The organism is Pseudomonas sp. MWU16-30317 (genome assembly GCF_020515695.1).
GTDB lineage: Bacteria > Pseudomonadota > Gammaproteobacteria > Pseudomonadales > Pseudomonadaceae > Aquipseudomonas.
The window spans coordinates 57672-113976 of sequence record NZ_JAIWJA010000012.1; the positions used below are offsets into that span (position 1 = coordinate 57672).

Genomic DNA, 56305 nt, shown 5'->3' on the forward strand with positions numbered 1-56305 from the left:
TATCAAATCAAAAGCATGCTGGGTCAGATCGCGATGGCTATGGGTACCGCCGTCGCCACGTTGTTCCTCCAGTGGCGGACCACGACTCAGTACAACAACCTCAACCTGTTTTTTCTCAAGGACGATCCCCGCTACCAACAGCAACTCCAGCTACTGACTCACGCACTGACGCCCGACGTGGGTGCCAGTCATGCGGGGCAGATTTCAACTGCAATGCTGGCGCAGACACTGCAACAGCAATCGACCCTGGTAGCCAGCACCGAATATTTTTGGATGATTATCGGCGTGGCAGGTGTTGCCCTGTTGGTATCCATCGGCCAAAGGACCTTCAAGTGACTCAGCATCCCTCCCGGCCGACTCCTCGCGCGGACGAAAGTGACGACACCGCAGTCACCATCGACCCGCTTGATCCCAAAAGCCTCAGAACACAGGCCTTCCACGTGCTTGCACAGGCCCGTAGCGCCCTGGATCGCCGCATTGCCTGCGAGCTTCTTCGGTGGGGTATTGGCACAGTCCATTTTCAAATGCTTGGATTCATTTTCCGGCATGGCCGCTGCACACCCAGTCAATGCGCCTATGAGCTGTACATGTCCGGCTCGAGTGTTACGCACCTGATTGGCCAATTGGAAAAAAAAGACTTGCTGGTACCGCAAACCAAGGGCAGTACCCGGCGCGAATTCGTATTGCGTCTGTCCAGTAAGGGTGCAAGTACTTATCGACAGGCTTCAAAAACACTGTCGAACGGCGACCGGGGGGCTGGGAGGTCTTCTGCCATACAGGAATTGGCTGCACTGGATGAGGCCCTGCGCAAACTGGCTGATGTCCTTCGAGACTGAAAGACTGCCATTGCTCAGCTTTGCCTAAGCGAGCGAGGCGATCGCTGCAGTGAATCTGCATAATCCTGAGAAAGTGGTGCGTCGCCATCGCCCCTGGTGAACCAGGCGCAACGAAAAGACGCCCGCCGTTAAAACCATCGCAATAGCGGCTGTGCGATTTGCCGCTGGCTTTTTCTTGCAAGGTGCGGTGAGCCGAAGCGCGATAATTCAGGTCGGCCAAGGAACTGCTACCTGTTCTTGGCGACACGTTTGGCGATCGCTTTCATACGCGCGGCGGCATTCTGCACCGCCGCCATTTTCTCAGGGCGTTTCATACCGCGCCACTTACGGATTTCTTCCCGGGTGCGGCCGCAGCTTACGCACATTTCGCTGTTCAGCTGGCACAGCGACACACAGGGGTTTTCAATATCTTTAGCCACGCTTGCTCCCCGAACGGCTAGAACTCAGGCGGGCCGCCCAGTTACCGCCATGTACGGACTCGCAGCGCTCTTGGGAGTCGAACACAACGTGCGATGCGGGGTTCGAAACTGCGATGCCAATATCCTCGAAAGCCGTGAGGGTCAGGTCTTGCATCCTGCGCTTGTCCTGGTTGCCTAGAGCGGTGTTCAAACTAGCGTCGCTATCGAATACCCATGTCACTTCCAGGCTGGCAGGGAAGTGGTTGTAGTCGACGCGATGGGTCAGCCACTCGAAACCGGGTATTTCGCTTTTAGCTGTCTCACAGGCACGGGTCAGCGCCCGCGCCAACTCGCGCTCGATACCCGAGTACTGACGCTTCAACGAAGCCATGAAGTTTCCTCTGCAAATGTAGGGTCGTCAGTGCAAGCGTCTGCAGGGCTGGTCGAGCGACCTGTGCTGTGCTGTTTCAGCCTGATGCGTAGCGTGCCTGCTACACCTATAAGGGCTGGCATCATGCATCGCTATGTGAGTGATCGCAACAAGCGAACTGCCCAGCATTGTGCTGGGCAGGTATATGAAGTGAGCTGATCGAGTCCCGATGTCGCTACAACGGGATAGTCAGCTTTAGCCAATAGGCTCCCCTTCCGCGCGGAGGCGCAATCACATCTGCGCTCAGGTGAAAGCATCGACCGCCCTGTTGCCGCTGCTAGCGCAATCAGAAGGGGTAAGGCTGGTCGGAGGGTTCGACCGTTACCCATTTCACTTCAGTGAATTCCTCGACTACAGCGCTACCGTCAAAACGGCCATAGCCACTATTTTTCATGCCGCCGTAAGGTGCCTGCGGCTCATTCTGTACGGTGGCGCCGTTGATATGCACGCAGCCTGCGTCCAGACGGCTGGCAAGATCCAGGGCACGGCTGACGTCCCGGCTGAATATCGCGGACGACAGCCCATAGGCGGTGTCGTTAGCGACTTCCAGGGCGTGCTCGGCGCCTTTGACGCGGACGATGGTGGTCACTGGCCCAAAGGTTTCTTCGTCATAGATCGACATGGCGGATGTCACCCGGTCGACCAGCGTCGGGCTCATCAAGGCCTGGTCGCCCAAGCCACCGGCGACGATCTTGGCGCCTTTGCCAATCGCATCATCGAGCAGTTGGTTGATCCGCTGCACGGCCCCCTGCGCGATGACCGGGCCGATGACGCACGACGGAGCGTCGACGGGATTGCCCTGCTCTAGCTTGCGCACACGATCGGCGAACTTTTCGACAAAGGCATCTGCAATGCTCTCGTCCACCACGAAGCGCTCGGTCGACATACAGATTTGGCCTTGATACAGGAACGCGCCGAATATCGCTGCGTTAACAGCGCCATCGAGGTCGGCATCGTCAAGCACCACGAACGGCGCCTTGCCGCCCAGTTCCAGCAAGCAGCGCTTGATGTACTTGGCGCTGGTCTGCGCGATCATTCTGCCAACATGGGTAGAGCCGGTGAAATTCACCCTGCGTACGGTGTCGTGGCTGATCAGGGCCTCCGTCACCGCTGCGGCGTCCTCTGGGGCCGTGATCAGGAAGTTCAGCACGCCTGCGGGTAGCCCGGCCTCAATGAACGCTTCAGCCAGCAGCTCGTGCGTGCGCGGACTGTTCTCCGAGCCCTTGAAGATCACCGTATTGCCGCACGCCAGTGGGTAAGCGATAGCGCGGGCGCCAAGAATGACCGGGCCATTCCACGGCACGATGCTGAGCACGGTTCCCACAGGCTGACGCAGCGTCATCGACAAGGTGCCGGGCTTGTCAGTGGGAATGGTCTCGCCCTTGATCTGCGTGGTCAGCGCAGCCGCCTCGCGCAGCAGATTGGCCGAAGCCCTCACATTGAACTGGGCCCACAGTTGCGATGCGCCAATCTCCTCGGCCATCACGCTACAGAACTGCGGCATCTTGCTTTCCAGGACATCGGCGGCGGCCAGCAACAGGCGGCGCCGCTCGGTAGGGCCGACTTTGGACCATCGCTTGAACGCCTGCTGCGAGGATTCAGCGATTTTCAGGGCATCGTCTACGGACGCTGCCGCACCGGTCGTAACGGTTTTCCCGCTCACAGAGTTGTGGCGCTGGTAAGTCTTGCCCCCTGAGGCGGGCTGTTTGACGTTATCGATTAGCAGTTGGACATTCATGCTTGATACCTTTGATTGGGTCGCGCGAATCAGGCCCGATCGACTTGAACGGTCATGCGCAAGATAGGCTTGATGGTGATACCGCTCTCGCTGTCCGCCATCGCTTCGTTGATCTGCTCGAACGAGTAGAAACGGCAGAGCTTGTCGAACGGAAAGCGGCCCTGCAGGTGCAGGTCGACCAGGGTCGGGATGAACGCATTGGCAACCACATCGCCTTGGACGATGCCCATGATGCGTTTGCCGGGGATCATCACGTCGTTGATATTGAACGCCACCTCTGTGCCCATCTTCGTGGCACCGACGATGCCGCAGGTGCCCAGCGTGGTGATCGCGTCGATGGCCTGACGCAGCACCTCGGCGCGGCCCGAACATTCGAGGCTGTAGTTGGCGCCGCCACCGGTGATCTCGCGCACGCGTTGTACTGGATCCTCCTCGCGGCTGTTGATCACGTGGGTAGCGCCTACTTCGAGCGCCAGGGCAAGCCGACTGGGTGTGACATCCACCGCGATGATGGTGGTGGCGCCTGCAACCCTGGCGGCCATTACCGCTGCAAGGCCTACCGCGCCGGCACCGAAGGCGACGAAGCTGGCGCCCGCCTCTACCTCCATGGCCTTGAGCACGGAACCTGCGCCAGTCTGAATACCGCAACCCAGTGGCCCGAGTAATTCAAGCGGCGCGTTTTTAGAGACCTTGACCACATTGCGCTCATTGGCCACGACATAGGTCGAGAATGACGACTGGCCAAAGAAGTGATCGTGAATGGGTGCGTTGTCTTCACAGCCACAGGTGGAGGTACTGCCATCCATGCGGCCACCGCCGAAGTTGAGCGGATGCATGTGCGAACAGTGCGCCGGGTGGCCAGTTTCACACGGCAGGCACAGGCCGCAGGACATGTAGGTCATTACCACATGATCACCCGGCACGATGGTGGTGACCGAGGCACCGACAGCTTCGACTATCCCTGAGCCTTCATGGCCTAGAACGATTGGCAACGGCGTAGGAAACAGCTGATCGCGTACCACCATGTCGGTATGGCAGACACCAGTGGCGACGATGCGCACGCGTACTTCATCGGCGCGGGGCACGGCGAGATTCGCGCGCTCCAGCTTCAGTGGCGCCCCCGCTTCGCGCAGGACAGCAACGGTAACTTCGACAGGTTTGAGTTCGCTTACGGACATGCCTTGATTCTCTTTATTGGTTTTCTTGGGGTTGGGCGGTGTCGGTCGATCTAGCTGCAAGGCTGCAACGACCGCACAAGGCGGCCGTGCACACCAAGGCTAGGCTCGGGCGGATGCAGTCCAGCCGAGTCGTACCTGGGCTTGCGCCAGGTCGGCGGCCATATCGTGATTCCACAGCCAGTCGAAACGACTGGCCAGGGTGGATGAGAGCAGCGCTTCGTCGCCCTCCACCTTTTGGTCTCGATACTCGTAGAGGTCCCCGGCTTCATGGGAAGTGCGCTGCACGCGACAAGCGCGCGGACGGCGAATCTCGTCGTAGACCTTCAGCACCTCTGTAGGGCTGGCCTCGGTCACGCGGGGGTCGGCCAGCACTTGCGCCAACAGCCAGGCATCTTCCAGGCCCTGGCCCGCGCCAGCGCCTTGGTGAGGAAGCATCGCGTGCGCCGCATCGCCGATCAGCCCTACGCGGCCGTGCACGTAGCACGGCAGCTCATCGAGCTCGTGCAGTGCCCAAAGCGTCGGCGCTGGAATACATTCCAGCAGCACGCGTACGGCATCCCCCCAATGCGCAAAAGCCTCAAGCATCTGGGCCTGGGAGGTGGCTTTTACCCAAGGCGTATCCTGCGGCCAGACAGGATCTGGGGAAGTACGATCCGAAATGAAAGCGACCACATTGATCAACCTGCCCTGCTTCACCGGGAAGGTCAGAATGTGGGCATCGAGGCCGAGGTACATTTGCGGTACGTTGATCAGGTGCTCGTCGACACCGGCCGCCCGATAGGCTGCCCGCAGCTGTTCGCTGTCGATCATTCCGCGGTAGGCGCAGGTTCCGCTGAATTTGGGCGCGACCAAGGGCTGGCCCAACCCCTCAAGCACATAGTCACGGATGTTGGACTTGATGCCGTCGGCTGCTATAAGCAGGTCACACTCATGGGCGCTGCCATCGGCGAAGTGAACTCGAACACGCTCGCCCTGCTGCTCCACCCGCGTGGCACGTTTATCGAAACTTGCCACGCCTTCGGGCAAGCGCGTCGCCAGTGCATCGAGGAAGTCGGCACGATGAACAGACGATTGACCTACACCTTGGGCCACACTGGCGCCCAGGTATCCTGCGTCTTCGCCGCGGCGCCATTCGAACCAGATATCTTGCCACGGTGCTGCCGTTCGATCAGCGATGAGCTCGTAGGGTTTGCCAAGGCCAAGCCCTTCGATAGCCCGTACGGCATTGGCACCAAAGGAAACACCCGCGCCTACCTCGCCGAACGCAGGGGCAGCTTCGAAAAGTTGAACATCAAGATGGGAGTGACGGCACAGATCCAGTGCCAACGCCACCCCGGCGATACCGCCACCAACGATACCGATCTGCAGCTTGGAATGAGGGCTACTCATGGGAAGACCTTATGTGTTGTTTTTGGAATAGACCGATCATGACTATTCACAACCCATTGATAAATGGCGCCATCCCCATACACACTATCACCAGTGTGAATATACTTCCTCGCGTTGTTTCCCCTTGATCCCCAGAGAACGCTCATGCAGCTACGCGAACTGGATCTCAATCTGTTGGTGGTTTTTCACCAGTTACTCATCGACCGCAGCGTTTCCAGGGCGGCCGAAAATCTGGGAATGACCCAGCCGGCGGTGAGCAATGCGTTAAAGCGTCTGCGCGGCGTGCTTGGCGATGAGCTGTTCGTTCGCACGTCACTAGGCATGGATCCAACCCCCTATGCGGTACAGCTTGCGGAGCCGGTCTCCCACGCAATCACCACCTTGCACGGCGCCCTCAACCGTCATGATCACTTCGACCCCGCTACGGCGCAAAAGCGCTTTACCGTGGCAATGACCGATATTGGCGAGATCTATTTCATGCCGCGGCTGATCGAGCGCCTGTTGGCGGCCTCTCCGGGGATTTCAGTCAGCACCCTGCGCAGTCATGCGGGTCTGTCCGAGGGACTGGCCAATGGCGATGTCGATCTGGCAGTCGGCCTGCTCCCGGACCTGCAGGCAGGCTTCTATCAGCGGCGCTTGTTCCACCATCGTTACGTGTGCCTGTGCCGCGAAGGCCACCCGATTACCCGCAGTGAAATGACCCAGGCGCTGTTCTGTCAGTACGGCCACGTTCGAATTGTGGCCGCCAGCACTGGCCACGGCGAGATCGACACCTATATGCACCGCGCTGGGCTGGTCAGGGAAATCCGCCTGGAGGTGCCGCATTTCGTTGCCGTGGGCCATATCCTGCAGAACACTGATTTGATTGCCACAGTACCCGAGCGGTTTGCCACCAGCTGCGTCGGTCCGTTCGGCCTGACCACGGTACCTTTGCCCCTGCCACTGCCGGAAATAGCCATCAACCTGTTCTGGCACACGCGATTCAACCGTGATCCAGCCAATATCTGGTTCCGCAATTTGATGTTCGAGCTGTTCAGCGACTAGGCCCGCACCGCAAAAGAAGTGGGTCAGGACCAACCTTGGCAAATCTTCACCAGTTCATCGACCGCATACCGAACCTTGGGCCGCAAATGCGAAACCTTTGGCCATACTGCATGCACGTCCACCGCCTCCGGCTCGAACTCCTGGAGCACCTCTACCAGTCTTCCTGCCTTGATATCGTCTTCGAGCAAGGCACGCGGCATTTGGCACAGGCCGATCCCGGCCACAGCGCCGGTAATCATGACTTCACCATCGCCGATCTGGTGAGTCGAAGGGGGCGCGTAGCGTACCTTCTCGCCCTTCAGATTGACCCGCCAACTTAATGGCTGGCCGCGTCGATGACCCACAATGCAGTGGTGGGTGGCCAGGTCAGCCAGACTCTTGGGCTCCCCGGCCCGGGCCAGATAGCTAGGCGCCGCGCATATGACCCATCGCTGGCGCGTCAGCAAGCGTGCAACCAATCCATGGGTGTCCTTGAGTTCGCCAAAGCGCACCAACAGGTCGATGCCCTCTTCGATCGGATCCACCAAGTGATCGGAAAAGGTAATGTTGAGTTGCAGCGCCGGATATTTCTGGGCGATCTCGAATAGCAGCGGCGCGCCGACACGACGCCCGAATGCCACAGGCATATCAACCCGCAACCGCCCAGACGGCTCGCGGTCTCCGGGACCAAGGCCTCGTTCAGCAGTACTGATTTCTTCCAGGCCCGTCGAACAGGCCGCGAAGTAAGCCTCGCCATCGGCGGTAAGACTGATACGGCGCGTAGACCGATGAAAAAGCTGCGTGCCCAGGCGCTCTTCAAGACGCGCAATTGCCTTGCCAACCGCTGATTTGGAGATACCGAGGCGCTCGGCGGCCTCAGTGAAACTTTGGGCCCGAGCAGCTACAACGAAGGTGAGGACACCCTGAAGCGTATCTGTAGGAAGCATAAGTACTGACCACTGTAGATATTTTGTCTACCCATAAGAGAGCTAAGGGCTGTTTATCGCAGATGATTTCTACACTAGCATGGATTCATCTCGAAAGGTGACCGAGGCTCGAGGCCCAGCGCCCTGCACTTAGCGCTTTACACCTTGCGAGCGGGAAGCCAGCCAAAGGCCGAAAAGCCGATGACGCCTCCACTCATTTCAAACTTCATCCAAAAGGAATATTCCATGCCCGTAGTACGTGTCAGCTGGTTCGAAGGTAAAGAGCACGCCGCTAAAGAAGCCGTTGCCAAAGAAATCACCGAAAGCATCGTCAAGAACACCGGTACCGATGCCAACTACATCTACGTCATCTTCGAAGACGTAGCACCGTCCGACTGGGCAGGTGCCGGCAAGCTGTTCGGTGGCGCGCCCGACAAGTCCTGACTTGTCTGCACGCCTCAATGCATCGGCTGGTTCAGCGATGCATCACCCTGCTCGTCTGCGGACGGCACCCTCGAACGAGAATCCTCTTATGCACCCGTATATTTCTTGCTTGTTCACCCTCGCAGTAAAGCCTGAAGAATTCGCCGAATTCAAAGCCCTGATCGCTCAGATCGTTCCAGAGACCCAAAAGGAACCTGGCACTTTGGTCTACGAGTACAGCGTCAACGAAGACAACAGCACCGCGCATATCCTTGAACGTTACAAGGCCGACTCCGTGGTCAGCCACGTCGACCTCACGTTTGCTCCTTTTGGCGAGCGTTTTCTGCAGCTGTGCACCATCACCAGCCTGACCGTCTACGGCACCCCTGACGCGGAAATCCGCAAGCGCCTTGACCCGTTCGGCGCCGTGTACATGACGCCGTTTGACGGCTTCAGCCGCTGAGCGCTGCAACCTGCGCAGTCCCGACGGCTGTTCAAGACGTGCTCGAGTTCGTTTGATCGCAGCCCAAATTTGGGAGGAGCGGCCAACTTGTATAGGCCCCACCTTCCACACCTGTTCTTGAGGAGTCACCATGAAAATAGATTTGAGCGGTAAACGCGCGCTGGTCACCGCTTCGACCAGCGGTATCGGCTACTCGATAGCCAAAGGCCTGGCTGAGGCCGGCGCAACGGTCATCGTCAATGGCCGCAGCGAAAAGTCCGTCACGGACGCCATCGCTCGTCTGCAAGCAGCAGTGCCAGACGCCTCGATCTCCGGCGTCGCGGCCGACCTGGGCAATGCGCAAGGCGCAGCGGCCTTGGTCAGCGGTGCGGGTACGATCGACGTGCTGGTCAACAACGCCGGTATCTACGGCACTCAGGATTTTTTTGAAACCGCCGACGACGTCTGGGACCAGTACTGGGACACCAACGTCATGTCGGGCGTCCGCCTGAGCCGCGCTCTGTTGCCCGCCATGGTCGCCAAGGGTTGGGGCCGGGTGGTGTTCATCGCCTCCGAGTCGGCCCGTAACATCCCAGCCGACATGATCCACTATGGCGTCTCGAAAACGGCCCAGCTGGGTTTGGCCCGGGGCTTGGCCAAACGCGTTGCCGGCAGCGGCGTGACCGTCAACAGCGTGTTGCCGGGCCCGACCTTGTCCGAGGCTTGGCCGACATGCTCCAGGCCGAAGTGCAGCGTAGCGGCAAATCATTGGAGGCGGTCGCCGCCGAGTTTGTGATGGAGCATCGCCCGAGTTCGGTGATCCAGCGCGCCGCCTCCACCGAAGAAGTGGCCAACATGGTCGTCTACGTCTGCTCGCCTCAAGCCAGCGCGACCACCGGCGCCTCGCTGCGGGTCGACGGCGGCGTGGTCGACGACATCGTCTGATGTGCAGGGCCGGCGAATTTCGCCGGCCCTGCCGATTTATCGCAGGTTTTTGAATGAATTACCCACTGCAGGCTTTATCTCTTCGCGATCTGCTCGGCGAAGAGTTCCAGTTCCCCCATGAGATCGCCGGCCAGCCATCCAAGGCATCGGATTTTGCTGGGCTTACGGTCAGTAGCTTCGTCACCACCGACAACGTCAATCTTGCGTACTGGGAAGCGGGCAGCGGCAAGCCGCTGGTGTTTATCCCCGGCTGGTCGGCAAATGGGGCGATGTACTTCCATCTCATGCAGCTGTTGAGCCAGCACTACCACGTGTATGTGCTGGACGTACGCAATCAAGGCCTGTCCGAAAAGGCCGCCTTTGGTAACCGAATTGCGCGCTATGCCATGGACGTCAAGGAGTTTGCTGAACACCTGGACCTGACTGAGGCCGACTATTGCGGTTGGTCGATGGGCGCGTCGGTGATGTGGGCCTACATCGATTTGTTTGGCACGCGCGGCGTTCGCACGCTGACCATTATCGACCAGGCGCCCTCGATCTATTGCCACGCCGACTGGACTGAGCAAGAGCGACTCGATGCAGGCGCATTCACCACCTCCCCGGAACGAATGATTGCGTCCTATACCGGTGGCACCACTAACATGCTGATTTCCCAGACCCGAGTACTGGAACGAGCGGTGGATGTCTCTTCACCCTATTTCCACAACGTCCTGAGCCTGGTCCAGGCGGTCGTGCGTGACGATATGGCCTTTACCGGACAGGTACTGTTTGATCACACCACCAACGACTGGCGGGATGTAATCAGTACCAAGATCGATGTACCCACGGCCATTTTTACCGGCGAGTACAGCGATTGGCTGCACAGCCAGCATTGGATGAATTCGGTCATCGAGGGGTCGCAGCTTCACGTGTACACGAAAGCCGAGAACGGAGATCACTTTCTGGCGTTCAAGAATCCCGAGAAATTCGCAGCCGACCTGAGGGGCTTTCTCGACAACGCTTGAGGCCGGACATCGATCGCCCCCAAGTCAACGTTCAACCCATCTTGCCCGGCCGACAGTTTCGCTCCCTTCGCGGCCGGGCCTTTTCCTATCGCTAAATCACTGCTCCCATACCGGATGCGCGAAGCGCTCGGCCAGGTAGTTGACCAGCGCCCGCACCTTGGGCGGCAAATGCTTGCGCGATGGATAGACTATGTAGACCCCCAGTTCGATCGAACGGTATTCGGGAAGAATCTCCTGCAACATCCCGGTGCGCAGATCCTCGGCCACCATAAAGCTCGGTTGCAAAGAAATTCCGCCGCCCGCCAAGGTGATGCTGTGACAGGTATCGCCATTGTTGCAGCGCACGACCGGACGCGTGCGCACGGTTTCAGGCCCAGCCGGCCCGTGAAACGTCCAGTCATTGCCGCTCGCGAAATTGGTATAGGCCACTACACCGTGCTCGGCAAGATTCTCCAACGCCAGCACCGGCGGATGACTCTGCAGATATTCTGGCGACGCGCACAGACACATCCGGGTAGTCGCAAGACGCCGCCCCACCAGCGACGAATTCTCCATGCGGGCGATACGAATGGCTGCATCGAATCCCTCTTCCACCAGATCCACCAGCCGGTCGTTGAGGCTGATGTCCAACTCGATCTTGGGATATGCCTTCATGAAATCTGCCCAGACGGAGCCCAGGTGCAGGACGCCGAAACTCACCGGCGCATTGACCCGTAGAACACCGGTCGGCTCGGGCGCCGCCGAAGATACCGCTTCCTCCGCCGCGTCCATCATCGCCAATACATCCTTGGCCTGATGATAGAACTGCCGACCTTCCTCCGTGAGCGACAGGCGCCGTGTGGTGCGGTGCAACAGGCGCGCACCGAGTCTTTCCTCCAGCCCGCTGACATAGCGCGAGATGGCCGCCTTGGACATCTCCAGAGGCTGGGCGGCCCCTACGAAACTGCCCTTGTCGACCACCATGCAGAACACCTGCATTTCTAAAGCACGATCCATGACTATCTCGCCTAGTGGAACTATTAATCATATTTACACTTATTTATGTCTTTTTTCAAACCTATAGACTAACCCCATCGAAACGCAAACCAACTCCTAAGAGGTAGCTATGAAAATCACAGTAATCGGTACCGGCAACATGGGCTCGGCGTTCGCAAAACAACTCGATGCCGCCGGTCACACCGTGCGCATCACTGGCCGCGACCTTGAAAAAGCCAAGAGCGTCGCCGCACCGTTCACCAACGTCAGCGCCTATAACGCGGCTGAAGCACTGGGCGACAGCGAAGTAGTGATCGTCGCCACTGCGTTCCCGGACGCCGCCGCAGCGCTGCAGAGCCTTGGCGATCTCACTGGCAAAGTGGTCATCGACATCACCAACCCGCTCAGCGCTGACTACATGTCACTGACCATTGGCCACGTTACCAGCGCTGCTGAAGAAATCGCCAAGGCAGTGCCCGGTGCCCAGGTCGTCAAGGCCTTCAACACCTTGTTCGCTCAGGTACTGGCCGACGGCCCGCTGTTCGCTGACAACCAGCGCGGCAGCGTATTCGTTGCCAGTGACAGCGAACGCGCCAAACAAACCGCCGCTTCGTTGGCCCGCAGCCTGGGCTGGAACACAGTAGACGCCGGTGGCCTGGTCAATGCGCGTTATCTGGAGCCGCTGGCTGGTTTCAACATCTATCTCGGTTACGGCGCAGGCCTGGGCACTTCGGTCGCCCCCGTCTGGCTGAACAAGTAACTCAACCCGGAGTCAACGCCATGAACACGTCGTTCCCCCTGCTGTTTGTGTCTCATGGTGCTCCCATGTTTGCAATCGAGCCCGGTCTGGCTGGTAAACATCTGGCCGAGCTCGGTCGCGAACTGCCGCGACCCGACGCGATCGTCATCCTCTCTCCGCACTGGATGACTCGCGACGAAGTCAGCGTTACCGCGAGCACCGCACCATCCACCATTCACGATTTCGGCGGTTTCCCCGACGCCCTTTACCAGATTCAATACCCGGCGCCGGGCTCACCGGCACTGGCGGCGCAGATCGTCGACATGCTTCACACGGCCGGCTGGAAATCCAGCCTGAACGTCAATCGCGGCTTGGATCACGGTGCCTGGGTGCCGCTGCTGTATCTGGCGCCTGAGGCTGATATTCCCGTAGTGCAAGTGTCGATGCCCGCTACGCTCGATACGCGCGAAGCATGGAAATTAGGCCAGGCACTCAAGCCTTTGCGGGACATGAACGTTCTGATCATTGCGTCCGGCAGCCTGACCCACAATTTGTACGAGTTCCGCGGTGCGACGCCCCACGGCGCCCAATACGTCAAGGATTTTGCAGCCTGGACCGCAAAAACCCTCGCCGCAGGCAACCTCGACCAACTGCTGGACTACAAGCAATACGCCCCCTCGGCTGAGCGTGCTCATCCAACGGATGAGCACTACTTACCGCTGTTCATCGCGCTCGGCGCTGCGGGCGAGGACTATCAGACACGCGTGCTTGAAGGCGGCGTGACCTACGGTGTCCTGGCGATGGACAGCTACTTATTCTCCTCGGCCGGCGCCGCGCCCGCCGAGTCGGCTCAACCTGCACAAGGCGGTAATTGATCATGGCTAATATCACTTTCTCGGAGCCCGCTCGCGAGCAGGAATCCGGCATCTTCTTCCGCAAGGCTTGCAACACCTCGAGCCCCAAGGCGCGTTTGCTGCTGCTCCATGGCGTGGGCTCCAATGAAGCCAACCTGGCCTCGCTGGCGGCCTCGCTGCCTGACGATATCGAAGTCCTGCTGCTGCGCGGTCCGCTGCAGGTGGGTCCCCAGGGCTTCGCGTGGTATCAGGTCAACTTCACCAGCAACGGCCCATCGTTCAGCTATGAGCAAGCCGAAGGCAGCCGCAAGCTGCTGCAAACCTTCATCGAAGCGTTGCCCAAACTGCCGACCGTGATCGCCGGCTTCAGCCAGGGCGGCATCATGAGTTCGAGCATCGGCGTCACCGAGCCGGAGCTGGTCAAGGGGTTTGCCTTGTTGAGTGGCCGCATGCTGCGCGAGATCGAACCGCAGATCGCTTCCGCGGAGCGATTGAAGTCGACCTCAGCGTTTATCGCCCACGGCCAGCGCGATGGTGTATTACCGATCGATTGGGCCAAGGAAGCCGATGCCTGGCTGGACCGGATTGGCGTTGCCCACGAGACCCATCACTACGATATGGCTCACGAAATCACCGGTGACGAACTGGCTGACTTTTCCAAGTGGCTGACCAAAACGTTGCTGCTGGCCGACTGAACAACACACTCTCGCACGAATGCCGGACACTCAAGTGCCGGCATTTTTGCGTGAATGTTCAGCCAAGCCGCTTAGCCATGAAGTCGACGAAGGCCTTGATCTTCGGCAGTGGCTGGCGACTCCATGGCCAAAGAATGCTGAAGGTTCGATAGTCACGCACGTACGCTTCGAGCACCGGCACCAATCGTCCTGTGGCGACGGCCTCCTCAACGGAAAAGTCAGGCAGACAGGCGATCCCCAGCCCCGCCTCGGCCATCGCCAACAGCGGTTCGATCGCGTTGGCGGTAGCCGATCGGGGGACGTCCGGCATGCCTTCTTGATCGTTTGTCACCAGTGGCCATGGGTCCAGCTTGCCACTGCTCGGGTAGCGATAGCGCAGGCAGGAGTGGGCACTCAGGTCGCTGGGTTGATCCGGCACACCGTGCCTGGCCAGGTAGGTGGGCGAGGCGAGCAAGCGGTGGCTGTAACCGTTGAGCTTGCGCATGACTAGCCGGGAGTCTTCGACATCGCCGATGCGCATCACTGCATCGAACCCCTCCTCAATGACATTGACCAGTCGGTCGCTGAATTCCAATTCAAGCTCTACATCGGGGTACGCCTGCTGAAAAGCGATCAAATGCGGCATGAGATTGGTGCCCAGTTGCGGCAGCCCGACCCGCAGTTTGCCTTGCGGCTTGCCTGCGGCCAAGGTCAGTTCATTTCTGGCGACCTCGTATTCGGCAAATATTCGATTACATCGTTCAAGGAACAAACCACCCTCGGCAGTGAGCGTGATCGCCCGCGTGGAGCGGTGAAACAAGCGCACCCCCAAGTCTGCCTCCAGCCGTGCGACGGCTTTACCGACCGCCGAAGCAGACAGCCCGATGCGCCGTCCGGCCTCGGTAAAACTGCGGGTCTGCGCGGCAAGTACGAATGTGCCGAGTGCTCCGAAATGATCCATTGGGTACACCAACTGAGAATTAGATTCCTGAATGTTCGGAATTGTATCCTGTTTTTCTCTTGGCGTGATCTCCTTATAGTTGACCTCATCCAGTAACACCTTTTTCGGCGGACTGATCCAATCCGGCCCTGTATGAGGATTGACATGAATACCAATGCGTCCCTGCCCCCTCTTAGCCCTGAATTGATGGCTCACCGTGGCTACTCGCGGGTTTTTCAGCCAGGCCATCTGACTTTCGGTTTTATTGCCCCCCTGGAAAGTTACCCTGACAGCCCTGGCCCGACGCTAGAAGACCATGCGCTGATGGCGCAAAAAGTCGACGAGGCCAACTTCGCCGCGATTTGGCTGCGCGACGTACCGTTCTACGATCCCAACTTCGGTGACGTCGGGCAAATACTCGACCCCTTGGTGTACGCCGGCTACCTGGCTGCCGTCACCCAGCGCATCACCATCGGCACCGCCGGGATCGTCTTGCCACTGCGCGACCCGCTCATCGTCGCCAAACAGGCCGCCAGCATCGATCAATTGCTCGGTGGGCGGTTCATCCTTGGCCTGGCAACCGGAGACCGTCCCGTGGAGTACCCGGCGTTCGGCCTCGAGTTCGAGAACCGCGCCGAACGCTTTCGTGATGCGCTGGCGATGGTGCGCGCAGCCACGGAAGAAAACTGGGCCACCCATGCGTCGAAATTCTATGGCCGCCTCGACGGCTCCCTCGACTTGGTCCCCAAACCTGCCGCTTCGCGCCTACCGACCCTTGTGATTGGTCAATCGGGCCAGTCGCTGGAGTGGATCGGTGAGCAAACCGACGGCATTTTGTCCTACATCTCCAACCCGGCACTCCTCCCCCAGATCATCGAACGCTGGCGTGCGGCCTGTGGTGGCAATGGCTTCAAGCCCTACGGGTACGGCACCTTGTTCGACCTGGCCAAGGACCCCGACCTCCCCGTACAACCGGGCCGCGTGTTGCGCGCCGGGCGCAATGCACTGATCGAACTGTGGAAGCGCCAGCAGGACCAAGGCGTCAACCATGTCGCCCTGCATTTCAAGCCGCAACGCCGTCATGCTTCGGAGGTCATCGACGAGCTCGGTGAATACGTGTTGCCGCACTTCCCAAGCCTGACCTCAACTTCTGCCAGATTACGTACGGAGCAGCCCGCATGAAACATGCCCTCCATCACATGGACTTCATTTTCCAGACCCGCCTGGGGACCTACCCTCTGCAGGCACAGTGCGAAATGCTGGTCGAGACTGGCTACCAGGGCATGACCATGTCAGCGTGGAGCAAGGATCTCGCAGCCATTCCTGACATCAAGACGCAGTGGGGGCTCGATGTCGGTGCGGTCTATCTAATCTATCGCGAGGGCCTCGAGGCGTTCGTCCTCAGCATTTTCGAAAGCCTGGAGGGCTGCTCGACCATCGAGCTCGCGTTGCATTCAGGCGACACGGTGACCGACCTCGATCGCCGTATGCTTGAACGACTGCTGCCGATCTGCGAGCGCCGCAACCTGCAGATCGCCCTGTATCCCCATGCACGCTACGGCCTGCAGACCACCACCGAAGCCGTTGCCCTGTGTGAGCAATTCGACCATCCGCGCCTGGGTATCGTTTTCCATGGCTACCACTGGTACGCCAACCAGGAAAAACACCTGGAGCAACGACTCGATGCCGTGTGGCCTTGGCTGCGCAACGTGAACATCGCCGGCAGCCGCCTATCGCCACTGGGCTGGGGTGGCCTGGCGACCATCGAGCCTCTGGATGAAGGCGAAATGGATAACTTCGTACTCCTGGGCGCCCTGCGACGCCGAGGCTTCGAGGGTCGCGTGGGCGTGCTGGGCTGGGAAAGCATGGGCGGTGACGTGTACGGCAATCTGCGTCGTTCGATGACCGCCTTCCGCTCCATGGAACAGCGCCTGGCGGCCCATCCAGAGTGGGCCGTGCTCGACCCACTGCCCTACTGATCGCGAGGCCTTTCCATGAATCACTCTGTCCATGCGCTCGACTCGTTTTTTTACTCGTCGATGGGCGTCTATGCCTTCGAGACCCAATGCGCGATGCTCGCCGACCTCGGCTACGATGGCATCACCGTTTCCGTCTGGGGCGGCACGCCTTTGACCGACCTGACCCTCTTGCCACAAGTCCGCGAACGCCACGGGCTCAAAGTCGAAGGGCTTTACCTGGTGCTGCATGAAGGCCGCAACGACCACCTGCTGCGCAAGGTCGTCGAAACCGTCGAGGGCGTCGAACTGATCGAATTGGCCGTGCAGACCTCCATCAACGGTAACGCCGCGATCCTGCGTTTCATTGAATCGTTGCTGCCGATCGCCGAGCGGCGCGGCTTGCGCATCGCCCTCTATCCGCACCTCCATCACGTGACGCAGACCACCAGCCAAGTGGTGCAGATCTGCGAACACTTCAACCACCCCCGTCTGGGCGCCTCGTTCAATGCCTACCACTGGTATGCCAGCCAGGAAGGCCAGCTTGAACAACGGCTGCAGGCCATGAAACCGTGGCTGATGCAGGTGGTGACTTCCGGCAGCGCGCTATCGCAACTGGGCTGGGGCGGTGCCGCCACCATGGAGCCGGTCGACCGCGGCGAAATGGACAACTTTGCAGTGATCGACGCCCTGAACCGTGTCGGCTACACCGGCAGCATCGGTGTACTGGGTTGGGATTACGGCGGGGATATCTACCTCAAGCTGCAACGTTGCCTCACGACCTTGCGAGACATTGACCGACGTCTGCAGGCGCATCCGACCTGGGCACCCTTACGCGCAGACGCCTGACCTATCCACGTTTCCAGCGAGATTCTGTAATGACTGCCTTATCCGTACTTGACTTGATGATGATCGGCGAAGGCAACACTTTCGCCAATACACTGAACGATGCCGTAGCCCTGGCCCAGCACGTCGAAGCGCACGGCTACAAACGCTACTGGGTCGCCGAGCACCACGATTTGCCGGGGATCGCTTCCAGCGCCACAACCTTGCTGATTCAACACCTGGCTGCGGCGACTACCACGTTGCGCGTCGGGTCCGGCGGCATCATGCTGCCCAACCACTCGCCGCTGGCCGTGGCCGAACAATTCGGCACGCTGGACACGCTGTTTCCCGGGCGCATTGACCTCGGCGTTGGACGTGCACCTGGCTCGGCCGGGGCCGCCATTCGCGCGTTGCGCGGGGATGCCACGGAACGCGATTTCGATCAAGACGTGCAGCAACTGACCGGCTACCTCGCCGACGATGGCAGTCAGCCGGTCCGGGCAATTCCAGGCGATCACAGCCTACCGCTCTGGTTGCTGGGCTCGAGTCCGAACAGTGCAGACATGGCAGCGAGAAACGGCTTGCCCTACGCGTTCGCCTCGCACTTTGCCCCACGCTTTTTGATGCAAGCGATCGAGCACTATCGATCGACCTTTAGTCCCTCAGCAGTGCTCGACAGGCCGTACGTGATCGCGGGTGCCAATGTCTTTGCGGCACCCGATCGCGCCGAGGCAGAGTTCCTGGCCAGCTCCCACCAGCACTGGGTCCACGATCTCTATAGCGGCAAGCCAGGGCCGCTGCCGCTGCCCACAGAAGGCTTCATGCGGGGATTATCCGACTACGAACGGCACAACCTGTCCCAGGCCATGTCCTGCACCGCCGTGGGCGATGTCGAAGACGTGGGTAACTGGCTTCGACAGTTCATTGCCACAACGCAGGCGGACGAAGTCATCATCGACGCGCGGATTCATGACAGTCAGGCGCGCTGCCTTTCCTACCAACTCGCCGCCGAGTCGATTGGCGATCTGCTGGACTGACGCGGCTTTTTACGTATGGCTGATGAGGGTCTGAAGGTGTCACAGAATAATCCGCGTGACGACTCTAGAAGTGCGGCGCCGCTGACCGACCTGGACGCGCTGATAAAGGCTATCGCGCACCTCGCAAGGCGAGACATTCTCGAATGGCTCAAGCAGCCGCACAAGTATTTCCCGGAGCAACACCACGGGATGGAGCTTGGCGTCTGCTTGAGTGAGATCGCACGGCGTTGCGGACTGTCGCAATCAACGGTTTCAACGCATATGGCGCAATTGAAACGCGCGGGGCTGGTAGAAATGCAAAGTGCGGGGACTTTCCGTTTCTTCAAACGTAATGAGGCGGCAATCACGTTGTTTTTGCAAAGCCTGGCACAGCATCTGGAGGCATCAGCACCCAATAATGACCGTTAGCGGTCAGCAGCGCGATCACCGCTTGCCCCCCTCTTCGTCAAAGGTAGCTGCGCGTGGCTGGATATACTGCCCTGCGGTAGATGTGTAGACTCCCCCGCCAGGTAACACGATAGGGGGTTCCATGCCGCACACACCAGAAGAGAAAAAACGTGTTCTTGCACGTATTCGCCGCGTCCGCGGACAACTGGACGCCTTGGAAACGGCGCTGACAGAAGGTGCTGAATGCGGTCCGGTGCTTCAGCAGATAGCCGCAATGCGTGGCGCCGTGAACGGCTTGATGGCAGGGGTGCTGGAGAGCCATCTGCGAGAAGAGTTCACCGGTCTGGATGACACCACGCAGGCCCAAAAGTCTTCAATAGACGAAGTCATTTCCTTGATCAGGACTTATTTGAAGTAACTTGCCGTAACGTGGATATTTACGGTGCGTCACTATTCAACTGGGCCTGCATCGCCTGATCGCCCATGCCATGCGTCTTGTTGCCAACGACAGTGTGTCGCCCTCAGAAGTATTCAACTGCGCGGCGTAAGGAGGAGACCTGCTCCTCCTTACGGTCACGCGCTACTTATTGGGCAGCGCAAACGCAATGATGTAGTCGCCATGATCCGGCGCCGCGCGCGTGCCTCCAGCGGTAACCACGACATATTGGCGACCGTCCTCAGGCGAAGTGAACACCAGTGGCGTGGCCCCTGCGCCCACCGGCAGCGGACTTTTCCATACGACCGCCCCCGTCAGTGCATTCAATGCACGCAGGTAATAGTCCGAAGTCGCGGAGAAGAAGATCAGCCCTGAAGCGGTGGTGGTGGCGCCGCCCAGCGTCGGCATGCCCAGTTCGATCGGCAGGTGAGTCTTGAGCCCCAGCGGCCCGAACTGCTCCGGAGTCCCTAACGAGCGCTGCCAGAGCACTTTTTGAGTTTTCATGTCGATGGCCGCCATGGTGCCGAACGGTGGAGTAGTGCACGGTACACCCAGGACCGACTGCACCATGCCACGTTCGGCACCATATGGCGTGTTGTCCATCGGCACGACACCACCGACGTTGTGGTCGGTTTTGCCCGACTCACGTGCACGCTGGATTTGCTGATCGCGAGTCAGCAGGCGCCCTTTCATCATCACGCGCATGTCGTTGACGATCATCAGGTCGTGACGTTTGTCGATCGACTGGCCACCCCAGTTGGTGGTACCGAACCATGACGGGTTCTGAAGAAACCATTCCATCTGCGGCGGTGTGTAGTCGCCGGCATAGTAGAGCTTCTTGAACTGGATTCGGCAGCTCAACTGATCCAGCGGGGTGATGCCCCACATTTTCGCTTCGCTGAGCACCGTGTCACGCATGCTCGGCATGCCCACCGAGTAAGGCTGGGTCTTGGACAAACGTTCGCCCGCTACGCCATCGCCTGGTACGGGGCGTTCCTCGACTTTGGTGATCGGTACGCCGGTGCGGCGGTCCAGCACGAAGATCTCGCCATTCTTGCTGGCCTGGATCAGCGCCGGGATACGTCCGCCTTTGCCATCCGGCATGTCGTAGAGCACAGGCTTGGAAGGCAGATCGTAATCCCAGATATCGTGGTGCACGAGCTGGTAAGTCCAACGCTCCTCGCCGGTACTGGCATCCAGAGCGACCACCGAAGTGCTGACGCGATCCGTCTCGGGCGAGCGCTTGCCGCCGAACATATCCGGGGTGCCGTTACCGGTTGGCAGATACACCGTGTTCAGCTCGGCGTCGAACGTCGGCGTCGCCCACATGTTCGGCGTGCTGCGGGTGTAGCTGGTCCCCGGTGCCGGCGGATTTGGCTGACCGGGGCGGCCGACGTCCCACGCCCAGGCGAGCTTGCCGGTCACCGCGTCGAATGCTCGCACCACCCCGGAAGGCTCGTCGGTGGATTGGTTGTCCATGACCCAGCCGCCGACGATCAGGTTCTTGCCGGCAAGCACCGGGCCCGAGGTCGGGTTGTAAAACCCGGGAATCACCGCGCCCATGCCGGTAGCCAGGAATACGGTGCCGTTTTCGCCAAAGTCGGCCACCGGCTGACCGGTTTTCGCGTCCAGGGCAATCAGGCGCATGTCACCGGTGGTGAGGTATACCCGTGTCTTGCCGGGCGCCCCATCGGGTAGATCGGCGACCTCCATGTACGCCAACGAACGGCAGCGCATCCAGCCGGCCGCGCTTTTAACTGTCACCTTGGGATCGAAGCGCCACAGCACTTCCCCCGTATCGCCGCGTACCGCCATCACCTGGTTGGTCGGGGTGCAGGGGTACAAGGTATTGCCGATCTGCAGCGGCGAATTCTGGTTTTCGGCGCCATTGAAGGTCACGTCACCGCTGCGTAGCGTCCAGGCCACTTGCAAGCTGCTGACGTTATCCAGCGTTATCTGCTTGTCCGGGGCGAAGTTCTCGCCAGAGGGCGTCCGACCAAAACCGACCGACCGGTGTTGATCGGTCGAGTCGCTGTAGTCGGTCGCCACTACGGGAGCATTACCCGGCTTGACCAACCAGATGGGACTGAACGCGTTGATGAACGCGGCTATCAGCGCAATGCCAAGTACCGCGGCGCTGGCGTAGGAAACTCCACGCAATCGCGCGTCCACCCTGCCCTGCGCCTTGGCCAACGCCGGCGTGCACAGCGCGATGAACATCCCCAGGACCGCGAACATGCCCAGCCGCGCCGCGAGGGGCCAAAACTGCAGGCCGGCTTCGACGAACGCCCAGACGAGGGTAACGATAAAAAACGCACCAAACAGATACAGCGCTCGCGGATCACACCGCAGCAACAGCACCGCAACGAGGATCAACGCGATGCCCGCAGGCAGATAGTAAAACGACCCGCCCAAACCGATCAGTTGGCCGCCTCCGTAGACCAGGTAGGCACCTGCTACCAAGAGGATGATTCCCAGAATAACGGTATAAAGCCTCAACCCCATTGAGACGCTTGGTTTTTGCACAGGTGAAGTAACAGACAAGTTGGATCTCCCGATTTATTTGAATTATATGAACCCACTCACTGCGTTTGACCGGCGAAATACCGGTGCGTCGCGTGACTCTAATAGATTAGCACGGCGAAACTTCCAACTTGATAGACTCCAACTCTACAAACTGTAGACATCAAGTAAACAGTTGCGATTGATAAAATCCAACCTATGGCAATGACAATCCAAGCAACTAATACCGTTGGTCGGCCTCGTTGCAATTTGGCGGGAACGCCCTTGCCGATCCCGTGCCAGACACTCCGAGCGATATGAATTTATGATTCACCATTACCGGAGAGCGACATGAAAGCAATCGTCTATAACGGCCCCCACGACGTCAGCGTTCGCAACGTTCCCGATGCCAAGATCGAAAAGCCCACGGATGCGCTGGTACGTATTACCACGACCAATATATGTGGGTCGGACCTGCATATGTATGAAGGCCGTACTAGCTTTGAGACCGGCAGAATTCTGGGTCACGAAAACCTCGGCGAGGTGATTGAAGTCGGGGCCGGTGTCGACCGCGTCAAAGTCGGAGACATCGTTTGCCTGCCTTTCAATATTGGCTGCGGTTTTTGCGAAAACTGCGAAAAAGGCCTCACCGGTTACTGTTTGACCGTCAACCCCGGCAGTGCCGGGGGTGCTTATGGCTTTGCCGACATGGGGCCGTATCAGGGTGGCCAGGCCGAGTTGCTGCGTGTGCCCTATGCCGATTTCAACTGCCTGGTGTTGCCGGAAGGCGCTCAGGAGAAAGAAAACGATTACGTCATGCTTTCCGATATTTTTCCGACCGGCTGGCATGCCACCGAGCTCTCGGGACTGTTGCCTGGCGAAAGTATCGCTATTTACGGCGCCGGTCCGGTAGGACTGATGGCGGCCCATTCAGCAATGATCAAGGGCGCGTCGCAAGTGTTTGTGGTCGACAGCCACCCTGACCGCCTGGCGCTGGCCGCCAAGCTGGGCGCTACCCCGATCAACGCGGTGGAGAAAGAAGCGGTCGAGCAGATTCTGAATCTGACCGAGGGTAAAGGTACCGACCGTGGCTGCGAATGCGTCGGCTATCAGTGCTGCGACAAACACGGCCATGAAGCCAATCACCTGACCATGAACAATCTGGTGGCGTCCACCAAACCCACCGGCGGGATAGGCGTCGTTGGGGTATTCGTACCACAGGACCCGGGAGCGGAAAACGAACTGGCCAAGCAAGGCAAGATGGCGTTCGACTTCGGTTCGTTCTGGTTCAAGGGTCAGCAGATCCGTACCGGGCAGGCCAACGTCAAAGCCTATAACCGCCGGTTGGCCAAGCTGATCGAGCATGACCGTGCCAAGCCTTCGCAGATTATTTCCCACAGCCTGAAGTTGTCCGAAGGGCCTGACGCCTATAAGCACTTCGATGCCCGTGATGATGGATGGACCAAGGTTGTCCTCAAGCCAGGTGCGTAACGCCTGACACGGGACAGCTCGCTCCGGCGGGCTGTCCCACCTTTGCATCGACCCGTGTTGTCGCCCGTGGGCATCCAGTCATCGATGTTTTCATGACCAGTCCTCATGTGCGGGGAATAACCGAAACGTCAGACTGATACGCGGCCCCAGTGTTTGTTGGGTTCTCATCAGCGCATGCAGCCAGTGCTGCTGAGTGGTGCCGCGCATGACGATGAGTTGACCGTGCTCTAGCAGCAGGGCGCGTTTTTCGCCAGATATCTTATGCCGTAGCGCGAATTTACGGGTGGCCCCGACACTCACTGACGCTATCAGGCTATGCGCACCGACTGCCTCCCGATCACTGTGCCAGCCCATTCCCTGGCTCCCGTTGTGATATAGATTGAGCACACAGCTGTTGAAGGTCGCACCCGTGACCCGTTCGACCCGGTTCTTGATCAGTTCGAGGATGGGCAACTCCCACACAATGGCTTCACGCAGCAGCCCTGAATGGGTGTATCGAAATTTATCATCGGCATACCACGCCAACTGGCGCCCGCTCTTGATGACCTGGCCGTTCACCAAGGCGGTATTCGCCTGCCAAGGTACGTCTCGCAGCAAGCGGTGCAGGCTAATGTCGGCTTCGCGGCCGTAGAAGACCCTGCCGAAATCATTCAGCTCGCCGTCCGAGGGCAGCAGGTTCAGACCTTGCAGATCAGGTTGAAACATATCGGTTTGCATATGACCGTCGGCGCGCCCATTACAGATATCCATCAGCGGGATCGCACCCGCGGCGCCGCTACCCACTGCTGAGCAACCTATAGCCGCGCGGCCAGATTCAATCCAGTTTACCCGCTTCACCCAACTCGATCAGCGTATCGATCAGGCACCGCACCTTGGGCCTCAGGTTCCCGGTCTTGGGCCACAGTGCATACACGGTCAACGGCTGCGGCTCATAGTCCTGGAGCACGCTCCCCAGCTTGCCCGAGTCAAGGTGCTCACGCACCACGCACAGCGGCATCTGGCACAAACCCTGACCTCCCAGCGCGAAATCGACCATCGCCTGCCCGTCGCCAATCTGATGCGTCGCGGGTGGCACTATGCGCCGGCCTTCGCCTTGATCCGTCACCCGCCAACCGAGCGGTTGCCCTCGGCGGTAGCTGATGATATAGGCATGATCAGCCACCTCATCGAGTGTCTGGGGTGCGCCCGCCCGGCTCAGATAGGACGGTGCTGCACAGATGACCATGCGCTGGTCGGTCAATCGACGCGCGATCAGCCCTTGTTGATTACCCGGATCACCAAAGCGAATCACCAGATTGACGCCCTCTTCCACAGGGTCGATCAGGTGATCGTTGAAGGTCAGCATGAATGTCAGGCCTGGAAAGCGCTGCCCTATCTCCAACATCACCGGCAGGATCAACTGGCGCCCCAAGGCGACGGGCATGTCGACGCGCAACTGCCCGACTTTTAATGGACAGCGTTGAGTTTTTGTTTCTTGAGCGAGCGCAGTAGTGCGTCGGTTGCCACTATGGCGTCGTACACCAACTCGGGCGTTACCGTAAACGGCATATTGTGAATCGTGTCGTTTTTATCACATGCCGCTTCAGCTACTTTTCGCCATTCTTGCTCTAGGAAAGATTTCAGGCCCAAGTCCTCCAGGGTCAAAGGCAGGCCTACGGCAATGGCGATAGCAACGACCTCTTCGATTTCCTCGACAGGCGCCGCCTCCATTACCAGCTGAGTAAACAATCCGAACACTACCTTTTCCCCATGCTGCGCGCCGTGCAGATCATGGACCAGCGTCATGCCGTTATGTATCGCATGCGCCGCGGCACAACCACCGGATTCCGCACCCACGGCAGACATGTAGATGGTGGCCTCGATGGTATTTTCCAGTGCCGCCGTAATGACGTTGTTCTGAACCGCGTAGGTCGCTTGGGCTGCATATTTGCGGATGGTTTCATAGCACGTTTGGGCAATGGCAAAGCCGATCAAGGTCGGCTTGAGCATTTTGCCGTCAGTGCCCAGGATCAGGTTGTCGCGCTGTGCCGCGAAACACGCCCGCGCCTCGAAATACGTTGCCAGACCATCACCCACTCCGGCCGCAAAAAACCTGGCGGGTTGCTCTGCCAGAATTCGGGTATCGGCAAGAACCAGATCCGGATTTCTTGACAGAAACAGGTAACGATTGAACGTATCGTCGTCATTGTAAATCACTGAAATCGCAGTACATGGCGCATCGGTCGAGGCCAGTGTCGGCACAATCAATACCGGTTTACCCAGAAGATGGGCGGTTGCCTTGGCGGTGTCCAGGGTTTTACCGCCGCCGATACCCACGACGTAGTCAAAAGCACGAGCAGCCTGGACGTGCTTGTCGATTTCCCTATCGGAGCACTGCCCACCGAACACAACTAACTCGCCTTGCTGTTCGTTGCTGAAGCCGGACAAGGCCTTCGTTCGCACCCGCTCGACAATAAACTGATCGCAGATCAGATACGCCGCTGCCCCATAAGCCTTGCCATGAATGGCCAGGTCCTGGAGCGCATCAGCTTGAACCAGAAACTTACCTGGGGATGCAATACCTTTTACGATATTCATACTGGACCTCTTATTATTTTAGTCAGGTGCATCAGATGTAGATCACCGTCGGTATCAATTGAACACCATCCCCCCATCAATGATCACAGCCTGCCCCGTCATGTAATCCGAGTCAGGCCCTGACAGAAATGAAACACAGGCCGCCACGTCCTGGGGCTGGGACAGCCGCTTCAACGTGATGTGCTGGGCAAATTGCTCCATGCCCCATTCGATGCTTTGCTTGGCATTGTCCGCCACGTCCTGGGCAACCTTGCGCATCATCGGTGTGTCGACGATGCCGGGGCAGTAGGCGTTCACCGTGATGCCCAGGTGTGCCAGTTCCCTGGCTGCCGTCTGGGTGATACCGCGCACGGCAAATTTAGTCCCGCCATACACCGCCAGCTCGGGGTTGCCGACCTGACCGGCCTGCGAGGACGCGCTGATGATTTTCCCGCCGTGGCCCAGTGCCTTGAACGCCTTGACTGCGGCCTGGATGCCCCACAGCACGCCACCAACGTTGATATCGAAGGTTCTGCGGTAGACCTCTGGCGTGATGCTTTCAATCGGCGCGATGGGCGCGATGCCCGCGTTGTTGATGACCACATGCAGATTACCCAATCCATCCACCGCTTCCTGCACGGCTTTGAAGACATCATCGCGATCGGCCACATCGACCTTTATCGCCATGGCTTTGCCGCCTTGTTGATTGATTCTTGCCGCCACCTCACTGGCTGTCTCAAGGTTCATATCTGCGCAGGCCACTGCAAAACCATCTGCCGCCAAGCGCATCGCAATCGCCTCGCCGATGCCTTGACCAGCGCCGGTGATGAAAGCAACTTTTCCGTGGGATTTGCTCATTTCAGCTTTCCTTCTCGATGGTTATGGGGAAATCAAAAACTGGCCTGCACTTTCACGCCGGCGACGATAGCGTTATCGACTTCATACACCCCGCCAGGGTGGCGGACGTATTGCAGGTTCGGGCGGAGCGTCAGCCAGTCGGTGACATGTACGCCGTAGTTAAGCTCGATGTTGTATTCACTGTGCTGGACGGGCACGTAGAGCGGGTTGTCGTAATCGTCGATGCCGCTGCTGTCGTTGAATTGCTTCTGCCGTTTGGTCACCGCGTCGTTGACCTTCAGGCGGGCGATGCCCAGCCCCAGGTCATCCTTGGGGCGTGCATCGAACGGGCCTTTGTACACCAGGCCCAGGTTCTGGAAACTCTCGATGCCGCTAGTGGCCTTGTCTTGCTGGGTCAGGCTGGCAAAAACGCTCAGCCCACGCGAGGCATCGCCATTTCGGGTAGTGAGTTGCTGTATGCCCATGAGCCAGCCGCCATGCTTGCCGCTACGGGATTTGGGTGCCAGCCCCGTCAATGCCATTGGCGCGCCATTGACATCGTCATAGACGTCGTTGGCGTTAGCGCTGCTGTGGTAATAGCCTAGACGGTATTCACCCGGCAACGCCGCACTGCCCAGGTTGGGCCTCCAGATGACTTCTACCGGGACCAGCGTACCTTGGGTGCCACTGCCACTGAGCTTGAAGCCATTGTTGGTCTCCAGATTGGAGGGATTCTGCTCGTACGCACCGATTTGCACCTGCCACTGTTCGTTGATGTTGTAACGCGCGCGCACGCCCCATTGGCTGACCGGGCCGCTGTACCAGACATCCCCCGCCACGTTGCCGATCGGTGCGCTGCAGAACGACAAGCTCTGGAAATCACACGGGAAGCTGTTGAAGTCTTCGTTGACGCCCAAACGGCCAAGCTTGAGGTCGAATCGCCCGTCGAAAAACTTCTGCCGATACCACAGCTGCGTCAGCCGCCAGGTCTGCCCCCTGCCCCACACCTCCTGCACGGAACTGAGTTGCGGCGCGCGCGGGTCGGAGACGCGATCATTGGACAGGTTGTTGCCATTTCGCTCGGTCACCAGCATCTGAAACTCAGCGTCGTGCCAACCCAACAGTTTTTGCAGATCCAGGTGGGTACCCAGCACCCACTGTGCGGTGTAGCGCGCTGAACGGTCATGGTCGTAGCCGCCGCGAACATTGCTGGCCCCTTCGCCGACATAGTCGACAATAACGTCCACGCCCTGATCCAGCAGTTTGCTACGGGTCCCGCCCCAATCTCCCAATCCCCAATGCTGGGGCGCCTCGGCGGCGGACACAGGTAGCGTGATGCACGACAGGAGCCCGAGCCCCAGTGGCAGTTTCCAGTTGGTGTTCATGTCGATTTCCTTGTTTTTATGTTTTACGACACAGCGCTGACTGGACCGCGCGACACTGTCCGCACGGTCAGATGACAATGATCATTGGTGAAAATGGACAGGGGCCGGTCAAATGCCCGCCAGACAGAGGTATTTGATTTCGAGATAATCCTCCAGGCCGTACTTGGAACCCTCGCGGCCAACACCCGACGCCTTGACGCCTCCAAAGGGCGCCGCCTCGGAACTGATGATTCCGGTATTGACGCCCACGATGCCGTACTCCAGCGCCTCACCGACGCGGAACACCCGGCTCAGGTTCGCGGTGTAGAAATACGCCGCCAGGCCAAACTCGGTGTCGTTGGCTTTTTTCACCACCTGGGCGTCATCGAAGAAGCGGAACACGGGTGCCAGCGGGCCGAAGGTTTCTTCCTTGGCGACTCGGGCGTTGTCCGGCACATCCACCAGAATGGTCGGCTCGAAAAAGTTGCCGCCCAAGGCATGAGCACCGCCGCCATGAACGACCTTCGCGCCCTTGGCCAGGGCATCCTCGATATGCTCGCGGACTTTACGCACTGCCTTGCCATCGATCAGCGGCCCAAGGGTGACGCCGCTGGTAAAGCCGTCGCCGATCTTGAGCGCGGCAACCGCACTGCCTAGCTTGTCGACAAATGCGTCGTAGACCTTGTCATGCACGTACAGCCGGTTGGCACACACGCAGGTCTGCCCGGCGTTGCGGAATTTGGAGGCCAGCGCGCCCTCGACGGCGGCATCCAGATCGGCGTCTTCGAACACGATGAAGGGCGCGTTGCCGCCCAGCTCTAGGGAGACTTTCTTGATGTCGCGGGCGCACTTTTGCATGATCTCCCGGCCGATTTCGGTGGAGCCAGTGAAGGATATCTTGCGCACCACGGGGTTGCTGGTCAGCTCTTCGGCGATCTCGGCGGCCGCGCCGGTGACCACCGAGAGCACACCTTTGGGGATGCCCGCCAGCTCGGCCAGGTAGACCAGCGCCAACGCAGAAAAAGGCGTCTGTGAGGCCGGTTTGATAACCATGGTGCAGCCCGCTGCCAACGCGGGGCCCGCCTTGCGGGTGATCATCGCACTGGGGAAATTCCAGGGGGTGATGGCTGCGCAAACGCCGACCGGCTGCTTGATCACCAGCAGGCGTTTGTCCGTGGCACCAGGGATGACATCGCCGTAGACGCGCTTGGCTTCCTCGGCGTACCACTCGATATAAGACGCGCCGAAGACGATCTCGCCCACGGCTTCGGGCAACGGCTTGCCCTGTTCCAAGGTCATGATCTGACCCAGGTCCTGCTGATTCTCGATGATCAACTCGTACCAGCGGCGCAAGGCATTGGCCCTGGCCTTGGCTGAAAGCTCGCGCCACGCCGGGAGCGCGCGCTCGGCAGCCTCGATGGCCCGGCGAGTCTCGGTCTGGCCCATGCGCGGGACCTGGCCGACGACAGCGGCGGTCGAGGGGTTGACCACGGTGATAGTGGCTTCGTTATCTGCGCCCTGCCACTGGCCATCTATATAGGCCTGGTGACGCAGTAGTTGTGGATTTTTCAAGTTCATTAAGCGGTACTCGCAGATTCGCCCGTTCAACAAAAGCCCGCGCGAAAGCGCGCAGGCCCATGCAACCCTTGTCATCAGTCGCGCTGATGCGCCTCAGTGCAGCGCCTTGTGCGCCTGCTTGTCGACCACGCTGACGCCCTTGAACTTGAACCCGCGATAGTCGTCATTTTTTACCGAGGTGAGCTCTTCGCTGAACGCGCCCAGGCCCCCCATGTAGAAGTAGACCTTGTTGCTCTTGCCCGGAATGTTGGCACCAAAGATCCACGAGTCGGTCTTGGCAAACAGTGTCTGGTCGGCAATGCCCTGACAGACAGCGCCCCACTCCTCTTCGCTTTGCGGATTGGCTTCAACACAGGCCAGCTCGTTTTCTTCCATGAAACCGATCAGCTCCGAAACCCACTCGACTTCGGTTTCGATGGTGGGCGGCAGGTTAGTGAAGGGCCCGTTCGGCCCCAGAATCATGAACATGTTGGGGAATTGGCTGGTCGCCACGGACAGATAACTCGAAGGGCCGTCAGCCCAGTGATCCTTCATCGCAACATTGCCGCGCCCGCGGATATCCATGCGCTTGTAGTTACCATCCACCGCGTCGAAACCCGTGGCGAAGATCAATACATCCAGTTCGTGCTCCACACCGTCGGCCGTCCGAATACCCTTGGCGGTAATTTCGTCTATCGGAGTGGCCTTGAGGTCGACCAGCGCGACGTTGTCGCGGTTGAAAGTTGCGTAATAGCCGCTGTCGCACAATGGACGTTTGGCGTAGAGGTCGCGCGGCATCAACTTACGGGCGGTGTCTGGATCCTTGACGATTTCGGCGATTTTTTCCCGCACGAAGTCTTGCGCCGCGATGTTTGCCTCTTCGTTGACCGCGATGTCGTTAAAGGTCTGGAACATATAGCGGAAACCGCCGCCGCCGTCCCAGGCACGTTGGAAGATGGCCTTGCGCTCGACCGCATCGACGCTCATGGTCGGAATGTCGCTTTCCTCGAACCCGAAGGCCAAGCGCGATGAGCGAACCTGCTTCCAGATATCGTCGTAGTTGCGTTTGATCTCATCGACACTTTCGCGGCTCAACGGGCCGTTACCCACCGGTACGGTGTACTGCGCCGAACGCTGGAAAACCGTCAAGTGGCCGACCGTAGGTGCAATGGCGGTAATCACCTGGCAACCCGTGGAGCCTGTGCCGATAACGCCGACCCTTTTGCCTTCGATGGCGGCGTCGGCGGGCCAGTTGGCGGTGTGATACATCTTGCCCTGGAACTGCTCGATGCCCTTGATTTTAGGTACGTTGGTGGCCGCCAGCAGTCCCAGCGCGGTCACCAGGTATTTGGCGCTGTACTGGTGGCCGTCCTCGGCGGTCACCAGCCAACGGCTGCTCTGCTCATCGAACACTGCGGCGCTGATCCCGGTTTCCAGCTGAATATCACGACGCAGGTCGTGACGATCGACCGCATGATTGAGGTAGGAAAGGATCTGAGGCTGGGTCAGGTAACGCGTGGTGATATCCCATTCCTGACACAGTTCGCGATCCCAGGAGAAGCAGTACACAAACGATTCGCTGTCGGACAGTGCGCCGGGGTAGCGATTCCAGTACCAAGTCCCGCCGATGCCGGCGGCCCTGTCGAATGCGCGGACCTTGAGGCCCAGTTCATCGCGCAGTTTCTTGAGCATGTAGATGCCGCCAAAACCCGCGCCAATCACTATGGCGTCATAGTTGACGATTTCAGTACCAACAGAACGTTTGGCCAGAACTGTAGTTGTCATTGTGTTCTCCTGTTTCAATCAAGACGCTGCAAGTTGCGATGGCCTGTGCCGCGTCATGGCAAGCGGCAGGCAAGCCGTGTCCGGCCCCTGAACTCGGCGTTCAGGGGAAGTCATCAGAAAGGGTTCGTCGAGGCGCTAGCGCATCGGCCGGTCGTACTACAGCGAGAATCCACCGTCGACGGCGATGGCTTGCCCTGTCACATGGGGGGCGCACGCGAGGTAGACGGCCAATTGGCCCATGTCCTCGACCGTCTGCGCTTCGCCTTGGGGCAACAGGGTGGATTGATGACGCTCCCAGGACTGCACTTCGGATTCGCCAGGCTGGGCCCAGCGCGCCGAGAGTCCTTCGTCACCACGCCACATGCCGGTACCGACAATGCCTGGGCACAGGGCGTTGACGGTGATCCCCTCACGGGCGACTTCCTTGGCGAAGGCGTTGGTGAAGCCGATCACTGCGAATTTGGAGGCGCTGTAGTGAGACAGATCGGGGAAGCCGACTTTGCCAGCAATGGATGCAAGATTGATGATGCGACCGGATTGGTGCTCACGCATGAGCTTGAGCTCTGCCTGGCAGCACAGGAACACGCCCCGCACGTTGATATTCATGATGCGATCCCATTCACTCACCGCGAGTTCATCGACCCGCCCAAGGCTGACCACGCCGGCGTTGTTCACCGCCACATCCAGGCGTCCGAACTCGGCCTTGACCTGCTTGATCATCGCCGCAACGCTTTCAGGCTGACTGACATCCACCTGCAGGGCCAAGGCGCGTCGGCCCAAGGCACGGACCGCTGCGGCGGCCTCCTCGGCGATACCCACGTCGTAATCCGCCAGCACCAGGTCGGCACCCGCCTGTGCCAGGCTCAGTGCAATACCCTGACCGATCCCTCGTCCGGCACCGGTGACCAGCGCTACTTTACCGTTGAGTGAGAAATCCATTGCCTTGAATTCGCTCATTGCTGACCTCTATCCGTTATTGTTGTTCGAGTGCGGCCACTGGAGGGCCTGCTGGTATGGGTGGAGCAAGTCGAATGCCAACTCTTCGATAATCAGCGAAAAGGCCTGTTCCAGAGCTGCCAAGCAGGGGTGAGCGATGGCCGCCCGGCGCGTATCATCGAGACATGACGTCTCGCGTCCGGTGAGACGCAACGCGAACACTGAGCGGTTATGTCTCACACCCTCGCGTTATTGAATTAAGCTTGAAAGCAATCCACAGGGCGCTTTTAATGGCAGTTACAGGCGCCGTTAAGGGCGTCTACAAAAAAAATAAGATCCAACCTTCGGAGGTACAATGTCCTCTGGTCTTTCCAAGACTCACGTCGAACACGTCAGTCGAGTGTTACGCACTGCCGAAACCGCCCCGACACTGCCGGTGTCCAGCATTATCCTCGATTCGTGGCGCCGCTCGGTATTGCATCACCGGCTCGACCCCGGGTCCCTGCAGGGTCCCAGGATTCTCGAAGCTCACCAACTGCACGAACACCGCGAGCGAGTGGACGACTTCCTGCACCTGGCCGGCGATGAGATGTCGCGCCTGCATCAGCGCGTGCGCGACGCCGAGTACTGCGTCATGCTGACGGACACCTTGGGCTGCACCGTCGATCTGCGGATGGAGTCGAGCATTCGTGCCGAATACCGGCGCGGCGGTATCGACGTTGGCGCCTGTTGGTCGGAGAGCGAAGAAGGCACTACGGCGGTCTGCGCGGTGTTGATCGACAAGCAGCCGGTCACGGTGCACAAACATGATCATTTCCGCGCGGCGTTCATCGGCAATACGTGCTCTGCAGCACCGGTATTTTCTCCCTCCGGCGAGATACTCGCGGTGCTCGATGTGTCGTCGGTGCGCGCGCCCGATGATCGACGCAGCCAGCACCTGATCCGGCAAATGGTCATTCAAAGCGCCTCGGATCTCGAAAACGCCTACTTCATGTACAGCACCCAGGATCTTTGGGTCCTGCGTGCGCACGCCCTGCCAGGCTATGTCGACAGCCAGCCGCAGTGCCTGTTCGCCTGGGACCGGGACGGGCTTATCAAGGCGCTCAATCCGGCGGCGCGGCGCTTGCTCCTGCAGCGCTGCGGTAGCCTGCCTAGCCATATCGACGATGCTTTTGCCGGGCTATCTTTGCCCACCCACGGGGATGACGGGATTCATTACCTGGCATCGCTCGGCATGCATGTTCGCCTCAAGGTGCCCCGTCGCCCTGTCAGTACCGTTGCGGCGCCCCGCGCTGCAGTGGTGGTCGACCCCAAAATCGCACAAGCGCTGGCGCTCGCGGTACGTGTGAAGGATCGCGGGCTGCCGGTGCTGATACACGGCGAGACAGGCGCAGGCAAAGAACACTTTGCCCTTCAGGTGCATGGCGCAAGCAAGCGTCGAGACAAGCCGTTCGTGGCGATCAACTGCGCGGCAATCCCGGAGAGCCTGATCGAGAGTGAATTGTTCGGCTATGCCCCAGGCGCCTTTACCGGCGCCTCTACCAAGGGCATGCGGGGGCTGTTGCAGCAGGCGAATGGCGGCACATTGTTCCTGGATGAGATCGGTGATATGCCGCTGGCCTTGCAAACGCGTCTTCTGCGGGTGCTGAGTGAGGGTGAGGTCGCGCCTTTGGGCGGTGCGCGCCCTGAATCCATCGATATTCAAGTCATATGCGCCAGCCACCGGGATCTGTCCGCGCTGGTAGCCGCTGGCAGTTTTCGCGAAGATCTGTTTTTTCGCTTAAGTGGCGCGCGCTTTGAAATCCCTGCGCTACGTGAGCGAATAGACAAGCTCATGTTGATCAACACACTGCTTGAAGCCGAATGCCAACGCACCGGTGAACACCTGGAATTGAGCGAAGCGTCGCTCGAAGTGCTGCTCAACTATGCCTGGCCAGGCAACATGCGCGAGTTACACCACGTGGTGCGCTATGCGTGTGCCGTATGCGATGGTTCTATCATCGGCGTGCAGGATTTGCCGCAGATGTTCGGCACTGCGCCGGTGCCGGAACAGGTAGAGAGAGGCTCAGGGAGCCCCGAGCGTCAGGCATTGATCGACTCGCTGGTGCGCCATCGCTGGAAGCCTCTGTTGGCGGCACAAGAGCTGGGTATATCCCGCGCCACCCTGTATCGCAAAGTGAACCAGCACAGCATCAAGATGCCGGGCAAGGGTTCCTACAATTAGGCCAGTTAGGCCAGTGCCGGGCGCCCGATAAGGGGCGTCCGGTGCCCCGATTTCAGAGTGCCTGTTGCAACTCGGGCACTGCCTCGAACAGATCCGCTACCAGGCCATAATCGGCGACCTGGAAGATCGGCGCTTCTTCGTCCTTGTTGATCGCGACGATCACCTTGGAGTCCTTCATGCCGGCCAGATGCTGGATCGCGCCGGAGATACCGACGGCGATGTACAGCTGTGGCGCAACGATCTTGCCGGTCTGACCGACCTGCATGTCGTTGGGCACGAAGCCTGCGTCGACGGCAGCGCGGGAAGCACCAACGGCAGCGCCGAGCTTGTCGGCCAAGCTGTAGAGGTGCTTGAAGTTGTCGCCATTCTGCATGCCACGGCCGCCAGAAACCACGATGCTGGCGGCAGTCAGCTCAGGGCGATCGGACTTGGCCAGTTCTTCACCGACGAAGGAGGATTTGCCCGCATCGTGTGCAGCGCCGACCGCTTCCAAGGCAGCCGAACCCCCTTCAGCGGCCACGGCGTCGAAGCCGGTGGCGCGGACGGTGATGACCTTGATGGCCGCGCTCGATTGCACGGTGGCAATGGCGTTACCGGCATAGATCGGACGCTTGAAGGTGTCGGGCGATTCCACCGAAACGATCTCGGAGATCTGGTCGACGTCCAGCTGAGCAGCGACGCGGGGCAAGATGTTCTTGCCGTTGGCGGTCGCGGCGGCCAGCACGTGGCTGTAGCCGGAAGCCAGCTCGACGATCAGCGGCGCGACGTTTTCCGGCAACTGGTGGGCGTAGACGGCGTTGTCCGCAACCAGCACCTTGCTCACGCCAGCGATGTTCGCAGCGGCTTCGGCCACAGCAGCGACGCCGGTGCCGGCGACCAGCACGTGGATGTCGCCACCGATCTGCTGCGCGGCGGCTACGGTGTTCAGAGTCGAAGGAGCGACGCCGGTATGGGTTTGGCCTTCGGTTACGTAATCAGCGATTACCAGGATGGTCATATCTGCTCTCCATTATCAAAGCACCTTCGCTTCATTTTTAAGTTTCTCGACCAGCTCGGCCACCGACTTGACCTTGATGCCCGCGCTGCGTACGGCAGGCGCTTCGACCTTGAGGGTCTTCACGGTGGAGGCAACGGATACACCCAGAGCCTCTGGCGTGAACGTCTCCAGGGGCTTCTTCTTGGCCTTCATGATGTTGGGCAAGGAAGCGTAGCGTGGCTCGTTGAGGCGCAGGTCGGTGGTGACGATCGCCGGCAGGTTCAGGGCAACGGTCTGCAGACCATCGTCCACTTCGCGAGTGACGTTGACCTTGTCACCGTTGATTTCGACCTTGGACGCGAAGGTGCCCTGGGCATAACCGCTGAGCGCGGCGAGCATCTGGCCCGTCTGGTTGTTGTCGCTGTCGATCGACTGCTTGCCGAGGATGACCAGTTGTGGCTGCTCCTTGTCGACGACGGCCTTCAGCAGTTTGGCGACGCCCAGGGAGGTGAGCTCTTCGGCGTGCTCGATCAGGATGGCACGGTCGGCACCCAGCGCGAGCGCGGTGCGCAATTGCTCCTGGGCAGTGGCCGGGCCGATGGTGACCACGACGATTTCGCTGGCCGCGCCTTTCTCTTTCAAGCGCACCGCTTCTTCAACGGCGATTTCGCAGAAAGGGTTCATCGACATCTTGACGTTCGCAAGATCGACGCCGGAGTTGTCCGCTTTGACGCGGACTTTCACGTTGTAGTCGACCACACGTTTAATGGCTACAAGGACTTTCATGGATGACTCCATCGTTGGAAATTAACGCTACCCGGACGGTAGCTCAGCCTTGGCCCAGCTGTTCAATGACGCCGCTGGCTTTCAATTGCGCCAGTTGGTCCTCGTTCAGGCCTAATCGGTGCTTGAGGACTTCATCGGTATGCTCACCCAGCATCGGTGCCGGGCGCAGATATTCCACAGGTGTGCCGGACATTTTGATCGGGCTGGCGACCGTGACGAAATCGGGTTTGAGCGGATGGGGGATTGTCACCAGCATGTTGCGCGCCTTCACCTGGGGCTCGTCCAGCGCCTGAGCGATACTGTTGATGGCCCCGATCGGCACGCCGCGGGGGTGGATGCGGCTGATCCACTCCTGCGCGCGGTCAGTGAGGAAGTGCCGAGAAAGTATCTCGATGACCATTTCGCGATTGGCCACCCGGTCGGCGTTGCGCGTGAAGCGCGGGTCTTTGGGTAAATCCGCCAGGCCAATGGCGTCGCACAGCGCGACGAACTGCGAGTCGTTGCCACAGGCGATGATGAAATCCTGGTCGCTGGCGCGAAACACCTGATAAGGCACGATATTGGCGTGGGCGTTGCCGTAGCGTCCCGGCGGCTTGCCGGTGGCCAGATAGTTCTGGCTCTGGTTGCACAGGGTGGCCACCTGCACGTCCAGTAATGCCATGTCGATATGTTGACCCACTCCACTTTTCTCGCGGCTGAGCAACGCTGCCTGAATCGCCACAGTGGAATAAAGCCCGGTCATGAGATCCGAGAACGCCACGCCAACTTTTTGCGGCCCGCCGCCGGGGAGGTCATCGCGCTCACCGGTGATGCTCATCAACCCGCCGATCCCCTGAACGATAAAGTCATAGCCGGGTTCGGCAGCCCGCGGGCCGGTTTGCCCAAAGCCGGTAACCGAGCAATACACCAGGCGCGGATTCAGTTGGGACAATGAAGCGTAATCCAGGCCGTACTTGGCCAGCGAGCCGGCCTTGTAGTTCTCGATCAATACATCACACTCAGTGGCCAATGCGCGCACCAGCTCCTGGCCTTCGGGGGTTGCCAGGTTCAACGCCACCGATAACTTGCCACGGTTGGTCGACTGGTAGTAGGAGGCCTCGCTGGTGCGCTCGTCATCCAGGCCCTTCATCCACGGCGGGCCCCAGCCACGGGTGTCATCGCCCACGCCTGGCCGCTCGATCTTGATGACCTCGGCGCCGAGGTCGGCCAACGTCTGGCCACACCACGGGCCGGCAAGCACGCGGCTCAGGTCGAGCACGCGGTATCCAGTCAAAGCACCCATCTCACATCACCTTATTGTTGTATGCGGTTACCCAGGTTCGCTAAACGTCGTCAGTCAGGGCCAGGCCCTTGCGAAGTCAGGGCAGTAACGGTTCGGCATGCCCGAGCGACAGGCCCAGGCTCGCGCGTCGGCGCAACCAAGGGCCTGGGCGGTAGCGCGGATCACCGGTCAGCGCGGTCATGCGCTCCAGGATGGTCAGCAGCCGGGCGGCGCCAACGCTGTCGCCCCAGGCTAACGGTCCTTGCGGGTATCCCAGGCCACGACGCACGCCCTCGTCCAGGTCATCGACGCTGGCAATGCCTTGCTGGACGATGTCGCCGGCCAGGTTGACGATCATTGCCAGCACGCGCTGCGCGACAAAGCCCACACTGTCATTGATCACACCGACGCCAACGCCATCACGGGCGAGCAGCGCATGGGCCGCGTTGCGCATGTCGGGACGGGTGGCCGGGTTGACCATCAACGAGCGATACCGGGAGTCATCGAGCAGTGGGTCAATACACACCGTGCGGGCGGGGTCCGTCGCGAAGTGCTGGGACGCGCTGGTAGCGTCCCGCCCATAAGGCGCCAACAGACACAACGCCTCGGCAGAAGGCACAGCGCCCTCCTCCACATGGGCGTCGAGACGGCGCAACAACGAAGTGAGCCTGGTGCGGTCTGCCGTGTTTTCGATGCCCAGCCACACTGGCGGTATCGTGTCGACTGCCGGCACAGCCTGGAGCATGGGTGGATCGACCCTCTGGCCATCGTCGTAGCGATAAAACCCCCGGCCTACCTTGCGCCCGACAAACCCCGCGTCGAGCATCTGCCGTGTCAGCGCGGCCGGACGATAGCGTGGCTCTTGGTAGAACTGGTTGTAGATCGACTCGATCACCGGGTGCGATACGTCCAGGGCAGTCAGGTCGAAAAGCTCCAGCGGGCCCATGCGAAACCCGAGGCCGTCACGCAGGATGCGGTCGATTTCGCCGGGGTCTGCGACGTTTTCTTTCAGTATCTGCAGGGCTTCGGTGCTGAACGCTCGGCCCGCGTGGTTGATGATGAAGCCCGGGGTGTCCTTGGCGCGAATACCGCGGTGGCCCATCCGCGCGGCTAACGCCTGCAGTCGGTCGCCTACCTGAGGATCGGAGGCGAGTCCATCGATCACCTCTACCACTTTCATCAACGGCACGGGGTTGAAGAAATGGAACCCCGCCACCCGCTCCGGGCGCCGACATTCACGGGCGATGCTGGTCACGGACAAAGACGAGGTATTGGTGGCCAGAATGCACGTATCGGCGACGACCGCTTCGAGCTGAGCAAGCAAGGCTTGCTTGGCATCTAGCCGTTCGATGATCGCCTCGACCACCAGGTCCACGTCCTTGAGCTGATTCAGTTGGTCTGTCACGCGCAGCCTGCCCAGGGTGGCTTGGGCATCCACTGGGGCGATCTTGCCTTTGCTGACCAGCTTGTCGAATGTTTGTTTGAGCGTGTCGAGGGCAGCTTGCGCGGCCCCGTCGCGGTTATCGAACAACAGGACCTCGACACCGGCCTGGGCGGCGATCTGAGCGATGCCGGTGCCCATGACCCCTGCGCCGACGACAGCCATACGGTGGATCTCGCGTGTCATGGATCACTCTCCCGAAAAGACTGCTTTGCGTTTTTCCAGGAAGGCTTGAGCACCCTCCTTCTGGTCCTGGGAATCGAATAACAACTGGAATGCCTTGCGCTCCAACGCCAAGGCGCTCTGCAGCGGTAGGTCCGCTCCCAGTAGCATCACTTCTTTGATTTGCGCTACGGCCAGCGGCGGCAATGCGGCGATTTGCGCAGCCAATTCCAACGCGCGCGGCAGCGTGCGGTCATCGTCAACCACTTCGCTGATCATGCCCATGGCCAGCGCCTCGGGTGCGCTGACCAGGCAGCCGGTCAGGGCAATCCGCATTGCCTGGAATTTACCGACCGCGCGGATCAAGCGTTGGGTGCCGCCCGCGCCGGGCATCAAGCCCAGCTTGACTTCGGGTTGGCCGAAACGGGCCGATTGCCCCGCCACGATGATGTCGCAATGCATGGCCAGTTCGCAGCCTCCGCCCAACGCAAAACCATTGACCGCCGCAATCACAGGTTTTGGACAGTCGGCGATAGCCGCCCAGAGGTACTCGGTGTGCCGGCGGTACATCTGAATCGGGCTTGCCTGCGCGAACTCGCGAATGTCGGCGCCGGCGACAAAGCACTGTTCGCCCCCGGTCAGTACGATGGCGCGCACGCGATCCTCGGCGGCAAAACTCTGGAATATGTCCGCCAGCCGTTCGCGCACTTCATGGTTGAGCGCGTTTTTGGCCTCGGGCCGGTCAATGCGTATGACGGCTACTGCGTCATCGCGGATGTGCAGATCCACGACTGGAGATTGAGAGCTCATATCCACCTCTTTTATTTGTTTCGTCAGGCGAAATTAGATACCGATTTATTGATCAAGCATAGAGATCCTTCCGAATGCCTGTAAACAAAAAACTCAGACCGCCCATAAATCAACCGGAGATACGGACTTAAAGGCTTATCGAAAAAATAATTTGGCATCGTTGAATGCAGGGCATACAATTTCGCCTGGCGAAACTGTGTTTTATTTTCTTGCATTTTCTGAAAGCGAGGTTCTACCATGAGTCGCAACAAGACCGACCAGACCGTTGCAGACGACGATCAGGCCCTTGGTGAAACCGGGCTTATAAAAATGGCGATGTTGGACCCCAGTCAGGTGCTTGGCGAAGAGGAAGGCAGCGGCCAGTTCGTGACTGCTTTAGCCCGCGGGCTTGAGCTGATGCGCTGCTTTTCACCGCGGGACAACGTGTTGGGCAATCAGGATCTGGCGCGGATGACCGGCCTGCCCAAGCCAACCGTGACGCGGCTGACCAACACGCTGATGCGCTTGGGCTGCCTGAAGCGCGAGGTGCATTCGGGCAAGTACCAACTGGATGTCGGTGTGCTGGGTTTCGGATACGCCATGTTGTCGAACCTGGCGATTCGGTCCGTAGCGCACCCGTTGATGGAACAACTGGCCAACCACGCCCAGGCAGCTGTTGCCATGGCGTCCCGAGACCGCTTGCAGATGGTCTACCTCGACGTGGTTCAGGGTCAGGGCAACATAACCATGCGCCGCCAGATCGGCAGTTATTTGCCGATGGCGCAAAGCTCGGTTGGCCGAGCCTGCATGGCGGCCATGCCGGAAACCGAGCGCGAATTTGTACTCGACCATCTTCGCCAGCGCGAAGCGGATCAATGGCCAGCCATTCGCAAAGGGCTGGACAGAGCGTTCAGAGACTTCACCGACTACGGCTTCTGCCTGTCGATCGGTGAATGGCACCGCGACGTCAACTCCGTGGCCGTGCCGTTGCTTCACCCGCAATACGGTTTGCTCACATTCAACTGCGGTGGCCCGAGCTTTCAGCTACCCCGCGAACAGTTGGTGGACGACATCGGGCCTCGCCTGATCAACATGGTCAATAACATTGGCGCCGCTGCTCGCTGAGACAACGGAGTAACGGCGCCCTGATAAAACGGCTCACCTGAGAGCCACAGGAGCGCACATGATCCGTGATACCGAAACCTTGCAGATTCTGTTGGACTCACTTCGCCAGTTCGTCGGTGAAGTGTTGATCCCACGGGAAAATGAAGTCGCTGAAACCGATTCGATTCCCGCTGACATTGTCGAGCAGATGCGTGACATGGGCTTGTTCGGGCTGACGTTACCGGAGGAATACGGTGGCCTGGGCGTGACCATGGAAGAGGAAGTGAACATCGCCTTCGAACTGGGCCGCACATCTCCAGCCTTTCGCTCCTATATCGGCACCAACAACGGCATCGGCTCCATTGGCATTTTGCTGGACGGCACGCCTGATCAAAAGAACGACTATCTCCCCAAACTGGCCGCTGGTGAACTGCTCAGCGCTTTTTGCCTGACCGAGCCGGATGCCGGTTCCGATGCCGCATCGCTAAAGACCACGGCGGTGCGCGATGGCGACCACTACATCCTTAATGGCACCAAGCGCTTTATCACGAACGCCCCGCACGCCGGAATTTATACGGTGATGGCGCGCACCAACCCCGAGATCAAAGGTGCAGGTGGCATCAGTGCGTTTATCGTGGAGCGCGGCACCCAGGGCGTTTCCCTGGGCAAACCCGACCATAAGATGGGACACAAGGGCGCCCACACTTGCGACGTCATCTTCGAGAACGCCAAGGTCCCGGCCAGCCAACTGATCGGTGGCGTCGAAGGCGTCGGCTTCAAAACTGCCATGAAAGTCTTGGACAAGGGCCGCTTGCACATCGCGGCGCTGAGTGTCGGTGCCGCACAGCGCATGCTCGACGATGCATTGGGCTATGCGCTGGAGCGTAAACAATTCGGTAAACCCATTGCCGAGTTTCAGCTGATCCAGGCGATGCTTGCGGACAGCAAGGCAGAAATATACGCAGCCCGCTGCATGGTCCTTGATGCCGCCCGCCTGCGCGACGATGGCAAAAACGTCAGCACCGAAGCCTCGTGCGCGAAGATGTTCTCTACCGAAATGTGCGGCCGTGTCGCCGACCGCTGCGTACAGATCCATGGTGGCGCAGGGTACGTGAGCGAATATGCCATCGAGCGTTTCTACCGGGATGTCCGCTTGTTCCGCATCTATGAAGGGACAACTCAGATCCAGCAAATAGTGATCGCCAAGAACATGATTCGCGACGCGCAGCGCTGAGACGTCACGCATTCGCTTCGCAGATCACGCCCCCTAATAATTACAATAAGGTCACGCTATGGATACTGCTGCAACGGCAAGTGCGATCACGCACGCCAAATCCAGTACATGGGTACTGGTGTTCATCTTCTGTTTTCTCGGCTTATTGATCGACGGCGCCGACCTGATGCTGCTGTCTTATAGCCTCAACAGCCTCAAGGCAGAGTTTGGCCTCAGCAGCGTGCAAGCGGGCAGCTTGGGGAGCTTCACCCTGGCCGGCATGGCAATCGGTGGCATTTACGGCGGCTGGGCGTGTGATCGCTTTGGTCGAGTGAAAACCGTAGTGTGGAGTATCGTTTTGTTTTCGGTTGGCACTGCCGTTTTGGGCCTGACCCATAGCTATTGGCAGTTCGCAATCACCCGGTTCCTCGCCTCCCTTGGCATCGGCGCCCTTTACGTAGCCTGCAACACGCTGATGTCAGAATACGTACCCACCCGCTACCGCACGACCGTGCTCGGTACGCTGCAGGCCGGATGGTCGGTGGGCTATATCGTCGCTACTTTGTTGGCTGGCTGGATAATGCCCAACCATGGCTGGCGCTGGCTGTTCTACGTTGCGCTGATTCCGGTGCTTCTGGCGATCATCATGCAACGCTTTGTGCCCGAACCTAAGGCATGGCTGAATGCCCAGGCGGAGCGCGCCAAGGCTGGTATAGCGAGCGCGCGTGAACGCGTTGTGGTAAAGCCTGAAAGTATGTTCAAGCAGATTTTCGACGATCCGCAAGCTTGCCGGATGTTTATCTTTTGGGCCATGACCGCTGGCTTTCTGCAGTTTGGTTACTACGGGGTCAATAACTGGATGCCGTCGTATCTTGAAAGCGAATTGGGCATGAACCTCAAATCCATGACCAGCTACATGGTCGGTACCTATACGGCGATGATTCTCGGCAAGGTCCTCGCAGGCGTGGCGGCAGACCGGATCGGGCGTCGGGCCGTGTTCGCGTTCGGCGCCTTGGGCACAGCCATTTTTCTACCCGTCATTGTGCTGTTCCAAAGCCCGGAGAATATTCTGTGGATGCTGGTGTTGTTTGGTTTTCTGTACGGGATTCCCTATGGCGTGAATGCCACGTACATGACTGAAAGCTTCGAGGCCAAATTCCGCGGGTCTGCCGTTGGAGGAGCCTATAACATAGGCCGGATAGGCGCCGCGGTGGCACCGGCAGCCATCGGTTTCCTTGCCTCCGATGGCTCGATAGGCTTGGGCTTTCTGGTGATGGGCGCAGCGTATTTCATCTGCGGGGTGATTCCGGCGATGTTCATCCGGGACAAGCAATTCGACCCCCAGAAGCAGTAGCACGCCCTTTAAGCGACACAGGTCGGACATTCGAACTGTGCCGCACGCCAGGCAGGCCTGCGCAGCGCTGCAACGAGAACAGATCAGCCCTTGATCCAGCTGCCATCCTTTTGGGCATCCGTCTCGACATTGAACGTCAGAAGATAATTGGACACCATTCGGTAGTAACCGATCACGATGGTTGCATCACTCAATTCTTCAACCGAAAAGTGCTGCAAGGCGTGGTTGAACACCACGCCAGGCGCTTTGCCGTTGGTGAGAATGGCCTTGCCGAACCGCAGCAGAACCTGCTCGTCCTCCTTGAAGGCCTTGTCGTCATTGATCCGCTCCTCAGCAATGGCGATGAACTGATCCGGGCGAACCCCTGCGACTTGAGCGATGGAAATATGCTGCTCCCATTCGTAGCTCACATCTTCATGAGCGGCCACCAGCAGAACCAGCAGCTCCTTGTGATAATCGGAGATCGTCAGGTCGCGGAATACCGCATTGGTCAGGTCAATCATCGGCACGAATGCGCCGGCGCTATGGCCTATCATTCGAAAGAAATTGACCTTGGTGGGCAGGCTCTCGAATTTCGTGCGAACGGCTTCAGGCAGTTTGGCGAAGTCTGGATAGTCTACTTCTACAACGGAACTGATGGTGTCATTGGAACGAGTTGAATTGGCCATGCGGCCCTCCTGGTTAGCGGGATAAATATCTACTGGGCCTAGGCGGATATGGGATGGGCGCGAACCAGCTTCTGGTTGAGCAGAATGCACATTACCAGCGCCGCCACGCAGACCCACATCGACCAGGACATGCCGTGAGCGAATGCGTCTGGATCATCGTTCGATATCAAGATTCCAAAGACCGCCACTCCAACCACACCCCCCAGTTGCCGCGCCGACGACATCAGGCCCGAGGCCATGCCGGCATCCTCAGGGCTGACCGCTGCGAGCATGGAGTTGTTCATTGAAGGCACGGTAGAGGCGCTACCAATACCGACGATTATCAAGGCGCCATTGAGCAGCCAGAATGAGCTCTCAGGCCCAACCTGGGAAAGCAGTGCAAATCCCACAATCTGGAGCGCCAGGCCCGTGGTCATGATGCTTAGCGCACTAACGCGTTTGCCGACACGCGCCGACGTCAGTGATGAGATCGTCATGACGGCGGTCAGGGGAATAAACGCCAGACCGGTGTGGAGGGCATCGTAGTGCAGGATCGTCTGGAAATAGATGCTCAGCACAAAGACGACGCCGAAGAACGTCAGATTGATGATTGCCCCGGTGAACATTGTCGCGAGCAATACGTTATTGCGGGCCAGGCGGGCAGGCAACATCGGCGCCTGTGCCTTGGTTTCCACGAGTATGAACACCGCCAGAGCCAGCGCGGCAAGGCCCATGCTCGAGACGGGGATCGCACTCCACCCCAGGCTGCTCGCCTCGGTCAGCGCGTAAGTGAGCAGCGCCAGGCTGATCGCAATACTGATCTGCCCGGCGACGTCGATTTTTTTGTCTATGCGTGACGATGCCGGCGTGAACCGCAAGGTCAGCATGATCGCCAGTGCCCCCAGCGGAATGTTTATAAGAAACACGCTGCGCCAGCCCAGGTGCTCGATCATCATCCCGCCCAATACTGGGCCGGCCGCCAGCGCGATGCCGCCGCAGGCGCCCCAAAGCGCAACAGCGGAACGCCGCTGGTTCAGATCGTCGAAGTTCTGGCGGATCAGCATCAATGAGGTAGGGATGAGGAACGCAGCGCCGATGCCCTGAACGCAGCGCATTGCAATCAGTATCGGCATGCTTGTCGCCATGCCACACCCTGTCGAAGCCAATGTGAACACGGCAAAGCCAAAGATGAACACCCGTTTGGCGCCAAATTTGTCGCCAAGGCCGCCACCGAGGATGAGCAGTGCAGAGAACACCAGCGCATAGCTGTTGATCACCCACTGCAGCCCGGTCAGATTGGTATTGAAGGCTGATTTCAAAGCACCCAGACCAACGTTCACCACGCTGACATCCAGTTGAACAACCAGGTAGCCCAGGCAGGTCGCGAGCTTGATTGCTGTCAAATTCGATGTTTTGTACATGTCCCAGCCGTCGTTTCAGATGTCGTGAAAGCCTATGCCTTGACCTGCCATGCGTAAATACTAAAATAAGCGGCCATACCATGCACAAGTGCATAGATCATGAATTGGGAAGATGTCCGCTATTTTCTGGCTATCGCCAACGCTGGCACGCTTTCAGGGGCGGCCAGGCAGCTCGATGTCGATCAAGCGACCATCAGCCGCCGCTTGGCCACGCTTGAAGCAGAGCTAGGAACACGCCTGGTCAATCGGCTGCCCAGGCGGGCCGAATTGACGAGCCTGGGCCAGGAGGTGTTGGAGCAAGCGCTGGCGATCGAGGACAGAATGTTTTCGATCAAACGCTTGGCCATGACGGCGCATAGTGAACTGCGCGCCAAGATCACCATTTCCGCGCCGCCAATCCTTGCACGGCATTTTCTGGCACCTCAGCTGTTGACCCTCTCCCAAGGGCTGCCGCAGGTGCAGATTTCGGTGTTAAGCGAACCTCATTTTGCGTCCTTGTCCAGACTCGAGGCGGACCTGGCCATGCGCCTCGCACCAGGCGTTGCGGATTGCGACATCGTCAAAAAAATTGGCCAAATGGAATTTGCCCTGTACGCGACAATGGCCTATCCCAACATCGCTACGCCTGAGCACTGGGAGTTCATCGGCTATACCGCGCATGAGCTGTCTTTCGATCACAAGACCTGGCTATACCAAATCATCGGAGATCGCCGGGTGATCTGCGAGGTGGCCGACCTCAGTAATCAATATGAGGCGGCCTGTAGCGGAATCGGGGTCGCCGGGCTGCCGTGTTTCCTTGCCGACAGCGACCCCCGTCTGGTGAAGTTGCAGGCAACCGAGCCGATGTTGAATCTCGGTATCTGGTTGGCTTTGCACCCTGACCGCCGCAGTGATCGACGGGTACGTGAGACGACTGCGGCAATCATCGGCCTGGTGGAGGCGTTGGGGCTCGGATAGGCCGGCGTGGCTGTGCTTGCGCCAAGGTTCGACGCTGCGTTTTCCGTGCTTCCTGGAGGTGCTGCGCCGGGCTGCAACCTGCCAGATGACTTGGCGTCCAGGATGCTCTTTGCGCTTCTCGACACCAATGTGCGCTTTGGCGCCGAAGTAATACTGGTTGCCCTTCTTCGTCTGGTGCATCTGCGGGTCGCGTTTACTGTCCTTGTCCTGTAATAGGGGCAAATGCCAAAAAAACACGGTACGTTTCACACAATCAACATCGACGCAGTCCTCGGGCCCTGTAAACTCTAGTTGTTTCAAAACATTGCAAAGTCGGAAGCCGGTTAAACGCCGCACGGTCGCGCCACTGTAACCAGTTCGCTGGGAGTCAGACCCGTCTTTGCCCCCTCTTCCTTATCCACTGGGACGCGTTATCCCGAGGTAAGCCCCATGTTCGCAAAATGGCGAAAAGTCATTCGTAATGCCGACCCTGCCACCCGTAAAAAACTCGCTAGCACCTACGCGCTGCTCATCGCTATCAACCTGTCAGCCTGGAGCTGGGCACTGATCGCGTTCCATGATCACCCCGTGTTGTTGGGTACCTCCCTGCTCGCCTACGGCTTCGGCCTGCGCCACGCGGTGGACGCCGACCACATCGCCGCCATCGACAACGTCACCCGCAAGCTGATGCAGGATGGCCAGCGCCCGGCCATGGTCGGTTTCTTCTTCTCCATGGGCCACTCCACGGTCGTAGTGGTTGCATCGCTGCTGGTGGCCTTGACTACCTCGGCTCTCAGCGACCGCTTCGAAGGCTTCAAGAACATCGGCGGGGTGATCGGCACGTCAGTGTCGGCGACCTTCCTGCTGCTGATCGCGCTGATGAACCTGATCATCCTGCGCTCCATCTATCGCGCCTGGAAAAATGTACGCGCAGGTGGCGAGTACAATGATGACGATTTCGACCTGCTGCTGGCCAACCGCGGTTTCCTGGCCCGCCTGTTCGGCCCGCTGTTCCGGGTGATCACCCGTAGCTGGCACATGTTCCCGTTGGGCTTTCTGTTCGGCCTGGGCTTCGACACCGCATCTGAAATCGCCCTGATGGGCATTTCCGCCTCCCAAGCCGCCCAAGGCATGTCGCCGTGGGCGATCATGGTGTTCCCGATTCTGTTCAGCGCCGGCATGTCGCTGGTCGATACCCTCGACGGCCACCTGATGCTGGGCGCCTACGGCTGGGCGTACCTGAAGCCGATGCGCAAGATCTACTACAACATGACCATCACCTTGGTCTCGGTAGTGGTCGCGGTGCTGATCAGCAGCGTCGAGGGCCTCGGCCTGCTGGCCGACAAACTGTCGTTGGAAGGACCTTTCTGGGACCTGGTGGGCATCATGAACAGCCACTTCGGCATGCTCGGCTATCTGATCATCGGTATCTTCGTGTTCAGCTGGCTGGTCTCGGTGGCGCTGTACCGGATCAAGGGCTTTGACCGGATGGAGTTTGGCTGAGCCGTTGCGCTGCCTCAAGCGCCCCGCCGAAAGCGGCAGTGGCTTGTAGGCAACCAGCCCAATCTGAATCCGCGCGCCCCCTGAATACCCCTCTCTACACCCTTCGTTGACCCCACCGCTTACCTCGCGCGCCCTCACGTGCACGGCGGGTTCCGCTGGGGTCGGTCGACCTTGAATTCTATGATCCGCGCCTTGAGACTCCAATGCCTGCAACAAGGCATTTTCACTAGCCAGCTGTATGCCAGGCTCATTACAGCCGCAAAGGAAATCACCATGCCAGCCACTATCAAACGCAGCCTTAACTCACTCGTGCTCGCCGCCTCCCTGGCCTGCACGACCGCCGCCATGGCCCATGCCCACCTGAAAACCCAGACCCCAGCGGCAGATAGCAGCGGCGCGGCCCCCGCCGACCTGCGTCTGAGCTTTTCCGGAGGCGTGGAGCCCTCCTTCACCAAGGTGGAAGTCAGCGATAACGGCCAGGCCGGGCCGTCAAGAGCATCACCACCGACACTGCCGACAACAAGCTGCTGATCGTCACTCCGGTTCAGCCGCTCAAGCCGGGGGCTTACAAGGTTGACTGGCATGCGGTGTCGGTGGACAGCCACAAAACCGAGGGCAGCTACAGCTTCAAAATCACCAACTGACCTGCAACATGAACCCGACCCGTGCCCATCTGGCTCTGTTCGCCTGCCTGCTATTGTTGTTGGTGCTGTTCAACGGCATGGCGTGCAGTGTCAGTCATGGGCAGATGATGCGGTCTATGCTCATGCCCAAACCCGCCCCTGCACATGGCCATCAGCAAGGCCATACCATGGGCGGCATGGGTGATATGGCCGCAATGCCCGGGATGGCCATGCATGACACCGCCGGTACCCTCGACACCGCCAGCAACCACGACATGCCGATGCCAGGCATGAACTCGCTCTTCGGCGATTGCTTCTTCGCCGGGTCGATGCCCATAAACCTGATCGTTTTTGCCCTGATCGGCTGGCTGCTGCGCCATCGAGAAGCTCGCCCCAAGGCCTACCTGACACTATTCAGCGCGCTACCTCGGACCCTCCTGCCCAACCTCAAACCCCGCGCACCCTGATCACTCTCCCCGCCCCGCCTCCCCCCAACACCCGCTGACCGCTTTTAACCGGCCAGCATCGATCCCACCAGCCTGATCGGCACCGAGCGCGTCGAAGTGCTCAAGGGCCCGACCTCGGCACTCTATGGTGGAGGCATCGGCGCGCCTCTGGGCGGCTTGATCAACGTGATTTCCAAGCGCCCCCAAGCGCAGCCGAGCGCTCAAGTATCGCTTCGTACGGGTAGCTATTCGACGGTGAACCCGTCACTGGATATCAACACCCCCATCAACGAAAACATCAGTGCCCGGCTGGCCGCCGACTACCAGGAGAACGACAGCTGGATTGACCATGTCAGGGGCCGACTGGTCGTGCAGGGATGCATTGGCCGGGTTTGGCGCTATTCCCACGAATGCCCGCGTGGTCCGCGACCGCAACCGCATCACCGGTGCTGGCGTCACCGCTGGGCTGGACTTCGGCCTGGCCATGGTCGCCGAACTGCGTGATCGCACCTATGCCGAATGCACCCAGCTGATGAGCGAGTACGATCCTCACCCACCGTTCAATGCCGGCTCGATGAAGACCGCACCGCCTGAGGTCAAGAAAGCCATGATTAAACTGGTCGCGGAGTTTTCGCACCAGGCGCAGGTGCTTTCCGGGATTGCGAAAGCCTGACGCACGACCTTGAGTGGCCTGCTCGATGGGCTACTCAAGAGCGTGATCGCGGCTTGCCCTGAACACCAGGCTGGGCGCCTGGCCCGGTACATCGTCGAGCTTGCCGACTCGTACCATGCCAACCTTCTCCAACACACGGATGGAGGCACCATGGGCGGGCCGCACGATGCCGAATACCTCTGCGACCTCCAGCTCCTCAAAACCGTACTCCAAGGCGGCTTGGCTGAGCTCGGTCGCATAACCCTGACCCCAGGCTTCTACTGCGAAGCGATAACCCAGGTTCAAGCGCTCCTCGTCTAGATAGGCACGAGCATCCAGGCCGCCGAAGCCGATGACCCGCTCGGGCGCGGTGCGCGTGCAGATCGCCCACTGGCCATAGCCCGTGCGCGCCCAGTGAGCTAGCCACTGGTCCAGCAAGGCGCTGGCCTGGCTGATTTCGGCCAAGGGCCCCGCAGGGTTGAATTGGTGTGTCGCGGGGTCGCCATAGATGTCGAACAGCCGCGCCAGGTCTTCGCGAACAGGTGGGCGTAATAGCAGTCGGGAGGTCAGGCGCTGCATAGGGTCTCCAGCGTTGATAACAACAAAATAATGGCCCCTGCGACGAGCGTTACGGCAGTGGAGCACTGGAGCATTTGCATCCTGTTGAATGGCCAGCCGCAGCGACAATGAAGCTCCGGCGCTGGCTATCAGCTGAAATCGTAGCGCATCGGTGATAAGCATCCAATAAACGGGTTCAAGCGATGATCGCCACGGTCTCTGGCTCCAGTACGCGAGCGCCCCGTCATGCAGTAACATTTGCAGGAATCGCAAATAATCTTGCGGGGTACTGAAAAAGGCCTCCACCGTTTTTACCGTCTGATCAAGATCGAGCCTGAGCCTCGAGTATGTAGCGGTCATGCATCAGAGCGACCTCACGGATGCTTTCCATGGTGCGTAGATCCACCGCACTGCGCCCTGGTGCCATCACCGTGCCCGCGCGCTGGGCCTGGAACGCCAGGCCATGAGAGAACAGCGAGAAGGCGTGGATGACCACTCCCTCATCGCCCCTTGGCAGCTCGCCAACCGTAAGCGTTCGGTGGATACGTGCCTATGTTGATCGTCAGGCACCGGCGCTGCCCGATTTCGTTCTCATGAAGCCAGCGTCTGTAAGCGGACGACGGCGATCATGAGTTTGATCCAGTTGGCGCGCATAAATCGTTACCGATCATATCGACAGCAATGTCGGCAAGTGCACGCAGTCTGTCCATTCGCCGCATGTCCTGGTGATAGCCCATCCATATGTCACGACTGGGCGGCGCTTCGTCGACTTCAAGCCGCCTCAGCGTCGGCAGCTGGTCGCCGAGCGAACGTGGGAGTACAGCGACACCCAGTCCCTGCGTGCACATCTGCGCTTGAACTGTGCGGCTGCTGCTGCTGAAAACGGTTCGGGCTTGCGGATACATCTGCTCAAGCCAGAGCACATCGGGGTAATGGGCCTGGGCCGTGTTCATCGTAATCAAGCCAAGGCCCTCGCCATCTTTTTTTGGCGAAGGCATTGCGACACCAACGTACAGACCGTAGCTCATCGTCAGCAGACGACGCTGAACGATGTCCGGCTCGGTGAAAGGCACGATCCTGAACGCAATATCAGCTTCTCGACGAACAAGATCGAACTGTCGATGTCCGGGGATTATCTCTGGAACAATCAATGGGTGACGTTGTGAGAGTTCACTCAGCACCGGCGCCAGTACGTAACTGGCAAACCACTCTGCACATGAGATGCGCAGCAGTCCTTCGGGTTGTTCGCTGTCGCCCGCTAGGCGCCGCTCAATCGCCAGGGCGGTATGCTCCATCTCTTGGGCCAGGTGGAGAATTCTCTCACCACTGTCAGTCAGCACAAGGCCAAGCCCTGTGCGGCGGAAGAACATCTGTCCACTCACCTGTTCAAGCACATGCAGGCGCCGCCCGACAGTGGGATGACTGACGCCCAAAAGCTTGGCGGCGGCTCCCAGGGATCCGCTTCGCGCAATCGCGAGAAAGACGCGCAAATCATCCCAGTCCATGGCGCACCTCGTACAAAAATGAACGCCGAGGTTGCAGCAATGACACTCCCATCGCAAGTCCCCTGCTCGCACACTGGGCCACGTTTCTTCGTAGCGTTCCAGAGTGGTGCAGCTTATGAACATTGGATTTATCGGGGTGGGAAGCATGGGCCGAGCAATCATCCCTGTGCTGATTGACGCGGGTCATCAGATCTTTGCGTGGAATCGCAGCCATGAAGCACTGGCCGGTTTGCAAGGGATGCAGGTGCTTGAATCCCCAACGGAGGCATTTGGGCAAGACATCGTTATCAGCATGCTTGCAGATGATCTTGCTGTTCGGGAGGTAATGCTGTCCTCGGGAGCTTTGGAGGCTGCAAGCAAACACTGCATTCATATCGTCATGTCGACGCTTTCACCCCAGTTGATGGAAGAGCTGCAAGCGCTCCACCATAAGCTTGGGACAGTGCTGGTAGCCGCGCCGGTTCTTGGTGTGCCCGCAGTGGCGGCCAAGGGTGGAATGAATATTCTGGCAGCAGGGCCTGATCAGGCCATCAAGAAAGTCCAACCGATCTTCGATGTGCTTGGGAAAAAAACCTGGCGGATGGGTAGCCATCCCGTTCAGGCCTGCATCGCGAAAGTTGCCGCAAACATGATGATCACCCAAGCTATCGAGTCGCTCGCCGAAGCGAGCGTACTCGCCGAGCGCTACGGGCTAAGCCCGGCGGCATTTATCGAAGTCGTGACCGAGACGCTGTTTGCCTGCCCTAGCTATCGGCGCTATGGGCAGAATATTGTAAACAGCAGCTATGAGCCTGGGTTCAAGCTGTCCCTGGGTCTCAAGGACATCAATCTTGCCCTTGATGCTGCTAGCCCCAAGGGGCTGCGGCTGCCAGCCGCCAACGTCGTGCGATCCAGAATGATTGCCGCGCAAGCTCAAGGGCTAGGAGATAAGGATTGGTCGGCGTTTGCTACCGTGACGCAGGATTACCCAACAACTGCTGAGACTCAGGATCCGTGGCGGACAGCGCCCATGACTCATTCTCGGCGTGGCAATTTTTGGGTGACCGGACAGCGGGTCACTCGGCATGACAAGACTTATCAGAAGGGCCCGATGTATGTCGCATGGGAAGCACCCGAGCACATTACCCAACCTTATCCGGTTGTGCTCGTACACGGCGGCACCCTACAAGGCACCGAGTGGCTGGATACGCCCGAGGGTCGTCCGGGTTGGGCTCAGCGCTTTGTCGAAGCTGGTTATGTAGTCTTTCGGGTCGACAGGCCGGGCCACGGTCGTTCGCCTTATCACAGCGAAATCATGGGCGAGATGGGGCCACCTTTTTCCTACGAGCGTGCGCGTGAGGTTTATTTCCCCGAGGGTGGGGGCGAAACGCAGTGGCCGTTCGCAGCGGATGATGAGGCAGCTTTCGATTCTTTTATTGCGGCCTACGGCCCGATGCCAGCAGACCTGAGTGCGTCGCAAACACTGGATGCGGATCGTCTGGCTAGCCTGTTGGATCGGATCGGCAAGTCCATCATCGTTACCCACTCCGCTTCGGGCCCTGATGGGTGGCTGATTGCCGACCGCAGACCAAGCCTTGTCGCGGGCATCGTTGCAGTAGAGCCCATGGGTCCGGTGTTTGGGGATACACCCGGCATTGGATCTCTAGAGTGGGGACTGACAGCGGCACCGATCACCTTTGACCCGCCTCTCGCAACGGCAGCTCAGGTGCGAGCAGCGGATCCATTGACCTTGAAGATACCTGGGCTCAAGGGTGTACCCGTCGCACTTCTGACGGGGGAGACATCCATATTTGCCTCTTTCGCGACCAGCATTGTTCCTTTTCTGCGGACTGCCGGGGCAAGAGTCGACCATTTGGATCTGCCGGCACTGGGCATCCATGGCAACGGGCACGGATTGATCTATGAGCGCAACTCCGACGAGGCCTTTGAGGTGGTTTCAAACTGGCTCTCTACGTCCGTCAGCGCTTCCAGCAAGACATGAGCAATTTGGTCAATGAGGACACACCATGAATATTGAAACGCTGCTCGCCCGAGTGGATGCGTTAGAAAGTCGCGCTGCGATAGAGGCGCTCATCTCGGGTTACGCCAACGCGTTTGACCGCAGGGATCGAGGGCTTTTGCAGGAAATCTGGCACGAAGACGCAATCTTGGATCTACCGGGGTTTGGGAGTGCCGCGAGTCGTGGTGAAATTTTGCAAATGGCAAATCACAACTGGGAAAAAATGCCCCACATGCATCACTGGATGGCCAACCCTTTGATTGAGATTGTCGGTGATAACGCCACTGCTACGGTTGCCGCTAACTGCCTGTTTCATGACATCGAACGTGGCCCGGTACAAGTAAGTGGACTCTACAACGACAGTTTTGCACGCCGCAGTGGACAGTGGCGCTTCCTGTCGCGGAGCTTCCAATTACACTACCTCACCCCGTTAAAAAACTGGGTGCCAGTAGCGGGCACTGAGCAGTTCATCACAAACAACTAAAAGACTTGACATGTTTGCTGATCAAGTTCATCTCGCCCATCAACTTGCATACCTTGAATCGCCCGATATGCATGCCGTCCACTTTCATCGTCAGCATGATGCTTCACAGCCCATGCGACGAAGACCCGTTACGACACCCAGGACCTCACGTTTCAAGGAGCCATACACTGATTCATGCCTGATCAAGCGGCAATCTTCACGCCCTCCATGAATTTTTGAAGACGAGCCGAATCCGTACCTTTCAGTAGCGTTTGCGGTGGTGCGTCATGCAGGACTTCGCCGCTTTCCATATAAACGATGCGGTCACAGACGCCAAAGGCAAAGTTCATCTCGTGGGTGACGATGACCATCGTCATGCCTTCTTCGGCAAGCTGCGTGATGACCTTCAACACTTCATGTACCAATTCTGGATCAAGTGCCGACGTCGGCTCGTCAAACAGCATGACAGCCGGCCGCATAGCCAAGGCACGTGCAATGGCAACGCGCTGCTGCTGGCCACCGGAGAGTTGATGTGGGTACTTGTAGGCATGCTCGGCAAGTCCGACCTTGGTCAGCATCGCCAGGCTCAACAAGCGAATCGCTTCACGACTGTCATGCTGGTGATACAGCGGCGCCATCATCACGTTATCCAGCACAGTGCGATGAGCAATCAGGTTAAAGCCCTGGAATACCATGCCTACGTGAACGATGCGATCCAGATGCTGTTTGACAGCGCCACCCTTTTCACGGCTTTCAATGCCGCTCAAGAAGGGTGCCCCCTGCAGCAGCACCTCGCCTTTGTTAAGCGTTTCAAGGCCATTGAGACAGCGTATCAGTGTGGTCTTACCCGAGCCTGACGGTCCGATGATGGAAATGACCTCGCCCCATTTCACCCTGAGGGATACCCCCTTGATGACCTCGTTCGGACCGTAGGATTTGCGCCCGTTCAGCAGTTCCAGGGCGTATTCGCCTTTGTGCTCAAGTTCGAGTGCCTTGCGCGTGCTGACTTGCGCGCCGCTGACCGCTATGGGATCGGCGATACCCGGTTGGCGGCGAGCAATATCCAGCTTTCGTTCGAGCGCCTTGAGCAGGAAGCCGAACACTGTAACGATCAGAACGTAGTAGCACGCTACCGCCGTGAGCGTTTCAAGGATCAGAAAGTTTTGCGTGTATAGACGCTCGCCTACCAGCAGAATTTCCGCGAGGGAAATGACCGAAACCAAGGAAGTCAATTTGACGATGGTGATGTATTCATTGATCAGCGTAGGCAGCGCTATACGAAATGCTTGTGGTACGACAATCAACCGCTGAATTCCGACATAACGAATACCCAAGGCTTTTCCCGCTTCAAGCTGCCCCTTGGCGACGGCCAACAAACCACCCCTGTGAATTTCCGCCGTGTAGGCCGCTTCGCTCAGCACCAGCGCAATCAGGCCGGCGACGAAGGGATTGCCCAGCCAACCGCTGGTGGAGGGAAAGACCTGAGGTACGTTGTAGATGAAGATCAGCAATACCAGCAGCGGCAAGCTGCGGAAGAACCAGATATAAAGGCCCGCTGCGCCCCTTATGACGGAATTACCGGATTGTTTGCCAAGCGCCAGCACGAAGCCGGCCACGATACCTAGCAGCCAGGTCGTGACACTGAGCTGGACAACCGTCC

Annotated in this window: 54 protein-coding genes and 3 pseudogenes (2 of these 57 only partly in view); 28 read left to right on the top strand and 29 right to left on the bottom strand. The window is 59.2% G+C overall.

Features of this window, described 5'->3' with window-relative positions:
• Positions 1 to 336 carry the final stretch of an MFS transporter gene (locus tag LIX93_RS26070; RefSeq protein ID WP_226506934.1) on the top strand. It extends 1185 nt beyond the left edge of the window, so only the last 336 of its 1521 coding nucleotides appear in the window; its start codon lies off the left edge, out of view; the stop codon is at positions 334 to 336.
• Entirely contained in the window at positions 333 to 836 is a 504-nt protein-coding gene (locus LIX93_RS26075) for a hypothetical protein (protein WP_226506935.1), read from the top strand. The genes LIX93_RS26070 and LIX93_RS26075 overlap by 4 nt, the downstream gene beginning before the upstream one ends.
• A 227-nt stretch (positions 837 to 1063) precedes the next feature.
• Here the strand turns inward: LIX93_RS26075 and LIX93_RS26080 are convergent, their stop codons facing one another.
• From LIX93_RS26080 to salA, 5 genes are all read right to left on the bottom strand, one after another.
• The gene (locus tag LIX93_RS26080; RefSeq protein WP_226506936.1) at positions 1064 to 1255 is read right to left on the bottom strand and encodes a DUF1289 domain-containing protein; all 192 of its coding nucleotides are present in this window, start codon (positions 1253 to 1255) and stop codon (positions 1064 to 1066) included.
• Positions 1248 to 1625: a hypothetical protein gene (locus tag LIX93_RS26085; protein WP_226506937.1), complete on the bottom strand. Its 378-nt coding sequence runs from the start codon at positions 1623 to 1625 to the stop codon at positions 1248 to 1250. The genes LIX93_RS26080 and LIX93_RS26085 overlap by 8 nt, the downstream gene beginning before the upstream one ends.
• 325 nt (positions 1626 to 1950) lie before the next feature.
• Positions 1951 to 3402, bottom strand: a complete 1452-nt coding sequence (locus LIX93_RS26090; protein ID WP_226506938.1) for an aldehyde dehydrogenase — start codon at positions 3400 to 3402, stop codon at positions 1951 to 1953.
• Between the two features lie 29 nt (positions 3403 to 3431).
• Positions 3432 to 4580, bottom strand: coding sequence for an NAD(P)-dependent alcohol dehydrogenase (locus LIX93_RS26095; RefSeq protein WP_226506939.1), 1149 nt, complete (start codon positions 4578 to 4580; stop codon positions 3432 to 3434).
• A 99-nt stretch (positions 4581 to 4679) separates the two neighbouring features.
• The gene (gene salA, locus LIX93_RS26100; protein WP_226506940.1) at positions 4680 to 5969 is read right to left on the bottom strand and encodes a salicylate 1-monooxygenase; all 1290 of its coding nucleotides are present in this window, start codon (positions 5967 to 5969) and stop codon (positions 4680 to 4682) included.
• Positions 5970 to 6113: 144 nt separating this feature from the next.
• Between salA and LIX93_RS26105 the strand changes: the two genes are divergently transcribed.
• Positions 6114 to 7013, top strand: a complete 900-nt coding sequence (locus tag LIX93_RS26105; protein ID WP_226506941.1) for a LysR family transcriptional regulator — start codon at positions 6114 to 6116, stop codon at positions 7011 to 7013.
• Positions 7014 to 7036: 23 nt separating this feature from the next.
• On the opposite strand, the gene LIX93_RS26110 is transcribed toward LIX93_RS26105, so the two are convergent.
• Positions 7037 to 7939 (bottom strand): LysR family transcriptional regulator, encoded by a 903-nt coding sequence (locus LIX93_RS26110; RefSeq protein WP_226506942.1) that lies wholly within the window; start codon positions 7937 to 7939, stop codon positions 7037 to 7039.
• Between the two features lie 225 nt (positions 7940 to 8164).
• Here LIX93_RS26110 and LIX93_RS26115 point away from each other — a divergent pair, with 225 nt between their 5' ends.
• From LIX93_RS26115 to LIX93_RS26130, 4 genes and pseudogenes are all read left to right on the top strand, one after another.
• Positions 8165 to 8362 carry a 4-oxalocrotonate tautomerase family protein gene (locus LIX93_RS26115; RefSeq protein WP_226506943.1) on the top strand — a complete coding sequence of 66 codons (198 nt, stop codon included), beginning with the start codon at positions 8165 to 8167 and terminating at the stop codon, positions 8360 to 8362.
• A gap of 88 nt (positions 8363 to 8450) precedes the next feature.
• On the top strand, positions 8451 to 8804 hold the full coding sequence (locus LIX93_RS26120; RefSeq protein ID WP_226506944.1) for an antibiotic biosynthesis monooxygenase: 354 nt from the start codon (positions 8451 to 8453) through the stop codon (positions 8802 to 8804).
• Positions 8805 to 8934: 130 nt separating this feature from the next.
• A pseudogene (locus tag LIX93_RS26125) lies at positions 8935 to 9728 on the top strand (SDR family oxidoreductase).
• Positions 9729 to 9781: 53 nt separating this feature from the next.
• Positions 9782 to 10732 carry an alpha/beta hydrolase gene (locus LIX93_RS26130; RefSeq protein WP_226506945.1) on the top strand — a complete coding sequence of 317 codons (951 nt, stop codon included), beginning with the start codon at positions 9782 to 9784 and terminating at the stop codon, positions 10730 to 10732.
• A 96-nt stretch (positions 10733 to 10828) separates the two neighbouring features.
• Here the strand turns inward: LIX93_RS26130 and LIX93_RS26135 are convergent, their stop codons facing one another.
• Entirely contained in the window at positions 10829 to 11728 is a 900-nt protein-coding gene (locus LIX93_RS26135; protein WP_226506946.1) for a LysR family transcriptional regulator, read from the bottom strand.
• A gap of 109 nt (positions 11729 to 11837) precedes the next feature.
• On the opposite strand from LIX93_RS26135, the gene LIX93_RS26140 reads away from it, so the two are divergent.
• The 3 genes from LIX93_RS26140 to LIX93_RS26150 are packed head-to-tail and all read left to right on the top strand — an operon-like array spanning position 11838 to position 13995.
• A complete protein-coding gene (locus LIX93_RS26140) occupies positions 11838 to 12467 on the top strand; it encodes an NAD(P)-binding domain-containing protein (RefSeq protein ID WP_226506947.1) in 630 nt (209 codons plus the stop codon).
• Between the two features lie 20 nt (positions 12468 to 12487).
• Positions 12488 to 13321: a class III extradiol ring-cleavage dioxygenase gene (locus LIX93_RS26145; RefSeq protein WP_226506948.1), complete on the top strand. Its 834-nt coding sequence runs from the start codon at positions 12488 to 12490 to the stop codon at positions 13319 to 13321.
• Between the two features lie 2 nt (positions 13322 to 13323).
• Positions 13324 to 13995, top strand: a complete 672-nt coding sequence (locus LIX93_RS26150) for a phospholipase (protein ID WP_226506949.1) — start codon at positions 13324 to 13326, stop codon at positions 13993 to 13995.
• A 58-nt stretch (positions 13996 to 14053) separates the two neighbouring features.
• Here the strand turns inward: LIX93_RS26150 and LIX93_RS26155 are convergent, their stop codons facing one another.
• Complete coding sequence (locus LIX93_RS26155) at positions 14054 to 14935, bottom strand: LysR family transcriptional regulator (protein ID WP_226507047.1); 882 nt, start codon at positions 14933 to 14935, stop codon at positions 14054 to 14056.
• A 144-nt stretch (positions 14936 to 15079) separates the two neighbouring features.
• On the opposite strand from LIX93_RS26155, the gene LIX93_RS26160 reads away from it, so the two are divergent.
• The 6 genes from LIX93_RS26160 to frmR all read left to right on the top strand — a co-directional run bounded on the left by LIX93_RS26160 (position 15080) and on the right by frmR (position 19536).
• Positions 15080 to 16096 (top strand): LLM class oxidoreductase, encoded by a 1017-nt coding sequence (locus tag LIX93_RS26160; protein WP_226506950.1) that lies wholly within the window; start codon positions 15080 to 15082, stop codon positions 16094 to 16096.
• Positions 16093 to 16893 (top strand): TIM barrel protein, encoded by an 801-nt coding sequence (locus LIX93_RS26165; protein WP_226506951.1) that lies wholly within the window; start codon positions 16093 to 16095, stop codon positions 16891 to 16893. Before LIX93_RS26160 ends, LIX93_RS26165 begins: the two co-directional genes overlap by 4 nt.
• 15 nt (positions 16894 to 16908) lie before the next feature.
• Positions 16909 to 17718: a TIM barrel protein gene (locus tag LIX93_RS26170; protein ID WP_226506952.1), complete on the top strand. Its 810-nt coding sequence runs from the start codon at positions 16909 to 16911 to the stop codon at positions 17716 to 17718.
• A 29-nt stretch (positions 17719 to 17747) separates the two neighbouring features.
• Positions 17748 to 18731, top strand: a complete 984-nt coding sequence (locus LIX93_RS26175) for an LLM class flavin-dependent oxidoreductase (RefSeq protein WP_226506953.1) — start codon at positions 17748 to 17750, stop codon at positions 18729 to 18731.
• Positions 18732 to 18746: 15 nt separating this feature from the next.
• The gene (locus tag LIX93_RS26180) at positions 18747 to 19139 is read left to right on the top strand and encodes a winged helix-turn-helix domain-containing protein (RefSeq protein ID WP_226506954.1); all 393 of its coding nucleotides are present in this window, start codon (positions 18747 to 18749) and stop codon (positions 19137 to 19139) included.
• Positions 19140 to 19260: 121 nt separating this feature from the next.
• Positions 19261 to 19536, top strand: a complete 276-nt coding sequence (gene frmR / locus LIX93_RS26185) for a formaldehyde-responsive transcriptional repressor FrmR (RefSeq protein WP_226506955.1) — start codon at positions 19261 to 19263, stop codon at positions 19534 to 19536.
• Positions 19537 to 19698: 162 nt separating this feature from the next.
• Here the strand turns inward: frmR and LIX93_RS26190 are convergent, their stop codons facing one another.
• A complete protein-coding gene (locus LIX93_RS26190) occupies positions 19699 to 22059 on the bottom strand; it encodes a membrane-bound PQQ-dependent dehydrogenase, glucose/quinate/shikimate family (protein WP_226506956.1) in 2361 nt (786 codons plus the stop codon).
• 348 nt (positions 22060 to 22407) lie between these two features.
• Between LIX93_RS26190 and LIX93_RS26195 the strand changes: the two genes are divergently transcribed.
• Positions 22408 to 23547, top strand: a complete 1140-nt coding sequence (locus LIX93_RS26195; RefSeq protein WP_226506957.1) for a glutathione-independent formaldehyde dehydrogenase — start codon at positions 22408 to 22410, stop codon at positions 23545 to 23547.
• Between the two features lie 90 nt (positions 23548 to 23637).
• Here LIX93_RS26195 and LIX93_RS26200 read toward each other — a convergent pair whose 3' ends face one another.
• From LIX93_RS26200 to LIX93_RS26235, 8 genes are all read right to left on the bottom strand, one after another.
• Positions 23638 to 24297, bottom strand: coding sequence for an alpha-ketoglutarate-dependent dioxygenase AlkB (locus LIX93_RS26200; protein WP_226506958.1), 660 nt, complete (start codon positions 24295 to 24297; stop codon positions 23638 to 23640).
• A 64-nt stretch (positions 24298 to 24361) separates the two neighbouring features.
• The gene (locus LIX93_RS26205; protein ID WP_226506959.1) at positions 24362 to 24982 is read right to left on the bottom strand and encodes a LysR substrate-binding domain-containing protein; all 621 of its coding nucleotides are present in this window, start codon (positions 24980 to 24982) and stop codon (positions 24362 to 24364) included.
• An 11-nt stretch (positions 24983 to 24993) separates the two neighbouring features.
• On the bottom strand, positions 24994 to 26124 hold the full coding sequence (locus LIX93_RS26210; RefSeq protein ID WP_226506960.1) for a glycerol dehydrogenase: 1131 nt from the start codon (positions 26122 to 26124) through the stop codon (positions 24994 to 24996).
• A 54-nt stretch (positions 26125 to 26178) separates the two neighbouring features.
• Positions 26179 to 26961, bottom strand: coding sequence for a (S)-acetoin forming diacetyl reductase (locus tag LIX93_RS26215; protein WP_226506961.1), 783 nt, complete (start codon positions 26959 to 26961; stop codon positions 26179 to 26181).
• A gap of 32 nt (positions 26962 to 26993) precedes the next feature.
• The gene (locus tag LIX93_RS26220; RefSeq protein WP_226506962.1) at positions 26994 to 28325 is read right to left on the bottom strand and encodes a carbohydrate porin; all 1332 of its coding nucleotides are present in this window, start codon (positions 28323 to 28325) and stop codon (positions 26994 to 26996) included.
• 108 nt (positions 28326 to 28433) lie between these two features.
• Positions 28434 to 29882, bottom strand: a complete 1449-nt coding sequence (gene gabD / locus LIX93_RS26225) for an NADP-dependent succinate-semialdehyde dehydrogenase (RefSeq protein WP_226506963.1) — start codon at positions 29880 to 29882, stop codon at positions 28434 to 28436.
• A 93-nt stretch (positions 29883 to 29975) separates the two neighbouring features.
• Positions 29976 to 31646: an NAD(P)/FAD-dependent oxidoreductase gene (locus tag LIX93_RS26230; protein ID WP_226506964.1), complete on the bottom strand. Its 1671-nt coding sequence runs from the start codon at positions 31644 to 31646 to the stop codon at positions 29976 to 29978.
• A 156-nt stretch (positions 31647 to 31802) separates the two neighbouring features.
• On the bottom strand, positions 31803 to 32603 hold the full coding sequence (locus tag LIX93_RS26235) for an SDR family NAD(P)-dependent oxidoreductase (protein ID WP_226506965.1): 801 nt from the start codon (positions 32601 to 32603) through the stop codon (positions 31803 to 31805).
• A 334-nt stretch (positions 32604 to 32937) separates the two neighbouring features.
• Between LIX93_RS26235 and LIX93_RS26240 the strand changes: the two genes are divergently transcribed.
• Complete coding sequence (locus tag LIX93_RS26240; RefSeq protein WP_226506966.1) at positions 32938 to 34806, top strand: sigma-54-dependent Fis family transcriptional regulator; 1869 nt, start codon at positions 32938 to 32940, stop codon at positions 34804 to 34806.
• A 52-nt stretch (positions 34807 to 34858) separates the two neighbouring features.
• Here the strand turns inward: LIX93_RS26240 and LIX93_RS26245 are convergent, their stop codons facing one another.
• The 5 genes from LIX93_RS26245 to LIX93_RS26265 all read right to left on the bottom strand — a co-directional run bounded on the left by LIX93_RS26245 (position 34859) and on the right by LIX93_RS26265 (position 40242).
• Complete coding sequence (locus tag LIX93_RS26245) at positions 34859 to 35803, bottom strand: FAD-binding protein (RefSeq protein WP_226506967.1); 945 nt, start codon at positions 35801 to 35803, stop codon at positions 34859 to 34861.
• A gap of 15 nt (positions 35804 to 35818) precedes the next feature.
• Entirely contained in the window at positions 35819 to 36568 is a 750-nt protein-coding gene (locus LIX93_RS26250; RefSeq protein ID WP_226506968.1) for an electron transfer flavoprotein subunit beta/FixA family protein, read from the bottom strand.
• Positions 36569 to 36611: 43 nt separating this feature from the next.
• Positions 36612 to 37850: a CaiB/BaiF CoA-transferase family protein gene (locus LIX93_RS26255; RefSeq protein ID WP_226506969.1), complete on the bottom strand. Its 1239-nt coding sequence runs from the start codon at positions 37848 to 37850 to the stop codon at positions 36612 to 36614.
• Positions 37851 to 37926: 76 nt separating this feature from the next.
• The gene (locus tag LIX93_RS26260; protein WP_226506970.1) at positions 37927 to 39456 is read right to left on the bottom strand and encodes a 3-hydroxyacyl-CoA dehydrogenase; all 1530 of its coding nucleotides are present in this window, start codon (positions 39454 to 39456) and stop codon (positions 37927 to 37929) included.
• A gap of 3 nt (positions 39457 to 39459) precedes the next feature.
• Positions 39460 to 40242, bottom strand: a complete 783-nt coding sequence (locus tag LIX93_RS26265) for an enoyl-CoA hydratase (protein ID WP_226506971.1) — start codon at positions 40240 to 40242, stop codon at positions 39460 to 39462.
• A gap of 237 nt (positions 40243 to 40479) precedes the next feature.
• On the opposite strand from LIX93_RS26265, the gene LIX93_RS26270 reads away from it, so the two are divergent.
• Genes LIX93_RS26270 through LIX93_RS26280 form a run of 3 tightly spaced genes read left to right on the top strand, consistent with a single transcriptional unit; the run spans position 40480 to position 43892 of the window.
• On the top strand, positions 40480 to 41346 hold the full coding sequence (locus tag LIX93_RS26270; protein WP_226506972.1) for an IclR family transcriptional regulator: 867 nt from the start codon (positions 40480 to 40482) through the stop codon (positions 41344 to 41346).
• A gap of 58 nt (positions 41347 to 41404) precedes the next feature.
• Positions 41405 to 42559: an acyl-CoA dehydrogenase family protein gene (locus LIX93_RS26275; protein WP_226506973.1), complete on the top strand. Its 1155-nt coding sequence runs from the start codon at positions 41405 to 41407 to the stop codon at positions 42557 to 42559.
• A gap of 58 nt (positions 42560 to 42617) precedes the next feature.
• The gene (locus tag LIX93_RS26280; RefSeq protein ID WP_226506974.1) at positions 42618 to 43892 is read left to right on the top strand and encodes an MFS transporter; all 1275 of its coding nucleotides are present in this window, start codon (positions 42618 to 42620) and stop codon (positions 43890 to 43892) included.
• Between the two features lie 83 nt (positions 43893 to 43975).
• Here LIX93_RS26280 and LIX93_RS26285 read toward each other — a convergent pair whose 3' ends face one another.
• Complete coding sequence (locus tag LIX93_RS26285; RefSeq protein WP_226506975.1) at positions 43976 to 44560, bottom strand: carboxymuconolactone decarboxylase; 585 nt, start codon at positions 44558 to 44560, stop codon at positions 43976 to 43978.
• 38 nt (positions 44561 to 44598) lie between these two features.
• Positions 44599 to 45960, bottom strand: coding sequence for an MFS transporter (locus tag LIX93_RS26290; RefSeq protein WP_226506976.1), 1362 nt, complete (start codon positions 45958 to 45960; stop codon positions 44599 to 44601).
• A gap of 99 nt (positions 45961 to 46059) precedes the next feature.
• Between LIX93_RS26290 and LIX93_RS26295 the strand changes: the two genes are divergently transcribed.
• On the top strand, positions 46060 to 46917 hold the full coding sequence (locus LIX93_RS26295) for a LysR family transcriptional regulator (RefSeq protein WP_226506977.1): 858 nt from the start codon (positions 46060 to 46062) through the stop codon (positions 46915 to 46917).
• A 33-nt stretch (positions 46918 to 46950) separates the two neighbouring features.
• Here LIX93_RS26295 and LIX93_RS26300 read toward each other — a convergent pair.
• Positions 46951 to 47127, bottom strand: a pseudogene (locus LIX93_RS26300) (IS5/IS1182 family transposase); the annotation flags it as partial.
• Between the two features lie 219 nt (positions 47128 to 47346).
• On the opposite strand from LIX93_RS26300, the gene LIX93_RS26305 reads away from it, so the two are divergent.
• From LIX93_RS26305 to LIX93_RS26320, 4 genes and pseudogenes are all read left to right on the top strand, one after another.
• Complete coding sequence (locus LIX93_RS26305; RefSeq protein WP_226506978.1) at positions 47347 to 48399, top strand: HoxN/HupN/NixA family nickel/cobalt transporter; 1053 nt, start codon at positions 47347 to 47349, stop codon at positions 48397 to 48399.
• 273 nt (positions 48400 to 48672) lie between these two features.
• A pseudogene (gene copC, locus LIX93_RS26310) lies at positions 48673 to 49043 on the top strand (copper homeostasis periplasmic binding protein CopC).
• An 8-nt stretch (positions 49044 to 49051) separates the two neighbouring features.
• Positions 49052 to 49489, top strand: coding sequence for a hypothetical protein (locus LIX93_RS26315; RefSeq protein WP_226506979.1), 438 nt, complete (start codon positions 49052 to 49054; stop codon positions 49487 to 49489).
• Positions 49490 to 49817: 328 nt separating this feature from the next.
• On the top strand, positions 49818 to 50141 hold the full coding sequence (locus LIX93_RS26320) for a hypothetical protein (protein WP_346015245.1): 324 nt from the start codon (positions 49818 to 49820) through the stop codon (positions 50139 to 50141).
• Between the two features lie 30 nt (positions 50142 to 50171).
• On the opposite strand, the gene LIX93_RS26325 is transcribed toward LIX93_RS26320, so the two are convergent.
• The 3 genes from LIX93_RS26325 to LIX93_RS26335 all read right to left on the bottom strand — a co-directional run bounded on the left by LIX93_RS26325 (position 50172) and on the right by LIX93_RS26335 (position 52183).
• Entirely contained in the window at positions 50172 to 50699 is a 528-nt protein-coding gene (locus LIX93_RS26325; RefSeq protein ID WP_226506980.1) for a GNAT family N-acetyltransferase, read from the bottom strand.
• 301 nt (positions 50700 to 51000) lie between these two features.
• The gene (locus LIX93_RS26330) at positions 51001 to 51174 is read right to left on the bottom strand and encodes a hypothetical protein (RefSeq protein WP_226506981.1); all 174 of its coding nucleotides are present in this window, start codon (positions 51172 to 51174) and stop codon (positions 51001 to 51003) included.
• Positions 51175 to 51304: 130 nt separating this feature from the next.
• A complete protein-coding gene (locus tag LIX93_RS26335) occupies positions 51305 to 52183 on the bottom strand; it encodes a LysR family transcriptional regulator (protein ID WP_226506982.1) in 879 nt (292 codons plus the stop codon).
• A 115-nt stretch (positions 52184 to 52298) separates the two neighbouring features.
• On the opposite strand from LIX93_RS26335, the gene LIX93_RS26340 reads away from it, so the two are divergent.
• Positions 52299 to 54164 carry an NAD(P)-binding domain-containing protein gene (locus LIX93_RS26340; RefSeq protein WP_226506983.1) on the top strand — a complete coding sequence of 622 codons (1866 nt, stop codon included), beginning with the start codon at positions 52299 to 52301 and terminating at the stop codon, positions 54162 to 54164.
• A 25-nt stretch (positions 54165 to 54189) separates the two neighbouring features.
• Complete coding sequence (locus LIX93_RS26345) at positions 54190 to 54666, top strand: nuclear transport factor 2 family protein (protein ID WP_226506984.1); 477 nt, start codon at positions 54190 to 54192, stop codon at positions 54664 to 54666.
• Between the two features lie 182 nt (positions 54667 to 54848).
• Here the strand turns inward: LIX93_RS26345 and LIX93_RS26350 are convergent, their stop codons facing one another.
• Positions 54849 to 56305, bottom strand: the 3' portion of a protein-coding gene (locus LIX93_RS26350; RefSeq protein ID WP_226506985.1) for an amino acid ABC transporter permease/ATP-binding protein. The gene runs 64 nt beyond the window's last position; the window shows 1457 of its 1521 coding nt (coding positions 65-1521); the start codon falls outside the window, past its right edge; it ends in the stop codon at positions 54849 to 54851.

Excerpts from the sequence above, each read along its gene's own strand:
- LIX93_RS26085 (WP_226506937.1), bottom strand. The coding sequence starts at position 1,625 with ATGGCTTCGTTGAAGCGTCAGTACTCGGGTATCGAGCGCGAGTTGGCG.
- LIX93_RS26090 (WP_226506938.1), bottom strand. The coding sequence starts at position 3,402 with ATGAATGTCCAACTGCTAATCGATAACGTCAAACAGCCCGCCTCAGGG.
- LIX93_RS26095 (WP_226506939.1), bottom strand. The coding sequence starts at position 4,580 with ATGTCCGTAAGCGAACTCAAACCTGTCGAAGTTACCGTTGCTGTCCTG.
- salA (WP_226506940.1), bottom strand. The coding sequence starts at position 5,969 with ATGAGTAGCCCTCATTCCAAGCTGCAGATCGGTATCGTTGGTGGCGGT.
- LIX93_RS26105 (WP_226506941.1), top strand. The coding sequence starts at position 6,114 with ATGCAGCTACGCGAACTGGATCTCAATCTGTTGGTGGTTTTTCACCAG.
- LIX93_RS26110 (WP_226506942.1), bottom strand. The coding sequence starts at position 7,939 with ATGCTTCCTACAGATACGCTTCAGGGTGTCCTCACCTTCGTTGTAGCT.
- LIX93_RS26115 (WP_226506943.1), top strand. The coding sequence starts at position 8,165 with ATGCCCGTAGTACGTGTCAGCTGGTTCGAAGGTAAAGAGCACGCCGCT.
- LIX93_RS26120 (WP_226506944.1), top strand. The coding sequence starts at position 8,451 with ATGCACCCGTATATTTCTTGCTTGTTCACCCTCGCAGTAAAGCCTGAA.
- LIX93_RS26130 (WP_226506945.1), top strand. The coding sequence starts at position 9,782 with ATGAATTACCCACTGCAGGCTTTATCTCTTCGCGATCTGCTCGGCGAA.
- LIX93_RS26135 (WP_226506946.1), bottom strand. The coding sequence starts at position 11,728 with ATGGATCGTGCTTTAGAAATGCAGGTGTTCTGCATGGTGGTCGACAAG.
- LIX93_RS26140 (WP_226506947.1), top strand. The coding sequence starts at position 11,838 with ATGAAAATCACAGTAATCGGTACCGGCAACATGGGCTCGGCGTTCGCA.
- LIX93_RS26145 (WP_226506948.1), top strand. The coding sequence starts at position 12,488 with ATGAACACGTCGTTCCCCCTGCTGTTTGTGTCTCATGGTGCTCCCATG.
- LIX93_RS26150 (WP_226506949.1), top strand. The coding sequence starts at position 13,324 with ATGGCTAATATCACTTTCTCGGAGCCCGCTCGCGAGCAGGAATCCGGC.
- LIX93_RS26155 (WP_226507047.1), bottom strand. The coding sequence starts at position 14,935 with ATGGATCATTTCGGAGCACTCGGCACATTCGTACTTGCCGCGCAGACC.
- LIX93_RS26160 (WP_226506950.1), top strand. The coding sequence starts at position 15,080 with ATGAATACCAATGCGTCCCTGCCCCCTCTTAGCCCTGAATTGATGGCT.
- LIX93_RS26165 (WP_226506951.1), top strand. The coding sequence starts at position 16,093 with ATGAAACATGCCCTCCATCACATGGACTTCATTTTCCAGACCCGCCTG.
- LIX93_RS26170 (WP_226506952.1), top strand. The coding sequence starts at position 16,909 with ATGAATCACTCTGTCCATGCGCTCGACTCGTTTTTTTACTCGTCGATG.
- LIX93_RS26175 (WP_226506953.1), top strand. The coding sequence starts at position 17,748 with ATGACTGCCTTATCCGTACTTGACTTGATGATGATCGGCGAAGGCAAC.
- LIX93_RS26180 (WP_226506954.1), top strand. The coding sequence starts at position 18,747 with ATGGCTGATGAGGGTCTGAAGGTGTCACAGAATAATCCGCGTGACGAC.
- frmR (WP_226506955.1), top strand. The coding sequence starts at position 19,261 with ATGCCGCACACACCAGAAGAGAAAAAACGTGTTCTTGCACGTATTCGC.
- LIX93_RS26190 (WP_226506956.1), bottom strand. The coding sequence starts at position 22,059 with ATGGGGTTGAGGCTTTATACCGTTATTCTGGGAATCATCCTCTTGGTA.
- LIX93_RS26195 (WP_226506957.1), top strand. The coding sequence starts at position 22,408 with ATGAAAGCAATCGTCTATAACGGCCCCCACGACGTCAGCGTTCGCAAC.
- LIX93_RS26200 (WP_226506958.1), bottom strand. The coding sequence starts at position 24,297 with ATGGATATCTGTAATGGGCGCGCCGACGGTCATATGCAAACCGATATG.
- LIX93_RS26210 (WP_226506960.1), bottom strand. The coding sequence starts at position 26,124 with ATGAATATCGTAAAAGGTATTGCATCCCCAGGTAAGTTTCTGGTTCAA.
- LIX93_RS26215 (WP_226506961.1), bottom strand. The coding sequence starts at position 26,961 with ATGAGCAAATCCCACGGAAAAGTTGCTTTCATCACCGGCGCTGGTCAA.
- LIX93_RS26220 (WP_226506962.1), bottom strand. The coding sequence starts at position 28,325 with ATGAACACCAACTGGAAACTGCCACTGGGGCTCGGGCTCCTGTCGTGC.
- gabD (WP_226506963.1), bottom strand. The coding sequence starts at position 29,882 with ATGAACTTGAAAAATCCACAACTACTGCGTCACCAGGCCTATATAGAT.
- LIX93_RS26230 (WP_226506964.1), bottom strand. The coding sequence starts at position 31,646 with ATGACAACTACAGTTCTGGCCAAACGTTCTGTTGGTACTGAAATCGTC.
- LIX93_RS26235 (WP_226506965.1), bottom strand. The coding sequence starts at position 32,603 with ATGAGCGAATTCAAGGCAATGGATTTCTCACTCAACGGTAAAGTAGCG.
- LIX93_RS26240 (WP_226506966.1), top strand. The coding sequence starts at position 32,938 with ATGTCCTCTGGTCTTTCCAAGACTCACGTCGAACACGTCAGTCGAGTG.
- LIX93_RS26245 (WP_226506967.1), bottom strand. The coding sequence starts at position 35,803 with ATGACCATCCTGGTAATCGCTGATTACGTAACCGAAGGCCAAACCCAT.
- LIX93_RS26250 (WP_226506968.1), bottom strand. The coding sequence starts at position 36,568 with ATGAAAGTCCTTGTAGCCATTAAACGTGTGGTCGACTACAACGTGAAA.
- LIX93_RS26255 (WP_226506969.1), bottom strand. The coding sequence starts at position 37,850 with ATGGGTGCTTTGACTGGATACCGCGTGCTCGACCTGAGCCGCGTGCTT.
- LIX93_RS26260 (WP_226506970.1), bottom strand. The coding sequence starts at position 39,456 with ATGACACGCGAGATCCACCGTATGGCTGTCGTCGGCGCAGGGGTCATG.
- LIX93_RS26265 (WP_226506971.1), bottom strand. The coding sequence starts at position 40,242 with ATGAGCTCTCAATCTCCAGTCGTGGATCTGCACATCCGCGATGACGCA.
- LIX93_RS26270 (WP_226506972.1), top strand. The coding sequence starts at position 40,480 with ATGAGTCGCAACAAGACCGACCAGACCGTTGCAGACGACGATCAGGCC.
- LIX93_RS26275 (WP_226506973.1), top strand. The coding sequence starts at position 41,405 with ATGATCCGTGATACCGAAACCTTGCAGATTCTGTTGGACTCACTTCGC.
- LIX93_RS26280 (WP_226506974.1), top strand. The coding sequence starts at position 42,618 with ATGGATACTGCTGCAACGGCAAGTGCGATCACGCACGCCAAATCCAGT.
- LIX93_RS26285 (WP_226506975.1), bottom strand. The coding sequence starts at position 44,560 with ATGGCCAATTCAACTCGTTCCAATGACACCATCAGTTCCGTTGTAGAA.
- LIX93_RS26290 (WP_226506976.1), bottom strand. The coding sequence starts at position 45,960 with ATGTACAAAACATCGAATTTGACAGCAATCAAGCTCGCGACCTGCCTG.
- LIX93_RS26295 (WP_226506977.1), top strand. The coding sequence starts at position 46,060 with ATGAATTGGGAAGATGTCCGCTATTTTCTGGCTATCGCCAACGCTGGC.
- LIX93_RS26305 (WP_226506978.1), top strand. The coding sequence starts at position 47,347 with ATGTTCGCAAAATGGCGAAAAGTCATTCGTAATGCCGACCCTGCCACC.
- LIX93_RS26315 (WP_226506979.1), top strand. The coding sequence starts at position 49,052 with ATGAACCCGACCCGTGCCCATCTGGCTCTGTTCGCCTGCCTGCTATTG.
- LIX93_RS26320 (WP_346015245.1), top strand. The coding sequence starts at position 49,818 with ATGTCAGGGGCCGACTGGTCGTGCAGGGATGCATTGGCCGGGTTTGGC.
- LIX93_RS26325 (WP_226506980.1), bottom strand. The coding sequence starts at position 50,699 with ATGCAGCGCCTGACCTCCCGACTGCTATTACGCCCACCTGTTCGCGAA.
- LIX93_RS26335 (WP_226506982.1), bottom strand. The coding sequence starts at position 52,183 with ATGGACTGGGATGATTTGCGCGTCTTTCTCGCGATTGCGCGAAGCGGA.
- LIX93_RS26340 (WP_226506983.1), top strand. The coding sequence starts at position 52,299 with ATGAACATTGGATTTATCGGGGTGGGAAGCATGGGCCGAGCAATCATC.
- LIX93_RS26345 (WP_226506984.1), top strand. The coding sequence starts at position 54,190 with ATGAATATTGAAACGCTGCTCGCCCGAGTGGATGCGTTAGAAAGTCGC.